This window comes from Thauera aromatica (assembly GCF_023093595.1).
Lineage (GTDB): Bacteria > Pseudomonadota > Gammaproteobacteria > Burkholderiales > Rhodocyclaceae > Thauera > Thauera aromatica_A.
Genome location: NZ_JALLIK010000099.1, coordinates 1 through 55,272, shown reverse-complemented (window position 1 = coordinate 55,272; position 55,272 = coordinate 1). Strand labels below are relative to the sequence as shown.

Annotated in this window: 53 protein-coding genes, 1 pseudogene and 1 riboswitch (1 of these 55 only partly in view); of the genes and pseudogenes, 34 read left to right on the top strand and 20 right to left on the bottom strand. The window is 70.3% G+C overall.

Features of this window, described 5'->3' with window-relative positions; translation table 11 throughout:
• From MXC99_RS08605 to MXC99_RS08595, 3 genes are all read left to right on the top strand, one after another.
• Positions 1-55: the final stretch of a Uma2 family endonuclease gene (locus MXC99_RS08605; RefSeq protein WP_247725048.1), read on the top strand. The gene continues 269 nt to the left of window position 1, outside the view; 55 of the gene's 324 nt are visible here — the last part of the coding sequence; the start codon falls outside the window, past its left edge; its stop codon occupies positions 53-55.
• 77 nt (positions 56-132) lie between these two features.
• The gene (locus tag MXC99_RS08600) at positions 133-435 is read left to right on the top strand and encodes a nucleotidyltransferase domain-containing protein (protein ID WP_247725047.1); all 303 of its coding nucleotides are present in this window, start codon (positions 133-135) and stop codon (positions 433-435) included.
• A gap of 65 nt (positions 436-500) precedes the next feature.
• Positions 501-911 carry a hypothetical protein gene (locus tag MXC99_RS08595; RefSeq protein WP_247725046.1) on the top strand — a complete coding sequence of 137 codons (411 nt, stop codon included), beginning with the start codon at positions 501-503 and terminating at the stop codon, positions 909-911.
• A gap of 39 nt (positions 912-950) precedes the next feature.
• Here the strand turns inward: MXC99_RS08595 and rfaE2 are convergent, their stop codons facing one another.
• On the bottom strand, positions 951-2,003 hold the full coding sequence (rfaE2, locus tag MXC99_RS08590; protein ID WP_247725045.1) for a D-glycero-beta-D-manno-heptose 1-phosphate adenylyltransferase: 1,053 nt from the start codon (positions 2,001-2,003) through the stop codon (positions 951-953).
• A gap of 124 nt (positions 2,004-2,127) precedes the next feature.
• Between rfaE2 and cutA the strand changes: the two genes are divergently transcribed.
• The 13 genes from cutA to MXC99_RS08525 all read left to right on the top strand — a co-directional run bounded on the left by cutA (position 2,128) and on the right by MXC99_RS08525 (position 12,884).
• The gene (gene cutA / locus MXC99_RS08585) at positions 2,128-2,502 is read left to right on the top strand and encodes a divalent-cation tolerance protein CutA (RefSeq protein WP_247725044.1); all 375 of its coding nucleotides are present in this window, start codon (positions 2,128-2,130) and stop codon (positions 2,500-2,502) included.
• Positions 2,503-2,507: 5 nt separating this feature from the next.
• Complete coding sequence (gene dsbD / locus MXC99_RS08580) at positions 2,508-4,406, top strand: protein-disulfide reductase DsbD (RefSeq protein WP_247725043.1); 1,899 nt, start codon at positions 2,508-2,510, stop codon at positions 4,404-4,406.
• A 55-nt stretch (positions 4,407-4,461) separates the two neighbouring features.
• Positions 4,462-5,076 carry a riboflavin synthase gene (locus MXC99_RS08575; RefSeq protein ID WP_247725042.1) on the top strand — a complete coding sequence of 205 codons (615 nt, stop codon included), beginning with the start codon at positions 4,462-4,464 and terminating at the stop codon, positions 5,074-5,076.
• Between the two features lie 45 nt (positions 5,077-5,121).
• The gene (ribBA, locus tag MXC99_RS08570; protein ID WP_247725041.1) at positions 5,122-6,213 is read left to right on the top strand and encodes a bifunctional 3,4-dihydroxy-2-butanone-4-phosphate synthase/GTP cyclohydrolase II; all 1,092 of its coding nucleotides are present in this window, start codon (positions 5,122-5,124) and stop codon (positions 6,211-6,213) included.
• Between the two features lie 21 nt (positions 6,214-6,234).
• A complete protein-coding gene (ribH, locus tag MXC99_RS08565; RefSeq protein ID WP_247725040.1) occupies positions 6,235-6,738 on the top strand; it encodes a 6,7-dimethyl-8-ribityllumazine synthase in 504 nt (167 codons plus the stop codon).
• The gene (nusB, locus tag MXC99_RS08560; protein ID WP_247725039.1) at positions 6,735-7,238 is read left to right on the top strand and encodes a transcription antitermination factor NusB; all 504 of its coding nucleotides are present in this window, start codon (positions 6,735-6,737) and stop codon (positions 7,236-7,238) included. The genes ribH and nusB overlap by 4 nt, the downstream gene beginning before the upstream one ends.
• Before the next feature lie 46 nt (positions 7,239-7,284).
• Complete coding sequence (hypA, locus tag MXC99_RS08555; protein WP_247725038.1) at positions 7,285-7,626, top strand: hydrogenase maturation nickel metallochaperone HypA; 342 nt, start codon at positions 7,285-7,287, stop codon at positions 7,624-7,626.
• Between the two features lie 24 nt (positions 7,627-7,650).
• Positions 7,651-8,604: a hydrogenase nickel incorporation protein HypB gene (gene hypB / locus MXC99_RS08550; protein WP_247725037.1), complete on the top strand. Its 954-nt coding sequence runs from the start codon at positions 7,651-7,653 to the stop codon at positions 8,602-8,604.
• Positions 8,601-9,881: a carbamoyltransferase HypF gene (locus MXC99_RS08545; protein ID WP_247725036.1), complete on the top strand. Its 1,281-nt coding sequence runs from the start codon at positions 8,601-8,603 to the stop codon at positions 9,879-9,881. Before hypB ends, MXC99_RS08545 begins: the two co-directional genes overlap by 4 nt.
• Before the next feature lie 2 nt (positions 9,882-9,883).
• Positions 9,884-10,150: a HypC/HybG/HupF family hydrogenase formation chaperone gene (locus MXC99_RS08540; RefSeq protein WP_247725035.1), complete on the top strand. Its 267-nt coding sequence runs from the start codon at positions 9,884-9,886 to the stop codon at positions 10,148-10,150.
• A complete protein-coding gene (gene hypD / locus MXC99_RS08535; RefSeq protein WP_247725034.1) occupies positions 10,147-11,289 on the top strand; it encodes a hydrogenase formation protein HypD in 1,143 nt (380 codons plus the stop codon). Before MXC99_RS08540 ends, hypD begins: the two co-directional genes overlap by 4 nt.
• Before the next feature lie 85 nt (positions 11,290-11,374).
• Complete coding sequence (gene hypE, locus MXC99_RS08530; protein ID WP_247725033.1) at positions 11,375-12,436, top strand: hydrogenase expression/formation protein HypE; 1,062 nt, start codon at positions 11,375-11,377, stop codon at positions 12,434-12,436.
• Positions 12,437-12,587: 151 nt separating this feature from the next.
• Positions 12,588-12,884 (top strand): hypothetical protein, encoded by a 297-nt coding sequence (locus MXC99_RS08525; RefSeq protein ID WP_247725032.1) that lies wholly within the window; start codon positions 12,588-12,590, stop codon positions 12,882-12,884.
• Between the two features lie 48 nt (positions 12,885-12,932).
• Here the strand turns inward: MXC99_RS08525 and amaB are convergent, their stop codons facing one another.
• Positions 12,933-14,450 carry an L-piperidine-6-carboxylate dehydrogenase gene (gene amaB, locus MXC99_RS08520; RefSeq protein WP_247725031.1) on the bottom strand — a complete coding sequence of 506 codons (1,518 nt, stop codon included), beginning with the start codon at positions 14,448-14,450 and terminating at the stop codon, positions 12,933-12,935.
• A 163-nt stretch (positions 14,451-14,613) separates the two neighbouring features.
• A riboswitch (cobalamin riboswitch) is annotated at positions 14,614-14,802 on the top strand.
• Between the two features lie 82 nt (positions 14,803-14,884).
• Between amaB and cbpA the strand changes: the two genes are divergently transcribed.
• Together cbpA and cbpB are read left to right on the top strand one after the other, a co-directional pair.
• A complete protein-coding gene (gene cbpA / locus MXC99_RS08515) occupies positions 14,885-15,049 on the top strand; it encodes a modified peptide precursor CbpA (protein WP_247725030.1) in 165 nt (54 codons plus the stop codon).
• A complete protein-coding gene (cbpB, locus tag MXC99_RS08510) occupies positions 15,046-16,431 on the top strand; it encodes a peptide-modifying radical SAM enzyme CbpB (protein WP_247725029.1) in 1,386 nt (461 codons plus the stop codon). The genes cbpA and cbpB overlap by 4 nt, the downstream gene beginning before the upstream one ends.
• A gap of 70 nt (positions 16,432-16,501) precedes the next feature.
• Here the strand turns inward: cbpB and MXC99_RS08505 are convergent, their stop codons facing one another.
• Positions 16,502-17,839, bottom strand: coding sequence for a DEAD/DEAH box helicase (locus MXC99_RS08505; RefSeq protein WP_247725028.1), 1,338 nt, complete (start codon positions 17,837-17,839; stop codon positions 16,502-16,504).
• A gap of 498 nt (positions 17,840-18,337) precedes the next feature.
• Positions 18,338-18,640 carry an HU family DNA-binding protein gene (locus MXC99_RS08500; RefSeq protein WP_282100141.1) on the bottom strand — a complete coding sequence of 101 codons (303 nt, stop codon included), beginning with the start codon at positions 18,638-18,640 and terminating at the stop codon, positions 18,338-18,340.
• A 299-nt stretch (positions 18,641-18,939) separates the two neighbouring features.
• On the opposite strand from MXC99_RS08500, the gene MXC99_RS08495 reads away from it, so the two are divergent.
• Entirely contained in the window at positions 18,940-20,142 is a 1,203-nt protein-coding gene (locus tag MXC99_RS08495; protein WP_247725026.1) for a hypothetical protein, read from the top strand.
• Here MXC99_RS08495 and MXC99_RS08490 read toward each other — a convergent pair.
• Complete coding sequence (locus MXC99_RS08490) at positions 20,111-20,608, bottom strand: flavin reductase family protein (protein ID WP_247725025.1); 498 nt, start codon at positions 20,606-20,608, stop codon at positions 20,111-20,113. The genes MXC99_RS08495 and MXC99_RS08490 overlap by 32 nt on opposite strands.
• Positions 20,609-20,792: 184 nt before the next feature.
• Between MXC99_RS08490 and mutY the strand changes: the two genes are divergently transcribed.
• Positions 20,793-21,881 carry an A/G-specific adenine glycosylase gene (gene mutY / locus MXC99_RS08485; RefSeq protein WP_247725024.1) on the top strand — a complete coding sequence of 363 codons (1,089 nt, stop codon included), beginning with the start codon at positions 20,793-20,795 and terminating at the stop codon, positions 21,879-21,881.
• A 20-nt stretch (positions 21,882-21,901) separates the two neighbouring features.
• On the opposite strand, the gene MXC99_RS08480 is transcribed toward mutY, so the two are convergent.
• The 3 genes from MXC99_RS08480 to adh all read right to left on the bottom strand — a co-directional run bounded on the left by MXC99_RS08480 (position 21,902) and on the right by adh (position 25,211).
• On the bottom strand, positions 21,902-22,126 hold the full coding sequence (locus MXC99_RS08480; protein WP_247725023.1) for a hypothetical protein: 225 nt from the start codon (positions 22,124-22,126) through the stop codon (positions 21,902-21,904).
• Between the two features lie 280 nt (positions 22,127-22,406).
• The gene (gene yiaY / locus MXC99_RS08475; RefSeq protein ID WP_247725022.1) at positions 22,407-23,558 is read right to left on the bottom strand and encodes an L-threonine dehydrogenase; all 1,152 of its coding nucleotides are present in this window, start codon (positions 23,556-23,558) and stop codon (positions 22,407-22,409) included.
• 138 nt (positions 23,559-23,696) lie between these two features.
• Positions 23,697-25,211, bottom strand: a complete 1,515-nt coding sequence (gene adh, locus MXC99_RS08470) for an aldehyde dehydrogenase (protein ID WP_247725021.1) — start codon at positions 25,209-25,211, stop codon at positions 23,697-23,699.
• Positions 25,212-25,474: 263 nt separating this feature from the next.
• Between adh and MXC99_RS08465 the strand changes: the two genes are divergently transcribed.
• Positions 25,475-27,361, top strand: coding sequence for a sigma-54-dependent Fis family transcriptional regulator (locus tag MXC99_RS08465; protein WP_247725020.1), 1,887 nt, complete (start codon positions 25,475-25,477; stop codon positions 27,359-27,361).
• Positions 27,362-27,365: 4 nt separating this feature from the next.
• On the opposite strand, the gene MXC99_RS08460 is transcribed toward MXC99_RS08465, so the two are convergent.
• On the bottom strand, positions 27,366-28,340 hold the full coding sequence (locus MXC99_RS08460; RefSeq protein WP_247725019.1) for an NAD(P)H-dependent flavin oxidoreductase: 975 nt from the start codon (positions 28,338-28,340) through the stop codon (positions 27,366-27,368).
• 106 nt (positions 28,341-28,446) lie between these two features.
• Between MXC99_RS08460 and MXC99_RS08455 the strand changes: the two genes are divergently transcribed.
• Complete coding sequence (locus MXC99_RS08455) at positions 28,447-29,079, top strand: trimeric intracellular cation channel family protein (protein WP_247725018.1); 633 nt, start codon at positions 28,447-28,449, stop codon at positions 29,077-29,079.
• 19 nt (positions 29,080-29,098) lie between these two features.
• Here the strand turns inward: MXC99_RS08455 and MXC99_RS08450 are convergent, their stop codons facing one another.
• From MXC99_RS08450 to gdhA, 3 genes are all read right to left on the bottom strand, one after another.
• Complete coding sequence (locus tag MXC99_RS08450) at positions 29,099-31,279, bottom strand: hypothetical protein (protein ID WP_247725017.1); 2,181 nt, start codon at positions 31,277-31,279, stop codon at positions 29,099-29,101.
• Positions 31,280-31,390: 111 nt separating this feature from the next.
• Positions 31,391-32,035 (bottom strand): MBL fold metallo-hydrolase, encoded by a 645-nt coding sequence (locus tag MXC99_RS08445; RefSeq protein ID WP_075147570.1) that lies wholly within the window; start codon positions 32,033-32,035, stop codon positions 31,391-31,393.
• A 148-nt stretch (positions 32,036-32,183) separates the two neighbouring features.
• The gene (gene gdhA, locus MXC99_RS08440) at positions 32,184-33,527 is read right to left on the bottom strand and encodes an NADP-specific glutamate dehydrogenase (RefSeq protein ID WP_247725016.1); all 1,344 of its coding nucleotides are present in this window, start codon (positions 33,525-33,527) and stop codon (positions 32,184-32,186) included.
• Positions 33,528-33,811: 284 nt separating this feature from the next.
• On the opposite strand from gdhA, the gene MXC99_RS08435 reads away from it, so the two are divergent.
• Positions 33,812-34,240 (top strand): acyl-CoA thioesterase, encoded by a 429-nt coding sequence (locus tag MXC99_RS08435; protein WP_247725015.1) that lies wholly within the window; start codon positions 33,812-33,814, stop codon positions 34,238-34,240.
• Positions 34,241-34,337: 97 nt separating this feature from the next.
• On the top strand, positions 34,338-35,624 hold the full coding sequence (locus MXC99_RS08430; RefSeq protein WP_247725014.1) for a TIGR03862 family flavoprotein: 1,287 nt from the start codon (positions 34,338-34,340) through the stop codon (positions 35,622-35,624).
• 101 nt (positions 35,625-35,725) lie between these two features.
• Here MXC99_RS08430 and MXC99_RS08425 read toward each other — a convergent pair whose 3' ends face one another.
• Positions 35,726-36,970 (bottom strand): MFS transporter, encoded by a 1,245-nt coding sequence (locus tag MXC99_RS08425; protein ID WP_432654239.1) that lies wholly within the window; start codon positions 36,968-36,970, stop codon positions 35,726-35,728.
• A 102-nt stretch (positions 36,971-37,072) separates the two neighbouring features.
• On the opposite strand from MXC99_RS08425, the gene MXC99_RS08420 reads away from it, so the two are divergent.
• Complete coding sequence (locus MXC99_RS08420; RefSeq protein WP_247725013.1) at positions 37,073-37,972, top strand: LysR substrate-binding domain-containing protein; 900 nt, start codon at positions 37,073-37,075, stop codon at positions 37,970-37,972.
• Between the two features lie 22 nt (positions 37,973-37,994).
• On the opposite strand, the gene MXC99_RS08415 is transcribed toward MXC99_RS08420, so the two are convergent.
• Complete coding sequence (locus tag MXC99_RS08415) at positions 37,995-39,197, bottom strand: ammonium transporter (RefSeq protein WP_247725012.1); 1,203 nt, start codon at positions 39,195-39,197, stop codon at positions 37,995-37,997.
• A 313-nt stretch (positions 39,198-39,510) separates the two neighbouring features.
• Between MXC99_RS08415 and MXC99_RS08410 the strand changes: the two genes are divergently transcribed.
• The 4 genes from MXC99_RS08410 to MXC99_RS08395 all read left to right on the top strand — a co-directional run bounded on the left by MXC99_RS08410 (position 39,511) and on the right by MXC99_RS08395 (position 43,351).
• The gene (locus tag MXC99_RS08410) at positions 39,511-40,083 is read left to right on the top strand and encodes an NADPH-dependent FMN reductase (RefSeq protein ID WP_247725011.1); all 573 of its coding nucleotides are present in this window, start codon (positions 39,511-39,513) and stop codon (positions 40,081-40,083) included.
• A 186-nt stretch (positions 40,084-40,269) separates the two neighbouring features.
• Positions 40,270-41,676, top strand: coding sequence for a tRNA 5-hydroxyuridine modification protein YegQ (gene yegQ, locus MXC99_RS08405; RefSeq protein ID WP_247725010.1), 1,407 nt, complete (start codon positions 40,270-40,272; stop codon positions 41,674-41,676).
• Between the two features lie 69 nt (positions 41,677-41,745).
• Complete coding sequence (locus tag MXC99_RS08400) at positions 41,746-42,414, top strand: DsbA family oxidoreductase (RefSeq protein WP_247725009.1); 669 nt, start codon at positions 41,746-41,748, stop codon at positions 42,412-42,414.
• A gap of 136 nt (positions 42,415-42,550) precedes the next feature.
• Entirely contained in the window at positions 42,551-43,351 is an 801-nt protein-coding gene (locus MXC99_RS08395; protein WP_247725008.1) for an EcsC family protein, read from the top strand.
• 47 nt (positions 43,352-43,398) lie between these two features.
• On the opposite strand, the gene MXC99_RS08390 is transcribed toward MXC99_RS08395, so the two are convergent.
• The 6 genes from MXC99_RS08390 to MXC99_RS08365 form a co-directional block, all read right to left on the bottom strand.
• Complete coding sequence (locus tag MXC99_RS08390) at positions 43,399-44,664, bottom strand: HD-GYP domain-containing protein (RefSeq protein WP_247725007.1); 1,266 nt, start codon at positions 44,662-44,664, stop codon at positions 43,399-43,401.
• A 72-nt stretch (positions 44,665-44,736) separates the two neighbouring features.
• A complete protein-coding gene (locus MXC99_RS08385; protein ID WP_247725006.1) occupies positions 44,737-45,303 on the bottom strand; it encodes a TlpA family protein disulfide reductase in 567 nt (188 codons plus the stop codon).
• Complete coding sequence (locus MXC99_RS08380; RefSeq protein WP_247725005.1) at positions 45,300-46,532, bottom strand: exo-alpha-sialidase; 1,233 nt, start codon at positions 46,530-46,532, stop codon at positions 45,300-45,302. Before MXC99_RS08380 ends, MXC99_RS08385 begins: the two co-directional genes overlap by 4 nt.
• Before the next feature lie 31 nt (positions 46,533-46,563).
• Complete coding sequence (locus tag MXC99_RS08375) at positions 46,564-48,696, bottom strand: TonB-dependent receptor (RefSeq protein ID WP_247725004.1); 2,133 nt, start codon at positions 48,694-48,696, stop codon at positions 46,564-46,566.
• A 172-nt stretch (positions 48,697-48,868) separates the two neighbouring features.
• Positions 48,869-49,249 (bottom strand): DUF2946 domain-containing protein, encoded by a 381-nt coding sequence (locus MXC99_RS08370; protein ID WP_247725003.1) that lies wholly within the window; start codon positions 49,247-49,249, stop codon positions 48,869-48,871.
• Between the two features lie 64 nt (positions 49,250-49,313).
• Positions 49,314-50,180, bottom strand: a complete 867-nt coding sequence (locus MXC99_RS08365) for a YicC/YloC family endoribonuclease (protein ID WP_247725002.1) — start codon at positions 50,178-50,180, stop codon at positions 49,314-49,316.
• A 62-nt stretch (positions 50,181-50,242) separates the two neighbouring features.
• On the opposite strand from MXC99_RS08365, the gene MXC99_RS08360 reads away from it, so the two are divergent.
• The 5 genes and pseudogenes from MXC99_RS08360 to MXC99_RS08340 all read left to right on the top strand — a co-directional run.
• Positions 50,243-51,214 (top strand): serine/threonine-protein kinase, encoded by a 972-nt coding sequence (locus MXC99_RS08360; protein ID WP_247725001.1) that lies wholly within the window; start codon positions 50,243-50,245, stop codon positions 51,212-51,214.
• 104 nt (positions 51,215-51,318) lie between these two features.
• On the top strand, positions 51,319-52,038 hold the full coding sequence (rph, locus tag MXC99_RS08355) for a ribonuclease PH (protein WP_247725000.1): 720 nt from the start codon (positions 51,319-51,321) through the stop codon (positions 52,036-52,038).
• Positions 52,039-52,135: 97 nt separating this feature from the next.
• Entirely contained in the window at positions 52,136-52,741 is a 606-nt protein-coding gene (gene rdgB, locus MXC99_RS08350) for an RdgB/HAM1 family non-canonical purine NTP pyrophosphatase (RefSeq protein ID WP_247724999.1), read from the top strand.
• Positions 52,742-52,834: 93 nt separating this feature from the next.
• Positions 52,835-54,052, top strand: coding sequence for a radical SAM family heme chaperone HemW (hemW, locus tag MXC99_RS08345; RefSeq protein ID WP_247724998.1), 1,218 nt, complete (start codon positions 52,835-52,837; stop codon positions 54,050-54,052).
• A gap of 259 nt (positions 54,053-54,311) precedes the next feature.
• Positions 54,312-55,160 (top strand): annotated as a pseudogene (locus MXC99_RS08340) (polyphosphate kinase 2); the annotation flags it as partial.
• Between the last annotated feature and the right edge of the window lie 112 nt (positions 55,161-55,272).

The following is a 55,272-nucleotide window of genomic DNA, read 5'->3' as shown; positions in this document are numbered from 1 at the left end:
GATCTGGAAACGGGGTTACGAATCGATGGAGTCGGACCCCGTTGATTGCGCTTGAAGCGCTGGCGGTTAGTAGCACCCGCGGATGTACCCTAGAATTGCAAGGTGTTTGCATAAACAAAGTCAGGAGCAGACATGAGGCTGTCACCCGAACAGATCTCTGCAATCCGCCAGTCGGCGCTCGATGTCTTCGGTGACGGAACATCGGTCTGGCTGTTCGGTTCGCGCACCGACGACAGCAAGCGCGGGGGCGACATCGATCTGCTCATCGCCCCGCCGGCACTCAGCTCCGAGGAGCGTCTATTGCGGAAGATTCGCTTTCTCGCCCGGCTGGAGCGCCGCCTCGGCGAGAGAAAAGTGGATGTCGTCATCGAGTCGCCGAACGACACCCGCCCGATCGTTCGCGTCGCCCATGAGACCGGGCTACGGCTTCAATGACACACGCGGCCGATCTGCTTTCCCTGGGGCATGCTCTGACGGCCTGCTCCCAACACGAAGACGCGTTGAAGGACGCGCTCGAGGATCTTTCACAACGCGCGCTGAAGCCGGCCGATCTCGAGCCGCTCACGAAGAGCGATCGTCGTCTCCTGGATCAATTCGCGTACCGATATACCCGGCTGCAGGACGATATGGGCGCGCGCTTGTTTCCCGCAGCGCTGCGGGCATTGGGCGAAGACATCGCCCCCATGCCGGTGCTGGACCGCCTGGCGAGGCTGGAACAACTGGGCTGGTTGCCCTCGGCTGATCATTGGGCGGAACTGCGCCGCATTCGCAACGAGTTCGCCCATGACTACCCGGACACGGTCGAGGAGCGGTTCAGCCGGCTGCAACTGGCCATTCGGTCGGCAAACGCCGCCTTGGGCGTTTTGGAGCGCATGCGAGAGCATATAGATGCACGGTTTCCGGGCCTCTGATGCGCCCCACCCGGCAGACGGGCAACGCCAGCCTGAAGATCAACCGCGGATCTTCTCGATCAGCCCGCTCGTCGAGTGCCCGGGCACGAAGCCGAGCACTTTCACCTCGCCGCCGGCGCGGCGCACGCAATCGCCGCCGGCGATCTGTTCGGGGGTGTAGTCGCCGCCCTTGACCAGCACGTCGGGCAGCACCGCGCAGATCAGGCGCTCGGGGGTGTCTTCGGCAAAGGGGACGACCCAGTCCACACAGCCGAGCGCGGCGAGCATGCGCAGGCGGTGCGCAAGCGGGTTCACCGGCCGGCGCTCGCCCTTCAGGCGACGCACCGAATCATCGTCGTTGACCGCGACGATGAGGCGATCGCCCAGCGCGCGCGCCTGCTCCAGATATTCGATGTGGCCGGGGTGAAGGATATCGAAGCAGCCGTTGGTCATCACCACGCGCGCGCCGGCCTCACGCGCGGCGCGCACGGCGGCGACCGCCTCGGCTTCGCCCAGCACGCCGCTGCGGCGGTCACCGCCGACCGTGCCGGCGGCGGCCAGATGCGCATCGACGTGGGCACACCAGATGTGGCCGACCATGATGTGGCATTCCTGGATGTGCGCGGTCTCGGCCACCCCGATGGTGACGGCGACGTCGACCAGATCGCGCAGCCTGCCGCCGTCGCGCCCGAGCAGGCCGATCAGCTCGCAGCCGCGCGCGCGCGCCGCGTGCATGGCGGCGATGACGTTGGGGCTGTTGCCGCTGGTGGAGATCCCCACGACCACGTCGCCCGGCCGGGCGAGCGCCTCGACCTGGCGGGCGAAGACGCTGTCGTAGCCATAGTCGTTGCCGACCGCGGTGAGGATCGACGTATCGGTGGTGAGCGCGATCGCCGGCAACCCGCGGCGCTCGGCGACGAAGCGCCCGACCAGTTCGGCGGCGATGTGCTGCGCGTCGGCCGCGCTGCCGCCGTTGCCGCACAGCAACAACGTGTTGCCGCGATTGATCGCCGCACCGATGCGCTGCGCGGCGGCGGCCACCGCGGGTTCGCTGGCGCGCAGCGCGGCCACGGCGGCGAGGTGCTTGTCGATGTACTGGGCGATGAAGGTCATGGCGGGACTCGTGATGCGGGTCGCGGGCAGGCGCGCGGGAAAGACTTGATGCGGGAAAAGGCATCGGCCGGAGGTGCGATGTTAACATGAGCCGCATTCCGGGCACGCCGCCCGCAAATCCGCCATGAACGCGCCGCCCCAGAGCCCCTTCCTGATCGTCCTCACCACCCTCCCCGACCCGGCTTCCGCCCAGGCGCTGGCCGCGGCGCTGATCGAGGACGGGCTGGCGGCGTGCGTCAATGTGCTCGCTCCCTGCACCTCGGTATATCGCTGGCAGGGCAAGGTCGAAACGGCCATCGAGACGCCGCTCCTGATCAAGACCGCCACCGCCGCCTATCCCGCGCTGGAGGCGGCGATCCGGGCCCGTCACCCCTACGAACTTCCCGAGATCGTGGCGGTCCCTGTGGAGCGGGGCCTGCCCGCCTACCTCGCCTGGGTGCACGCCAACGCCACGCGGTCCCAGCCGGACCCCGCTTCATCCGACCCTTCCGCCGAATGACCTCCATGCCGCATCTCTTCCTGCCTCGCGCCCTGCTGCTCGCCGTGCTCGCGACCCTGTTCGCGCTCACCGCGCGCGCCAACCCGATCGAACCCGAAAAGGCCTTCGCGCTGCGCGCACAGGCGCTCGATGCGCAGACGGTGGAAGTCGTGTTCGAGGTGGCGAAGGACTACTACCTGTATGGCGACAAGTTCCGCTTCGAGGCCGAGCCGGACACGATCGGCCTCGGCGCCCCCGAAAAACCGGCCGGCAAGCGCCACCGGGACGATTTCTTCGGCGAAGTCGAAACCCATCGCGGTGCGTTGCGCATCCTGCTGCCGGTGCAGGCGCCCGCCGGCCTCACCCGTTTCGAGCTGATCGCCACCAGCCAGGGGTGTTGGGACGGCGGCATCTGCTACCCGCCCACCACCCAGCGCGCCTCGATCGATCTCTCCGCGCCGCCGCGCCAGGCGGCAAGCGGCTTCCTCGGCCAGTGGTTCGGCGGCAGCAGCAGCGCCCCGCCACGCAGCAGCACCGCAGCCGCCATCGGCCAGTCCGGAGCCGCAGCGGGCGCCGATTCATCGCCGGCGCCCACCATGACTCCGGCCGAAGGGCCACGACCGGACGCGGCGCCGGGCGACGAAAGCGGCGACGTCGCCCGCCTGCTCGCCGGCGCCAGCGTGCCGCTGATCCTCGCCAGTTTCTTCGGTTTCGGCCTGCTGCTGGCGTTCACGCCGTGCACCTTCCCGATGATTCCGATCCTGTCCGGAATCATCGTCGGCCAGGGACACAAGGTGTCGCACGCGCGCGCCTTCATGCTCTCCCTGGGCTACGTGCTCGGCATGGCAAGCACCTACGCCCTGGCCGGCGTCGGCGCCGGCCTCACCGGCACGATGCTGACCGCGGCGCTGCAGAACGTGTGGGTGCTGTCGGCGTTCGCCCTGGTGTTCGTGCTGTTGTCGCTGTCGATGTTCGGTTTCTACGAGCTGCAGCTGCCTTCCGCGCTGCAGAGCCGGCTCGCCGACAGCGCCGGCCACAACAAGGGCGGCAGCCTGGGCGGGGTAACCGCGATGGGCGTGCTCTCGGCGCTGATCGTCGGCCCCTGCGTGGCCGCGCCGCTCGCCGGCGCGCTGCTCTACATCGCCCGGACCGGCGACGCCGTGCTCGGCGGCTGGGCGCTGTTCGCGATGGGGCTGGGGATGGGCGCGCCGCTGCTCGCGGTGGGGGTGGCGTCGCGCTCGCTGCTGCCCAAGGTGGGGCCGTGGATGGAAGGCGTGAAGCAGACCTTCGGCGTACTGCTGCTGGCGGTGGCGCTGTGGATGCTGACTCCGGTGCTGCCGGCGCTGGCGGCGATGCTGGGGTGGGCGGCGCTGCTGCTGTTTTCCGGCATCTTCCTGCATGCGCTCGACCCCCTGCCTGCGCATGCGCGGGGCTGGATGCGCCTGGGCAAGGGCGTCGGCGTGGCGCTCGCGATCGCCGGCGCGGCGGTCCTGGTGGGGGCGCTTGCCGGCTCGCGCGACCCGCTGCAGCCGCTCGCCGTACTGCGCGCCCAGGCCGGGGGGCCGGTGACGCAGCCGCAGTTCGAAAAAGTGCGCTCGATCGCCGAGCTCGACGCGCGGCTGGCCGCCACCGACCGCCCGGTCATGCTCGATTTCTATGCCGACTGGTGCGTGTCGTGCAAGGAAATGGAGCGCTTCACCTTCAGCGATCCCCGCGTCGCCGAGCGCATGGGCCGGATGCTGCTGCTGAAGGCCGACGTCACCGCCAACGACGACGAGCACAAGGCCCTGCTCAAGCGCTTCGGCCTGTTCGGCCCGCCCGGCATCCTCTTCTTCGACGCCCGCGGCCAGGAGCGCCAGGGGCTGCGCGTGGTCGGCTTCATGAAGGCCGAGCCCTTCGCCACCGTGCTGGAGCGCGCCCTGTAGCACGCCGTTTTCCCCTACAATCCCGGCTTTCTCCCTTTCGGCTCAGTCCCTTCCCATGTTTTCCGGCATCATCGCGGCGGTCGGCCGCATCGAACACATCGAGCCGCTCGCCGAAGGCGTGCGTCTGACCGTCGACACCTGCGGCCTCGACCTCGGGGACGTCATCGTCGGCGACAGCATCGCCAACAGCGGCGTGTGCCTCACCGTGATCGCGCGCGACGGCGCCAAAGTGAAGTTCGACGTCTCGCGCGAGACGCTCGACTGCACCGTCGGCCTCGACCTCGCCGGCGCCGAAGTCAACCTGGAAAAGGCGCTGAGCCTGGCCGACCGCCTCGGCGGGCACCTCGTCACCGGCCACGTCGACGGGGTCGGCGAAGTGCTCAAGTTCGAACCGGTGGGCGAGAGCCACGAGCTCGTGATCCGCGCCCCGGCGGCGATCGCCGGCTACATCGCGAAGAAGGGCTCGATCACCGTGAACGGCGTCAGCCTCACCGTCAATCGCGTCGACGGGCGCGACTTTTCGATCAACCTGATCCCGCACACGGTCGCGGTCACCAACCTCAGGCATCTGAGCGCCGGCAGCCGGGTCAATCTCGAAATCGACCTCATCGCGCGCTACGTCGAACGCATGCTCGCCTGGCGCAGCGAGGAAAACGGCTCCGCTGCCTGAATGCCGCCCACCAAGCGCCGCCGCAACGCCCACAAAGGAAACAGCATGAGCGCACTCGCGCCGATCACCGACATCATCGCCGACATCAAGGCCGGGAAAATGGTCATCCTGGTCGACGAGGAAGACCGCGAGAACGAGGGCGACCTCGTCATGGCGGCCGAATTCGTCACCCCGGAAGCGATCAACTTCATGGCCAAATACGGCCGCGGCCTGATCTGCCTGACGCTCACCGACGAGCGCTGCCGCCAGCTCGGACTGCAGCAGATGGTGCGCGACAACCGCACCCCGCACGGCACCGCGTTCACGGTCTCGATCGAGGCCGCCACCGGCGTCACCACCGGCATTTCGGCGCACGATCGCGCGCGCACCGTGCAGGTCGCCGTCGCCCGCCACGCCAAGCCGGACGACATCGTCACTCCCGGCCACATCTTCCCCCTCACCGCGCAGAAGGGCGGCGTGCTGATCCGCGCCGGCCACACCGAGGCCGGCTGCGACCTCGCCCAGCTCGCCGGCCTGGAGCCGGCCGCGGTGATCTGCGAGATCCTCAAGGACGACGGCACCATGGCCCGCCTTCCCGATCTCATCGACTTCGGCAAGGAGCACGGCCTCAAGATCGGCGCCATCCGCGACCTGATCGAATACCGCGCCGCCACCGAGCACCTGGTGGAGAAGGTCAGCGAGAAGGACGTCGACACGCCGCATGGCCGCTTCCGCCTCACTGCCTTCGAGGAAAAGACTTCCGGCGACATCCATTTCGCCCTGTCGCGCGGCGACATCACGCCCGAGCGCGAAACCCTGGTGCGGGTGCACGAGCCGATCTCGGTGCTCGACTTCCTCGACTCCGGCAGCGGCAAGCACAGCTTCCCCGTCAACCAGGCGCTCGCCGCCCTGGCCGCGGCGGAAACCGGCGTGATCGTCCTTCTCTATCGCCCGATGTCGGGCCGCGAGCTGCTCGCCGGCCTCGACGACAACCGCGAACGTCCGATCCAGCGCTGGGACGCACGCCTGTTCGGCGTCGGCGCCCAGATCCTGCGCGCGCTCAACGTCGGCAAGATGCGCCTGCTCGCAAACCCGCTGAAGATTCCGAGCATGACCGGCTTCGGCCTCGAAATCACCGGTTTCGTCGACAAGAACTGAACTCCTCGCGAAGATAAGACCATGCAACGCACCCAACCCGAAACCACCCGCAAACAGTCGCGCTACGACGGCATCGCCGAGATCGACCCCGACTTCAACGGCACCGGCCTGCGCGTCGGCGTGGTCATGGCGCGCTTCAACCTCGACATCTGCGAAGGCCTGCTGTCGGCCTGCACCGCCGAGCTGTTGCGCCTGGGCGTGGCCCACGCCGACATCCGCATCGCCACCGTGCCCGGCGCGCTGGAAATTCCCCTGGTGCTGCAGACAATGGCCAACAGCGGCCGCTTCGACGCCCTGGTCGCGCTCGGCGCGGTGGTCCGCGGCGAGACCTACCACTTCGAACTGGTGTCGAACGAGATGGGCGCCGGCATCACCCGCGTCGGCCTCGACACCGGTCTGCCGATCGCCAACGGCGTGCTCACCACCGAAGACGAGGACCAGGCACTGGCCCGCATGAGCGAGAAAGGTGCCGACTGCGCCCGCGCCGCGGTCGAAATGGCCCGCCTGCTGAAGGTGCTGCGATGACGGATCCGACCCCGCCGAACCCTGCGCCCGAAGGCGCCGCCAGCCCCAATCCGACGAGCAAGATGGCCCGCCGCCGGGCCCGCGAACTGGCCCTGCAGGGCGTCTACCAGTGGCTGTTGTCGGGAAACGCGATGGCCACGGTGCAGCGCCACCTGGAATCGGAAACCGAGCGCCTCGACCGCATCGACCGCGAACTGTTCGTCAGCCTGCTGCGCGGCGCGATCGCCAGCGCGGACGAATTGCGCGCGGTGTTCACGCCGCTGCTGAGCCGCCCGGTGAGCGAGCTGTCGCCGATCGAACACGCGATCCTGCTGCTCGGCACCCACGAACTGCGCCACAACCTCGACACCCCCTACCGGGTGGTGATCAACGAGGCCATCGAACTCGCCAAGGGCTACGGCGGCACCGACGGCCACAAGTTCGTCAACGGCGTCCTCGACAAGCTCGCCGCCCGCCTGCGCCCGCAAGAAGTCGACGCCGCGCGCGCAGCGAAGGGCTGACGCCCGGCAACGGCGGCGGCCACGACGCCACCGGCCGGAGCGGCGCATGCATGAACTGTCCCTCGCCGAAGGGGTCCGGGAAATCATCGACGAGGCCGCGGCGGCACAGCGCTTCCGCCACGTGCGCACGATCATCCTCGAAATCGGCGAGCTGGCCGCGGTCGAGACCGAGTCCCTGCAGTTCTGTCTCGCGCTCGTGCTGCGCGGCACCCTCGCCGAGGGCGCGACGATCCAGGTCGAGACGGTTGCCGGCAGCGGGCGCTGCCCCGGCTGCGGGCAAACGGTGGCGCTCCGCGAACGCTACGCCCCCTGCCCCGAATGCGGCGGCTTCGGCGTCGAACCCCGCGCCGGCACCGGAATGCGGGTGCGGGCGCTTGAAGTCGCGTGAGCAGGACGGACGCGGGAGGACAGGATGTGCACGACATGCGGATGCGGTGGCGGGGAAGCGAGGATCGGGGCCGTATTCGGCGGCCGCAAGGAGGCGCGCGCGGCCGCGGCGCACGAGGTGCATGAACGGCCGCCGGCCGAGCGCCCCCACCGCTGGCGCGCGTTGACCGCCGACACGCCTGCACGGCGCGCGCCCGGGAACGCCCGCGTTCTCCCCGCCGCCGACCTTCATGACCCCCCGTCCGGCCACCGGCCACCGCCCGCGGCCCCCGCCGTACCTGCCCACGCCCCCTCCGCAGCGACGCGGATGCTGGCGATCGAGCGCGACCTCCTCGCCAAGAACGACGTCCTCGCCGCCGCCAACCGTGCCGCCTTCGCCGCGCGCGGCATCTTCGCCCTGAACCTGGTGTCGAGCCCCGGCTCGGGCAAGACTTCGCTCCTCGTGCGCATGCTCCAGGCGCTCGCCGGCCGCATCCCGGCGGCGGTGATCGAAGGCGACCAGCAGACCGAATTCGACGCCGAGCGCATCCGTGCCACCGGCGTCCCGGCGCTGCAGATCAACACCGGCAAGGGCTGCCATCTCGATGCCGGCATGATCGCGCGCGCACTGGCGCGGATGGACCTCGCCGCGGGCAGCCTGCTGCTGATCGAGAACGTCGGCAATCTCGTCTGCCCGGCCGCGTTCGACCTCGGCGAAGCGCACAAGGTGGCGATCCTGTCGGTCACCGAGGGCGAGGACAAGCCGCTCAAGTATCCCGACCTGTTCGCCGCCGCCGACCTGATGCTGCTCAACAAGGTCGACCTGCTGCCCCACCTCGCCTTCGATGCGCAGCGTGCGATCGACTACGCGCTGCGGGTCAATCCGCGCCTGCGCGTGATCCGGACCTCGGCCACCACCGGCGCGGGCGTGGGCGAATGGATCGACTGGATCGAGGCCGGGCTGGCGGCGGCACGCGCCGGGCGCGGCGCGAGCGCATGAATGCCCCCATGGCCGACCTTGCGCCGACGGCCGCTGGGGCCGCGGACGCGCGGCACGGCGAGGCGCTGGCGCTGCCCTCGACCGGCGCACCGGCGCGCGCCGGCGCGCGGCCCATCCTCGCCCTCGGCGCCTGGTTCAAGCACGCCGCCTGTCTGCTCGAGAACGGCCACGCGCGCTTCGGCCCCAACCTGGGCGACCTCGACAACGCCGATGCCTGCCGCGGCGTCGAGCCCGCGGTCGCCGCCCTGCTTGCCGCCTCCGCGCACCCGCCACGCGCGGTCGCCCACGACCTCCACCCCGATTTCCACTCCACCCGCGTCGCCCTCGCCACCGCCGCGCGCCTGGGAGTGCCGGCGATCGGCGTGCAGCACCACCACGCCCACGCCGGCGCGGTGCTCGCCGAGCACCGCCGCTTCGACACCCGCCCGGTGCTCGCCCTCGCCCTCGACGGTGTCGGCCTGGGCAGCGACGGCGGCGCCTGGGGCGGCGAGCTGCTGTGGGTCGCGGGAGCGGAGTTCGTCCGCCTCGGCCACCTGCGCCCGCTGCGCCTGCCCGGCGGCGACCGCGCCGCGCGCGAACCCTGGCGCATCGCCGCCGCGCTGCTCCACGCCGGCGGCCGCGGCGCCGAGATCGCCCGCCGTTTCGCCCGCCAGCCGGCGGCGGCACAGCTCGCCCAGGTGCTTGCCCGCCCGGCGCTGTGCCCGCCGACCACCAGCCTCGGCCGCCACTTCGACGCCGCCGCCGGTCTGCTGGGTATCTGCGAGGTCATGGGAGCGGAAGCGGAAGCCGCGCTCGCCCTCGAAGCGCTCGCCGCGCGCAGCGCCGCGCCGGAGGTGGCACCCGGCGACTGGCACATCCTCACCCACCCGGCAGCACCGGCACCGGCCGCGGACGGCGGCGGTCAGTCCGCGGGCCGCTTCGGCGCGGCCGCTTCATCGCCCCCCGCCACCCCTGTGCTCGAACTCGATCTCCACCCCCTGCTGCTGCGCCTCGCCGACGAGACCGACGCCGCGCGCGGCGCGGCGCGCTTCCAGGCCACCGTGGCGGCCGCGCTGGTGGACTGGGTCGAGCGCGCACGCATAGCGAGCGGCTGCGACACCGTCGTCCTCTGCGGCGGCTGCCTGCACAACCGCCTGCTCTCGGCCGCACTCGAATCCGCCCTCGGCGCGCGCGGCCTGACCGTGCTCGGCGCGCGGCGGCTGTCGCCCGGCGATGCCGGCCTCGCCCTCGGCCAGGCCTGGGTCGCCCATCATCGTCTCGCCGCACAGGAGTCCTGAGCATGTGCCTCGCCCTTCCCGCCCGCATCGTCGAGCTGCTCGACGGCGAGCGCTGCCGCGCCGAACTGGGCGGCGTGCGCAAGGAAATCTCGCTCGCCCTCGTCGACGGCGCTGCGCTCGGCGATTACGTCATCGTGCACGTCGGCTACGCCCTGACCCGGCTCGATCCGGCCGAAGCCGAGCGCACCCTGGCGCTGTTCGCCGAGGCCGGCCTCGACCCCGCCGCCGCCCGCGATCACCCTGATGCGGAGCGGGGGAGCAGTACATGAAGTACATCGACGAATTCCGCGACGGCCGCCTCGCCGCCGGGCTGGCGCGGGCGATCGCACGCGAGGCCGCGCCCGGCCGCGACTACGCCTTCATGGAATTTTGCGGCGGCCACACCCATGCGATCGCGCGCTACGCCGTCACCGACCTGCTGCCGCCCACGGTGCGCATGATCCACGGTCCCGGCTGCCCGGTGTGCGTGCTGCCGATCGGGCGCATCGACATGGCGATCCGGCTCGCCCTGGCGCGCCCCGACGTCATCGTCTGCACTTACGGCGACTGCCTGCGCGTGCCCGCCTCCGGCAGCCTGTCGCTGCTGAAGGCGAGGGCGCGCGGTGCCGACGTGCGCATGGTGTATTCGCCGGCCGACGCGCTCGCCCTTGCGGCGCGCGAACCGGCGCGCGAAGTGGTGTTCTTCGCCATCGGCTTCGAGACCACCACCCCGCCCACCGCGCTCGTGCTGCGTGCGGCCGCGGCGCAGCGGCTGGACAACTTCAGCGTGCTCTGCAACCACGTGCTGACGCCGGCGGCGATCGCCGCGATCCTCGAATCGCCCGAAGTACGCGACCTCGGCACGGTGCCGCTGGACGGCTTCGTCGGCCCCGCCCACGTGTCCACGGTGATCGGCAGCCGGCCCTACGAGCGCTTCGCCGCCGCACACCGCAAGCCGGTCGTGATCGCCGGGTTCGAGCCGCTCGACGTGATCCAGGCGATCCGCATGCTGATCCGCCAGGTCAACGACGGCCGCGCCGAAGTCGAGAACGAATTCACCCGCGCCGTCACCCGCGACGGCAACCGCAAGGCCCAGGCGCTCGTCGCCGACACTTTCGAAGCGCGGCCCAGCTTCGAATGGCGCGGCCTCGGCGCCGTGGCCGACTCGGCGCTGCGCATCCGCCCCGCCTTCGCGCGCTGGGACGCCGAGCGGAAATTCGCCCTCGACGATCGCCCGGTGCCCGACCACAAGGCCTGCGCCTGCGGCGCGATCCTGCGCGGCGTGCGCACCCCCACCGACTGCAAACTGTTCGCCACCGCATGCACGCCGGAAACGCCGATGGGCGCGTGCATGGTGTCCTCGGAAGGCGCCTGCGCCGCGCACTACACCTACGGGCGCTTCCGCGCTGCGGCGCAGCGCACGGATTAGTGCCCGGCCTTCGGGCCTGTCGCACCGAATGGATGAGGAACGGTTTGCGTCCCCTCCCGAATTTGAACCCGGAGCCCGCTTTACGATGAATGCCCTCCACTCCGCTTCCACCCGAGCGCTGGACCTGCGCCACGGCCGCGTCGATCTGAGCTTCGGCGCCGGCGGGCGGGCGATGGCTCAGCTCGTCGCCGAACTGTTCGTGCGCGCCTTCGCCAACGACTACCTCGCCCGTGGCGACGACGGCGCGGTGCTGCCCGCGCCCGCCCCCGGCGAACGCCTGGTGGTGAGCACCGACGCCCACGTCGTCAGCCCGCTGTTCTTTCCCGGGGGCGACATCGGCAGCCTCTCGGTGCACGGCACGGTCAACGACCTCGCGGTGATGGGCGCCCGTCCGCTGTACCTGACGGCGGGCTTCATCCTCGAAGAAGGCTTCCCCCTCACCGAGCTGGCGCGCATCGTCGACTCGATGGCCGCCGCCGCCCGTGCCGCCGGCGTGCGGGTGGTGGCCGGCGACACCAAGGTCGTCGAACAGGGCAAAGGCGACGGCGTGTTCATCACCACCGCCGGCATCGGCGCCCTGCCCGCCGGGCGCGACCCGGGCGGCGCCCGCGCCCGCCCCGGCGATGCGGTGCTGGTGTCGGGCGCGATCGGCGAGCACGGCATGGCGATCCTGGCGCAGCGCGAGGCGCTCGCCTTCGAGTCGACGATCGTCTCCGACAGCGCCCCCCTGAACGGGCTGGTCGAAGCGCTCTATGCCGCTGTGCCGGCAGCGGCGATCCGCGTGCTGCGCGACCCCACCCGCGGCGGACTGGCGACCACCCTCAACGAGATCGCCGCGCAGTCGGGCGTGGGCATCGAGCTGGCGGAAGAGGCGATCCCGGTGCCGGCCCAGGTCCGTGCGGCGTGCGAGCTGCTCGGCCTCGATCCGCTCTACGTCGCCAACGAAGGCAAGCTGGTGGCGATCTGCGCCGCGGAGGCCGCCGACGCCCTGCTCGCGGCGCTGCGCGCCCACCCGCTGGGCGCGCAGGCGGCCTGCATCGGCACCGTCACCGCCGACCCCGAGTGCTTCGTCCAGATCCGCACCGGCTTCGGCGGGCGGCGCATGGTGGACTGGCTCGCCGGCGAACAGCTGCCGCGGATCTGCTGAACGCCGGCGACAGCGGTAATCCGCCATTACAACTGATTACCGGCGGATACCCCTGGCAGCGCCGGATTCTCCTATCGTGTTTCCACCATGGAGACGGCAAGCGCAGTGCGCGACGGCTCCACTCCGGACACCCTCACCAGGAGCTCGACAAATGAACAAGCGCATTTCCATCCTCGCCACCGCCCTTCTCCTCGCCGCCGGCAGCGGCTCGGTTCTCGCCAAACAGGAGGGCGCCGGCAAGGCAGTGAAAGGCGGCAGCGCCGCGACCCACATGAGCGAGAAAGGCCTGGGCAACACCAACGGCCCGAACGCGGCCACCCGCAGCAGCGGCCTAGAGCGCGCCGAAGAGCGCATGAGCGAAAGCGGCCTCGAGCACTCGAAGCCGGGCGAAGCACAGCTCGAGCGCAAGCTGGAAGGCAACCCGGGCAAGGCCAAGGGCCGGCAATAACGACCGGGCACGGAAACCGGTGCCAGCAGCCAAACTTCAGGGCACGAATCAGCGCGCAGCAGCGGTGTCCACATCGAAGCTCACTCCCTGCGCCAGAGGCAGCGCAGCGGAATAGTTGATCGTCGCCGTCGAGCGCCGCATGTAGGCGCGCCAGGCGTCCGAGCCGGCCTCGCGCCCGCCGCCAGTATCCTTCTCGCCGCCGAAGGCACCGCCGATCTCGGCACCGCTGGTGCCGGCGTTGACGTTGGCGATGCCACAATCGCTCCCCGCCGCCGACAGGAAGCGCTCGGCCTCGCACAGCTCATTGGTGAAGATCGCCGACGACAGGCCCTGAGGCACGTCGTTGTGGCGCGCGATCGCCTCATCCAGATCTTCGTAGTCGAAGCAGTGCAGCACGGGCGCGAACACTTCATCACTGCTATTGCGCACTGCCGCGCCATGCTCGACCAGCGCCGGGCGCGCATACCAGGCGTGCGGGAAGCGCTCGGCCAGCACCCGCTCCCCGCCCCGCACCGACGCCCCCTGCGCGCGCGCCGCGGCGAGCGCCGCCTGCATCCGCTCGAAAGCGTCGCGATCAATCAGCGGGCCGACCAGGGCGGCGGATTCGCGCGGATCGCCGACCACGATCCGCGCGTAGGCCGCGCGCAGGCGCGACAGCAGCGCCACACGCACCTGCGCATGGACGAACAGCCGCCGCGTGCTGGTGCAGCGCTGGCCGGCGGTGCCGACGGCACCGAACACGATCGCGCGCAAGGCCAGCTCGAGGTCCGCGCTGGGGGTGACGATCACCGCATTGTTGCCGCCCAGTTCGAGGATGCTGCGCCCGAAGCGCTGCGCGATGCGCGGTGCCAGCACGCGCCCCATCGCGCAGCTGCCGGTCGCGCTGACCAGCGCCAGGCGGCGGTCATCGGCCAGCAGCAGGGCGAGCTCGGGGCCGCCCGGCAGCACCGCGGACAGGCCCGCAGGCACGTCGTCCATGCCGGCGGCGGCCTGCTCCAGCAGGTGCTGGCAGGCGAGCGCGCACAGCGGCGTCCGCTCCGACGGCTTCCACACGATCGCATCACCGCACACCAGCGCCAGCGCCGCGTTCCAGGCCCACACCGCGACCGGAAAGTTGAACGCGGTGACGATGCCGACCACCCCCAGCGGGTGCCAGCTCTCGCGCAGCGCATGACCCGGGCGTTCGGAAGCGATGGTGAGGCCGTGGAGCTGGCGCGACAGGCCGACGGCGAAGTCGCAGATGTCGATCATCTCCTGCACCTCGCCTTCACCCTCGCTGCGGATCTTGCCGCACTCGAGAGTGACGAGCGCGCCGAGGCTCGCCTTGTGCTCGCGCAGCAGCGCGCCGAAGCGGCGCACCAGTTCGCCGCGGCGCGGCGCCGGCACCTGCCGCCAGGCGGCGAAGGCAGAGGCAGCGCGGGCGATGCGGTCCTCGGCCTGGGCCGGGGAAGCGCATGCGATCCGCGCCAGCACGCTGCCGTCGATCGGCGAGACCACCGCCTGCCTGCCCCCCGCCAGCACACCGGAGTCGAGGCCCAGGCGGGCACAAACAGTCCTTGCATCCATGTCATGTCCTCCACTGCATGTACAGGCTGCGCGCACCGCGGCCCTGCAGCGCCGGCACGCCCCTGCAGCGTCGGACCGGCCCGCGCGGCGATGGTGCCGGACAGCGGTGGGTGGGGGTGGATGGGGAATGGATCGAGCTTGACCCCGGGCGCGCCCCTCCCGGACAATCGAGCCTCCTTTCGGTTCGACGAAACGGAACACGGTGCGAATCCGTGGCGGGCCCGCCGCTGTATCCGGGGACGGGCGCTGCAAGGTCGACAGACCGGCCACTGGCGGGGACCACCCCGCCGGGAAGGCGCAGCGCTACGGCTGATCCGGGAGCCAGAAGACGTGTCGAACCGTTGAGGAGTCCAGGCAAGGGCTCCGGCCGAGCGCATGCGCAAGCGTGCCTTCGGCCGGAGCCCTTTTTGTTTTTCCGATTCGAGGACCCGATCATGAAACAGACCCGCACCCTCCCTGCCGCCCAGCCCTGCCCGCCCGCGACCGCCACCGCCGAGGTGACCGCGACCGCCCCTACCCTTGCCGTGCGCAAGAGCTGCAACCCCGACGGCATCGGCCTGTCACATTACGTCCTGATGGACCGGAAGGCGGCGAAATGAGGGCCGCCCCACTCCCGACCACCCCACTCCCGCCGCCGGGCCCGCGGCTGATCCCGATCGACATCGGCCACCCGGTCTACGCCGCCCTCACCGATCCGGCGACCGCATTCTGGGCGCTGGTGGACAAGACCCGGGTCGATGCCGAACTCGCCGGCGGCGCGCTGCTCGACGGCTACCGCGCCCGTTTCGACGAGTTCGCCCGCGAACTGCATGCGCTGCGCTTCGGCCTCAAGCCTTCCGGGGTGTATCTGAACCCGACCGAGCGCTGCAACCTCGACTGCCGCTACTGCTACCTGCCCGGCGAGCAGCGCAGCGGCGGCCGCCACATGCCGGTGCAGACCCTGCTCGACTCGCTGCAGGCGCTGAAGGACTACTTCGCGTCGACGATGGGCGACAGCGGGCGCAAGCCGCGCGCGATCTTCCACGGCGCCGAGCCGCTGATGAACAAGGACGCGGTGTTCGCCGCGATCGACGCCTTCGGCGACGACTTCGCCTTCGGCGTGCAGACCAACGGCACCCTCCTCGACGACGCGGCGATCGCCTTCCTCACCGCGCGCAACGTCAGCATCGGGCTGTCGCTCGACGGCCCGGCCGCCGCGATCACCGATGCCACCCGGCGCACCTGGGGAGGCCACAGCGTGCACGGCAAGGTGCTGACAGCGATGGAAAAGCTGCGCGGCTACGGCTCATGGAGCGTGATCACCACCTGCACCGGGGAGAACCTGCCGTGGCTGAGCGAGATGATCGAGCTCTTCCACGCCCACGAAGTGCCGACCTGCATGCTCAACACCGTGCGCTGCACCCTGCCCGGCGCGCGCAGCGTGAAGCCGGCCGATGTCGACATGGGGCGCGCCTTCTTCGCCGCGCTCGACCGCAGCCACGCGCTCTACCGGGACAGCGGGCGCAAGCTGGTGGTGGCGAACTTCGCCAACATCGTGCTCGCGATCCTGGCGCCGAGCGCGCGCCGCCTGATGTGCGACATCTCGCCCTGCGGCGGCGGGCGCGCTTTCTTCGCCCTTGCCGCCGACGGCGGCCTTTATCCGTGCAGCGAGTTCATCGGCCTGGCGCGCTTCAACGGCGGCAAGCTGCTCGATGGCGGCGTCGACGCGGCCCTCTCCTCGCCGGCGTTCCGCCCGGTGATCGAGCGCGACGTGGACCGCTTCAGCCCCTGCGCCGAGTGCGCGATCCGCCATTTCTGCGGCTCGCCCTGCCCGGCCGAGGCACATGAGATGAACGGCGGCATGGGCCGCACCGGCGCCTTCTGCGAGTTCTACAAGGAGCAGGTCAATTACGCCCTGCGCCTGATCGCCGACGGCAAGGCCGACGACTTCCTGTGGGACGGCTGGGACGAGGGCACGGAAACCACTTTCCAGCTGCAGTAGGGCGGTGGCTGGCACAGGACGAAAAAAATCCCGCTGACGCGGGATTTTTTCTGCGGGTGCAGGGCGGGTGTCAGCCGCGCGAACCGCGCTCGCGCCGGTCGCCGAAGCCGCGATCGCCGCGGCCGGAAGGCTGGCCATCGCGGCCGAAGCCCCCGCCACTGCGCCGGCCGTCGCCGCCGCCAGGACGACCATAACCGCCCCCCGGCTTGGCACCACTGCCGAAGCGGCGGCCGCCGTTGCCGGCCGGGCGCGGCGCGGACGGCTTGCGCGGCGAAGGTTCCATGCCGGGAATGGTATGCACCGCGAGACGGTCGCCGGTGAAGCGCTCGATGGCACGGATCAGGCCGGTCTCGCGCGGGCCGGACAGGGTGATCGCGATGCCGTCGCGGCCGGCGCGGCCGGTGCGGCCGATGCGGTGCACGTAGTCCTCGGCCTGGCGCGGCGGATCGAAGTTGATGACGTGGCTGATGCCGGCAACGTCGATCCCGCGCGCGGCGACGTCGGTCGCCACGAGCACGCCGATGCGGCCCTGGCGCAGGCGGTCGAGGGTACGGTTGCGCTGGGTCTGGTGCATGTCGCCGTGCAGCGCGGCAGCGGCGATGCCCTTTTCCTGGAGCGACAGCGACAGCTCGTCGGCACTGCGCTTGGTGGCGGTGAACACCACCGCCTGGTTCATGCCGTTTTCACCGAGCAGGGCCTCGAGCAGGCGGTTCTTGTGGCCGAGGTCGTCGGCGAACATCAGGCGCTGCTCGATCTGGCCGCGGTCCTGCTGGGCAACCTCGATCTCGATGCGCTCGGCGTCGCGGGTGATGCGCGTCGCCATGCTGCCGACCACGCCGTCGAGGGTGGCGGAGAACAGCAGGGTCTGGCGCTTGCCCGGGGTGGCGGCGACGATGGCGTCGATGTCTTCGGCAAAACCCATGTCGAGCATGCGGTCGGCTTCGTCGAGGATCAGCACTTCGACGTCGGACAGCCTGAGCTTGCGCCGGTTGAGGTGATCGAGAAGGCGCCCGGGGGTGGCGACGACGACGTCGCACTGGCGTTGCAGCTGCTTGACCTGGGCGAACATCGGCGCACCGCCGACGAGGCAGGCGGTGTTGAGCCAGCGCAGGCCCTTGCCATAGGTCTGGACCGCTTTTTCGACCTGCTGGGCGAGTTCGCGGGTGGGGGTCAGCACCAGCACGCGCGGCCCGGCGCCCGGCGCCGGACGGCGGTCGACGAGCTTGTTCAGCGCCGGCAGCGTGAACGCGGCGGTCTTGCCGCTACCGGTATGGCTGGAGACGAGCAGGTCGCGCCCGGCAATGGCGGCGGGAATGGCCTGCTGCTGCACCGGAGTGGGCGTGGTGTAGCCGCTCTGCTCGATGGCCTTGAGGAGTTCTGCGGCAAGGCCGAGGTTCTGGAACGTCATGGTTCTTCCTGTCATTCTGGCCGCCACTGCAGCGGCGACCGGGTTCGGCGCGCATCCGGGATGCGGGCCGCAATGGCATCGCGCCGCGGCGAACCGGCCGGAGGCAGGTGCGCTGCGTGGAATCGCAAAGGCGACAAACGCGCGATGGGCGTGGCCGGTCTGGCCAGCATCGGTCGCAAAGACCGGGCCGGGAAGACCGCGCATCGGCACCAACCGGTTGTCACGAGCCAGACGATCGGAAGAACGAATGGGAATTCGGCGGGAGGTCGGGGGCGATGGGGCTGTGGTTACAGTCCCTCGGGCCGGATATTGCGGAAATGGCGGACACTCCGGTCCGCGGCAAAAACCGCGATGGCCCTTCTGCTGCATTGCACAACGGCGCGCAGTATAACCGTTCCCGGCGAAACTGTCGCCAGGAAAATGCAACAACGGACAGGCCGCAGGAAAACGGGCCGGCGCATCATGCGCCGGCCCGTCTGGAAGCGGCTGCTCCGGGTGTTACTTGTTGACGGCGGACTTGAGGGTGGCGCCGGCGGTGAACTTGGGAACGCTGGAAGCGGCGATTTCGATCGCGGCACCCGTCTGGGGATTACGGCCGGTGCGGGCGGCGCGCTCGGAGACCTCGAAGGAGCCGAAGCCGGTGAAGGCGACCTTTTCGCCCTTGGCGAGTTGCTCGGCGATGATGTCGAGCACAGCCGACAGCGCGCGGTCGGCCTGAGCGCGGGAAACATCCAGGCGGTCGGCCAGGGCTTCGACGAATTCACCTTTATTCATGCTTTTCCTCGATTGGTGTGAATGGATTCGGATTGTCCGGGATGATCCGGTCTGCGCGGATTCTAGCACCGCGGCCGAATCCGGGGCGCTTCCCGATGTTCGGGCTGCGGCAGGGGGCTACCCTAACGCAAGCCGGGTACGAATGCACGATTCGCACCGTGTTTTCACGCTCCACGCCACCAGCACGGCGCGGGCTCGCGGGATCGGAGACGAGCATTCCCCGGATCGCCGCGAAAGCGCCCGCCATGCCGCGCATCGCCGCTTCACGAAGCAGCGATGCGCGCTATCCTTGCGCCACGCACTGGATACTCCGGCCGGATTCGAGCATGCCCGACACCCCAACGACGGATCGCCCGCCGATCCACATCACCGCCCATCGCACCGGCGGACACATCGGCCGCATCGAGATGTCCCTGCCCGCACGCGGCTGGATGGGCGATTCGGTGATCGGCCTCGAACCGGCCACCGCACTGCGCCAGCTCGGCGAACAGGCCAGCCACAGTCCGCGGGCCCATACCCGTGCGCTCGCGCTCGCCTGCCAGGCGGCGGCAGGCGAGCGCGCACCATCCCGTGACACCTGGTTCGTGATCGAGCGCGAGCTGGCGGCCGAGGCCGTCGACACCCACCTGCGCCGCCTGCTGATCGACTGGCCACAGCAATTCGGCTTCGACGCCCGCCACAGCCGCTTCGCCGAATTCCACCGCCGTCTGATCACTCCCCACGGCGCGGAAACCGCGTTCGCGCTCGGTGGCGAAGTCCTCGACCTCGTCGCACGCGAGCTGCTCGCCGGTTTCTTCAACCAGATCCGCATGCCCCACGGCATCGGTGAATTCATCGAACGGGTGAACGCCGGCGGCAGCCTCGGTTCGATCATGGCGGAGCTGATCGCGCTCGGTGCCAGCGGGCCGCCCTGCGGCGCCGCCGTACCCTTGCTCGGCACCCTGAGCGCCGCGGCCTGGGCCACGGCCGTCGGCGGCTGGCCGAGCGCGGAGTTCATCGCCCGCCCCACCTACGCCGGCGAGCCTGCCGAAACCGGGCCGCTGGCGCGCCACGCCGCGTCCCCCCTGGTACGCCTGCTGCTCGACCGCGGCCACCGCGTCTCCGCCCGCCTGCTGGCCAAGGCGATCGAAGTCGCCGACTGCGCCAGCCGGATGCGCTACCCCTTCACCGACGATGTGCCTGCGCTGCTCGACGCGACCGCCGCCGGGGCGGGCGCGGGCCTGGCCCGGGTGGAAACCGCGCGCGGCGTGCTGTTGTGCTGGGTGCGCCTGGCGGAAGGCGTGATCGCCGACTGCGCGATCATTCCCGCGGGGGCCTGGAACCTGCATCCGGACGGCGTGTTCTACCGCGAGGCGATGAGCCCCGGCAGCGGACCGGAAGACCACGCCGCCGCCCTGCAGCGCCTGTCGGTACTGGCGCTCGCGCTCGACCCTTCGCTGCCGCACGTGATCGAGGTGGTCGAGGCGTCATCCGGCGAACCGGGTAGCGGCGCTGCGCTCAGCCCGCCAGACGCCGGTAGGTGCCGCTGAAATACAGCAGCGGCAGGCGCTCTTCGCGGTCGAAGCCGATCACTTCACTGATGAACACGACGTGATCGCCGCCGGCATGGCGCACGGTATTGCGGCACTCGAAGCGCGCGCAGCAGCCCTCGAGCAGCGGCACGCCGCCGACGCCCTGCTCGTACTCGAGGCCGCTGAAGCGATCGCCGGCGCGACTGGCGAAGCGTTGCGAAAGCTCGATCTGGTCTTCGGCGAGGACGTTGATCGCGTAGTATTCGCAGGCTTCGAACAGCGGCCGGCTGGGCAGATCGTTCGACAGGCTCCAGACGATCAGCGGCGGATCGAGCGACACCGAGTTGAAGGAATTCACCGTGAGGCCGATCGGTTCGCCGGCAGGCGTGCGCGCGGTCACCACCGTAATGCCGGTGGCGAACATGCCGAGCGCGTTGCGGAAGCGGCGCGCCGCATCTTCGTCGGAAAAAGTCTGCTGGGTCATATGAGGAACGGTCGCGGTCGGTCCGCGCTTCAGGGTTATGCGATCGAAGCGCCGATTATCACCGGCCCTCCCCCGGACGTCGAGGTCACCCGGCACGCCTCCCAAGGGTCGAATCCTTCGTGCATCACCCGCCGGCCTCGGAGGCGCCTCCCGCCGCGCAGAAAAATACTTGGAAAACCGCAACATGAGCGAATTCGCCACCCGCCTCGTCGCCTGGCAGCGCAAACACGGCCGCCACGACCTGCCCTGGCAGGGCGGGCATGACCCCTACCGCATCTGGCTGTCGGAGATCATGCTGCAGCAGACCCAGGTCGACACCGTGATTCCCTACTACCAGCGCTTCCTCGCGCGCCTCCCCGACATCGCCAGCCTCGCTGCGGCGCCGGTGGAAGACGTCATGGCGCTGTGGAGCGGGCTCGGCTATTACGCCCGCGCACGCAACCTGCACCGCGCCGCACAGGTGGTGATGACGGAGCATGGCGGTGTTTTCCCGCGCACGGCGGCCACGATCGCCACCCTGCCCGGCGTCGGCCGCTCGACCGCGGCGGCGATCGCCGCCTTCGCCTACGGCGAGCGCGCCGCGATTCTCGACGGCAACGTCAAGCGCGTGCTGTGCCGGATCTTCGGCATCGAGGGTTTTCCCGGCGACAAGGCGGTGGAAAGCCGCCTGTGGGCGCTGGCCGAGTCGCTGCTGCCGGAACCCGAACCCGGGCGCTACATCCAGGCCCAGATGGACCTCGGCGCCACCGTATGCACCCGCGCCCGGCCGACCTGCGCGCGCTGCCCGTTCCAGGGCGACTGCATCGCCCGGCGCACCGGCCGCATCGCCGAGCTTCCTGCAGCGCGCCCGAAAAAGGCGGTACCGCGACGCAGTGCGCGCTTCGCGGTACTGGTCCGCGGCCGCGAAGTCCTGCTCGAGCGCCGTCCCCCCAGCGGAATCTGGGGCGGTCTGCTCGCCCTGCCGGAAATCCCCGCGGATGCGGCAGACCCCGCCACCTGGGTGCGTGGACGCACCGGCCTCGCCTGCGTCGAGGGCGCCCCGCTGGCGCCGCTAACCCATGCTTTCACCCACTTCGTACTCGACATCCAGCCGGTGCTGCTGCGCGCCGCGCCCCCCGCCGCAGGGGCAGCGGCCGACGACGGCGCCCTGCACTGGCAGGCGTTCGCCGCCCTGGAACAGGCGGCGCTGCCGGCCGCGGTGCGCAAGATCCTCGATGCCGTCGCCGGCATCGATCTGTTTTGCGCAAGCAGCGCAGGCTCATCGCCGCGCTGACGGCGCAGCGGAATTCCGCTTCAGAACGGCAAGCGGCGGCGGGGTGCGGCGGAGGCGTTGGCCTTGCGCACCGGCTCGGGTGCGACCGCCGACGCCTTCACCGGCTTGCGCGGCTGATTCATCTCTTCGCGGGCAAAACGTACCTTGCCTTCGAGTTCGCAACCACGCATGCCGGGCGAGCAGATCGCGCCGCGCACGCGCTGGCAGATACCGTTGAGGTCGTGAGGACAGCTCCAGGCACTCATGGGGGGACAAGCTCCGAAAAAACGGCGGGGAAGACACTCCCAAGCCCGTACTATCGGCCGCCCGCGCATCAGAAGCAAGCGTGAAGGCCGCGCACACGCCGGCCCGGGCACAAACCGCGCGCCCGGTGCACGCAGGCGCTGCGGCAGCCCGTTCGCACCGATCACCGAAGGCGGCCACCGCAACCGCCGCTGCGCCCGCTCCCGTGCCGGCAAGGAGAACGCCCGGCCCCAGGCCTGCCCTGAGGGGCGGCGGCAGAACACCCCCGCCCGGTTCCCTTCGTTACAGCGCGCCGCGGAAGATCGCTTCGATCTCGACCTGATCCGCGGGGCGCGGGTTGGTCAGCCCGCAGGCGTCCTTGAGCGCGTTGGCGGCAAGGGTCGGGATGTCCCCGGCCTTGACCCCGAGCTGGGCGAGCCCGGCCGGAATGCCGACGTCGGCGGCGAGCTTGCGGATCTCGGCAAGACAGCGCTCGGCACCGGCGGCCTCGTCGAGCCCGCCGAGCTCGGCCCCCATCGCGCGCGCGACCTCGGCCAGGCGGGCGGCAGCGACGGGGGCGTTGAACGCTTCAACATGGGGCAGCAGCACCGCGTTGCACACTCCGTGCGGCAGATCGTAGAAGCCGCCGAGTTGGTGCGCCATTGCATGGACGTAGCCGAGCGAGGCGTTGTTGAACGCCATCCCGGCGAGGAACTGGGCGTAGGCCATCTGTTCGCGCGCTTCGAGGTCCTGGCCGTCGGCCACGGCGCGGCGCAGGTTGGCCGCGATCAGCGCCACCGCCTTCAGCGCGCAGGCGTCGGTGATCGGCGTCGCCGCGGTGGACACGTAGGCCTCGACCGCGTGGGTGAGGGCGTCCATGCCGGTGGCGGCGGTCAGCGCCGCCGGCTTGGCGAGCATCAGCGAGGGGTCGTTGACCGACAGGATCGGGGTGACGTTGCGGTCGACGATCGCCATCTTGATGTGGCGCGCCTCGTCGGTGATGATGCAAAAGCGCGTCATCTCGCTCGCGGTGCCGGCGGTGGTGTTGATCGCGATCAGCGGCAGCTGGGGCCTGGCCGACTTGTCGACGCCCTCGTAGTCGCCGATCCGCCCGCCGTTGGCCGCGACCAGCGCGATGCCCTTGGCGCAGTCGTGCGGCGAGCCGCCGCCGAGCGAGATCACGCAGTCGCAGCCTTTGGCGCGCAGCAACGCGAGCCCGGCGTCGACGTTGGCGACGGTCGGGTTCGGCTGCGCACCGTCGAACACCGTCGCCTGGATGTCGTGCGCGGCGAGCAGGCCCGCGACCTTGGCGGCGACACCGGCGCGGGCGAGGCCGGCATCGGTGACGATCAGGGCGTGGCGAAAGCCGTAGCCGCGGATTGCGCTCACCGCCTCGGCGAGGCAGCCGGCGCCCATCAGGTTGACGGGGGGAATGAAGAAAGTGGTCGTGCTCATGATCGGGTTTCCTTTGGATGGGATCTGGACAGCAGTCTGGTGTCGGAAATGCAGCGGGATCGTGCCCCCGCCCTGCAGCCGGCGCCCGCGACCGGCGGATGCCGGGCGCCACCGCCGGGGAAAGGCGGGGCGCGACGTTCAGAAGAAGCCGAGCTTGTCCTCGCTGTAGCTCACCAGCAGGTTCTTGGTCTGCTGATAGTGTTCGAGCATCATCTTGTGGGTCTCGCGGCCGATGCCCGACTGCTTGTAGCCGCCGAACGCCGCATGTGCCGGGTAGGCGTGGTAGCAGTTCGTCCACACGCGGCCGGCCTCGAGCTGGCGGCCGAGGTGGAAGGCGGTGTTGATGTTGCGCGTCCACACTCCGGCGCCGAGTCCGAACGGGGTGTCGTTGGCGATCGCGAGCGCCTCCTCACGGTCGCGGAAGGTCGTCACCGACACCACCGGACCGAAGATCTCCTCCTGGAAGACGCGCATCTTGTTGTGGCCCTTGAACACCGTCGGCCGGATGTAGAAGCCGCCGGCCAGCTCGCCGCCGAGGCAGGCGCGCTCGCCGCCGGCGAGCACTTCGGCGCCCTCGTCGCGGCCGATCGCCAGGTAGCGCTCGATCTTGTCCCTCTGCTCGGCCGAGGCCTGAGCGCCGATCATCGTCGCCGGATCGAGCGGGTTGCCCTGGCGGATCTCGGCGACGCGCTGCAAGGCGCGCTCGATGAAGCGCTCGTAGATCGACTCCTGGATCAGCGCCCGGCTCGGGCAGGTGCACACCTCGCCCTGGTTCAGGGCGAACATCACGAAGCCTTCGATCGCCTTGTCGAAGAAGGCGTCATCCTGCGCCGCGACGTCGTCGAAGAAGATGTTCGGCGACTTGCCGCCAAGCTCGAGCGTGACCGGGATCAGGTTCTGGCTGGCATAGCCCATGATCAGCCGCCCGGTGCCGGTCTCGCCGGTGAACGCGATCTTGGCGATGCGCTTGCTCGAGGCGAGCGGCTTGCCGGCCTCGACGCCGAAACCGTTGACGATGTTGAGCACGCCCGGCGGCAGCAGGTCGCCGACCAGTTCGGCGAACACCAGGATCGACAGCGGCGTCTGCTCGGCCGGCTTGAGCACCACGCAGTTGCCGGCGGCAAGCGCCGGGGCGAGCTTCCACGCCGCCATCAGCAGCGGGAAGTTCCACGGGATGATCTGGCCGACGACGCCGAGCGGCTCGTGGAAATGGTAGGCGACGGTGGCGTGGTCGATCTCGCCGAGACTGCCTTCCTGCGCCCGCACGCAGGCGGCGAAATAGCGGAAGTGGTCGATCGCGAGCGGGATGTCGGCGGCGCGCGTCTCGCGGATCGGCTTGCCGTTGTCCCAGGTCTCGACCTGGGCCAGCCGCTCTAGATTGGCCTCCATGCGTTCGGCGATGCGGTTGAGCACCGCGGCGCGCTCGGCGGCGCTGGTCCGCCCCCAGGCGGCCTTGGCCTGGTGCGCGGCGTCGAGCGCGCACTCGACGTCCTCCTCGTCCGAGCGCGGGATCTCGCAGATCGGCCGCCCGGTGATCGGGGTGATGTTGTCGAAGTAGCGCCCGGCGGCCGGCGGCCGCCACTGGCCACCGATGTAGTTGCCGTAGCGGGTCTTCAAATTCAGCCCGGCGCGGGCGGGATCGAGCATGTTCATCATCTTCCTCCTGTGGTTATTGCATCCCTGCGGATGTAGGCAAGACAGTGCATGGAGCGTGCCAGCCGTCCGACCTCCTGCAGCGCAACATCGCTGCACGCCTTTGCCGTCGGATTTGTTTGGAGAAAATTATTGCGCCGCAGAAAAACTTCCTTATTTCCGCCGCCGCACTCGGCCGGGCGGCGGCGCATAATCGGGCCCACGACCTTCCCGCAGGTGTCGCGGCCCGCGACACCTGTCGCGCGACACCCGGAGCAGCACCGATGACACCCCCGTCTCTCCCCCTTGCCGAAGCCCGCCGCCGTTTTCTCGACGGTGACGACGTATCGGTGCGCAGCGTGCCCGAGCCGATCCTGCATTCGTGGCGCCGCTGCCAGGGGCTGGGGCTCGATGTCGGGCGCTGGCGGCCGCCGTCGCGCCTGGCCGAGGCCGAGCTCACCACCCGCCGCGAGGAGAGCGCCGACTGGCTGCAGTTGGCACGCCCGGCGATCGACGCCCTGTTCGACGGCGTGCTCGACGACGGCCACGTCGTCATCGTCGCCGACCGCGGCGGGCTGATCCTGGAGCGGATGGGCCATCCGGACTTCCTCGACCGCGCCGAACGGGTCGCGCTGGCGCCGGGCATGGACTGGCGCGAGGACGTGCGCGGCACCAACGCGATCGGCACCGCGCTCGTGCTCGGCGCGGCCACCGTGCGCGGCGCCGAGCACTTCCTTGAGCGCAACCGGCAGCTGTCGTGCACCGCACAGGCGGTCCACGACGCGCAGGGGCGGCTGCTCGGGGTGATCGACGTCTCCGGCCAGCCACGGCGGCTGCACGACGCCCACCGCCTGCAGGTCGAGGCCGCGGTGCGTCGGATCGAGCACGGCCTGTTCGACCGCGACGCCGCCCGCCTCCACGAACTGCGCCTCGCCGCCGACCCGGCGCTACTCGCCACCCCGCGCTGCGGCCGGCTCGGCTTTGACGACGACGGCGTGCTGCGCGCGGCCAGCCGCACGGCCCTCGCTACGCTCGGACTCGACTGGACGGCGCTGGGGCGGCTGCGCTTCGCGCAGCTGTGCGGGCAGAGCCTGGAGCACTGGCTCAGCCGCCACGGCATCCATGTCGCCTCGCTGCGCCACGGCGGCGAGCTGTTCTCGGCGCAGCTGCTGCCCGTCCGCGCCGGTCCCGACCCGCTCCCGCGCGAGGCGGCGCATCCGGCCCCGCCACACACCGCCGCAGCCACGGCGACGCGGCCAGAGCCGCCGCGCAGGCCCGCCGCGGCGCCGGGAGCGCCGGCAGTGGCCGACGTCGGCCTCCCCGCCGGCCTGCTCGACACCGCGCGCCGCCTGCTCGAAGCCGACATTCCGGTGCTGCTGCTGGGCGAGACCGGGGTCGGCAAGGAGCGCTTCGTGCAGGCGCTGCACGCCGCCGGCAGCCGCCACCGCCAGGCGCTGGTGGCGGTGAACTGCGCGGCGATCCCGGAAGGGCTGATCGAGTCGGAACTGTTCGGCTACGAGGAAGGCGCGTTCACCGGTGCACGCCGCCAGGGCAGCAAGGGCCGCCTGCGCGAGGCCGACGGCGGCGTGCTGTTCCTCGACGAGATCGGCGACATGCCGGCGAGCCTGCAGGCCCGCCTGCTGCGGGTGCTGCAGGAGCGCGTGGTGCAGCCGCTGGGCGGCGGCGCGGGCCAGCGGGTGGACGTACGCATCGTCGCCGCGACCCATCGCGACCTCGCCCAGGAAGTCGCCGCCGGGCGCTTCCGTGCCGATCTCTATTACCGCCTCGGCCATTACCCGCTGTGCCTGCCGCCGCTGCGCGAGCGCGGCGACGTGGCGCAGATCGCCGCCGCGCTGCTCGCTGCGCACGGCGCCGCGCGGCGCGGAATCACGCTGTCGCCGGCGCTCGCCGCCTTCATCCGCCGCTACCCGTGGCCGGGCAACCTGCGTCAGCTCGACAACCTGTTGCGCACCCTGCTCGCGCTGGTCGATGACGGCACCCTGCTGACCCCGGAGCACCTGCCCGCCACCCTGCGCGACGCCGCCCCGTCGGCCGCGCGCGACGACGCGGTGCACGCCGCACTCGCGCGCCACGGCGGCAACGCCAGCGCCGCCGCGCGCGCGCTCGGCATCAGCCGCAGCACGCTGTACCGCCGCCTGGGGCGGAGCTGAACGTTCAGCGCCCGCGCAGCGCCGCGCTGGGCGGCAGGGCGCAGGCGCGCTGGTACTCGGCGGCGAGCCGCTCCACCAGCGCGGCGACCGGGGGAACGTCGTCGATGCTGGCCACGCCCTGCCCCGCGCTCCACACGTCGCGCCATGCCCGGGCCTCGCTACCGAGATCGTGGAGCGTGCCCTTGGCCGTCCCGGCAACCAATGCCTCGCGCACGAAGCCGGCCTTCTCCAGGCTCGGCCACAGGTAGTTGGCGTTGGTCCCGGAAATGGCGTCGGTATAGACGATGGCGGACGCCCCGCACTCGACCAGCATCCGCTTGTAGGCCTCCGGGGCGAGCGCCTCGCGGGTGGCGATGAAGCGGGTGCCCATGTAGGCGAAATCCGCCCCCAGCACTTCCGCGGCGCGGATCGCGGTACCGTCCGAGATGCTGCCGGCGGCGACCAGGGCCCCGTCCCAGAAGCCGCGGATCTCGCGGACCAGGCTCACCAGGCTCTGCGTCCCGGCATGGCCGCCAGCGCCGGCCGACACCGCGATGATGCCATCGACACCGGCCGCGATCGCCTTGCGCGCATGCTCGGCATGGATGACGTCGGAAAATACCACGCCGCCGTAGCCATGCACGGCCTTCACCACTTCGCCGGGATGGCCGAGGCTGGTGATCACCAGCGGGACCCGGTGGCGCACGATGGTCGCCAGGTCCTCTTCGAGGCGCACATTCGAGCGGTGCAGGATCAGGTTGATGCCGTAAGGCGCGCTCGGCGCCCCGGGATGGTCGCGGTCGTGGGCGGCGAGGGCGGCGCCGATGTGCGCGAGCCAGCCGTCGAGCTCGGCCGCGGGACGGGCGTTGAGGGCGGGAAACGTGCCCGCCACTCCGGCCCGGCAGGCACCGATCACCAGCTCCGGGCCGGAAACCAGGAACATCGGTGCGGCGATCGCCGGCACGCGGAAGCGGCCGCGGAAGGCGGCGGGGATCGGCATGGAGTGTCCTCAGTCGAACAGCGGGGCGAACGCCCGGGAAAAGCGGACTCTAGCATGACCGGCATCGGCCGCCGGCCGGGCACCGCCAGCGGAGAACGGCGGTATCATGCTGCGCACCATGGAAGGCATCGAATCCCTCGTCTACGGCATCGGCATCGCCGGCGTCGCCGCCCAGGCGGCGGCCGGCGTACTCGACGCCGGGCGCAAGCCCTTCGACCTGTTCGGTATCGTCGTCGTCGCCCTCGCCGCCGCGCTTGGCGGCGGCACGCTGCGCGACGTCCTGCTCGACCGCGCGGTGTTCTGGATCGCCGACCAGCGCTACCTGATCGGCGCGATGGCCGCCGGCCTGGCGACCTTCGCCCTGGTGCGTCTGGTGCGCCTGCCCGCCCGTCTGTTCCTGCTGCCGGACGCGCTCGGGCTGGCGCTGTTTACCGTGTCCGGCACCCAGGCCGCGCTGGCGCTGGGGGCACCCTGGCTGGTGGCGAGCCTGATGGGAGTGATCACCGGGGTGTTCGGCGGCATCGTCCGCGACGTGCTGTGCAACGAACTGCCGCTGGTGTTCACCGGCGAACTCTACGCCACCGCCTCGTGGGCCGGCGCCCTGCTCCTGCTCGGCCTGATGGCCCACGGCATCAGCCCCGGCCAGGCCGCGCTGGCCGGCGGTTCGCTGACCCTGGCGCTGCGGCTGTGCGCGATCCGCTTCGGCTGGCGTCTGCCGATGTTCAAGGCCCGCAGCTGACGGAGCCGCGACCGCCGGGTCAGGACGACAGGCGCTCGAACATCCCCTGCTGCCACAGCACGAAGGCGATCACGGCGACGATCAGCAGGAACATCCAGGTTCCCCACGGACGCTGTTTGTCGGCATAGGGATCGGCGAGCGAACGCGAGGCGCCGGGCGGCAGCGCCGCCACTCCGGTGAGCGCGGCGCCGAACGGGATGTTGATCCGTGCCCGGGTGTTCACCGCCCAGCCGTTGGCGTCGAGCAGCGGGCCGAGGTTGCGCTGGCGCAGCTTGAACCAGGCGAGCAGCATCGATGGCCCCGAGATCAGCACCACCACGCCGATCACCACCAGCGGCATCTGCCAGGCCGGCAGCGACAGGAAGCCGGTCGCCACCGCCGCCAGCGCGGTACCGATCGCCCCCAGCGCCAGCCCGATCGCAGCGAAGATACCGGCGAACTTGGCGATGTCGAAGGCTTGGGGCGGAGCCGCCGGCGCAGGCGCGGCGGCCTTCGTCCCGGCTTCGGCGACGCCGGCCGCGGCGCGCGCGTCGACCGCCTTATCGCGCGAAGCGGCGAACTTCTGGAGTTGCTCGCCGATCATGCGACCGACGCGCTTGTACGGCGACCAGAACGCCTGGCGCACACTGATCGGCGCTTCCACCACCTTGACCACGCTGGCGTTCCAGTCGCGCCCCTGGCGGTCGTAGAACACACCGTTGCGCCCGGGCACCATCATCTCGTCGGCATCGCCGCCGGTCATCGCGGCGACGATGGTGATCGGCGCCTCGTCCTGGCGCGCGCACTGGCAATACACCAGGTAGGCGCCCGACAGCGGCGCCAGCGCCGCATGCCGCCCCATGTCGGCGACGCGCAGGCACAGTTCGCAGCTGCGCTGATCCAGGTACAGCGTGCCGGCCTGGAAGATCGCCTTGTCGCCGGCGTCGTAGAAGTCGCTGAGGGTGACGAAGTTGCGCAGCAGGGTGACGAGGTCGCGGTGGTAGCGCACCAGGCGCTCGAGGGCGTCGATCTGCACCGCGGCGGTTTCGGCGGCACGATCCTGCGCGATCAGCGCGCTCAGCCGGGCATGCACGTCCGCGTCGAGCAGTGCGCGCAGCTCGGCCGCAGCGAGCGCAGCGACCGGCGACGCCGGCTTCGCCGCGAGCCAGGCACGGTAGGCGGCGAAGCGCGCGGCGAGATCCTGCCATTCGGCCTGCGACAGCTCGGCGCGGGCCCCGAGGAGGGGCTCGATCACGCGCGCCTGCAGCGCGGCGACCGGGCCCTCCCAGGCCGGGTTGAGGCCCTCTCCGAGCGGCAGGGCCCGTCCCGGAGCGGCTCGCGCCAGCGGCAGCGCGGCAACCCCCGCGGCATCGGTCCCCAAGGTCTGCACGGAGAGCTCCGCATACGCCGCGTCGGCCGGATTCAGCGCGGTCGCGGCACGTTCGTCGAACGCGGCCAGGCGACAGCGGGTGAAGTAGTCGTCGACCTTGGCACGCACCGCATCGAACACCGCCGCAGCTTCGGCCGTGGCCTCCCCCAGCGGCAGCACGGTCTGCGGCTCGGCCTCGGCCCGGGCATGCCAGTCGGACACCGCCCGCGCCGCGGCGAAGAAGGCATCGGCCCGGTCCTGGTCGACGCCCGGCTGCCCGCTGCGGTCGTCGACGCTCCCCAAGGTGTCGACGATGAGACCGACCGCCTTCACTAGTGCAGGGTCGGACGTCGTTTCGGCAGCAAGCTCGGCCGGGACGATGCCGTCGCCGTTGAAGTGCCCCGGTGCAAACAGGCGGGTGGTGTCGGCAAGATCGGCCACCGCGATCGCGCTGGCCTCGGGTTTACCGAGATAGGCCAGCGCCTTTTGCGCCGTCGCCAGCAGCTTTCCGCCTTCGGGATGGGCGCTGTCGATCGCGGCCAGCGGCAGCGCATCGGCGCCGCGGAACAGCCCGTCCGGATCCTTCAGCACTGCACACACCCAGCGCGCCGCGGCGATCACTTCGGGGGCGCGGATGCGGCCGTCGCCGTCGGTGTCGAGCAGCTGCAGCGTGCGGCTGTCGAACTCCAGCCCGGAAGTCGGGCAGGCGAGCACCGACCACAGCTTCTGGTCGAGCTCGCCGAGGTGGCGCAGATCGTCCACCGTGTCGATGCGGACCTGGTCGAAACCGCCGGAGCGGAAAAAACGCCACGTATGAGCACTGCGCCTGTCGCTGTTCGTGTTCACCTTCATCCCCCCGATCGACACCGGTCACGCCGGCATGCGGGAAATATTGCGCTGGAATCGCCCGGGCGACAACAGGACAGGAACACGCGCGCGATTCAGCGCAGGAGGGCGCACCGCTCAGCGATAACGCCCGCCGACGAAAGGATTGCTCTCGCGTTCCTCGCCGAACGTCGAAGTGGGACCGTGGCCGGGAATGAAGGTGATGTCGTCACCCAGGGGGAAGAGCTTGTCGCGGATCGAGTGGATCAGGGTCTGATGGTCGCCGCGGGGAAAGTCGGTGCGCCCGATCGAGCCGGCGAACAGGACGTCGCCGACGATCGCCAGGCGCGCGCCGGGATGAACGAACACGACATGGCCGGGCGTATGGCCGGGCGCATGAATGACCTGCAAGGTCTCCTCGCCGACGGTGACGGTATCGCCGTCGTGCAGCCAGCGGTCGGGCTCGAAGGCCTCGACGCCGGGAAAACCGAACGTACGGCTCTGCTCCGGCATCCCTTCGATCCAGAAGCGGTCCTCTTCCTGCGGGCCTTCGATCGGCACGCCCAGCTCGCGGGCGAGCTTCGCGGTGCCGCCGGCATGGTCGATGTGGCCATGGGTGACGAGGATCCGCTCCACCGTCACCCCCAGCTCGCGCACCGCGGCGAGGATGCGGTCGAGGTCGCCGCCGGGGTCCACCACCGCCGCCTTCTTGCTGCGGTCGCACCACAGGATGCTGCAGTTCTGCTCGAAGGGGGTGACCGGAACGATGCTGACCTGGATCATGGGAAGACACTCCTGAATTCGTTGGGACGGGCGGCAGTTTACCCGATCGGCCTTGTGCCGCCGCACACGTGAAAAACCCGCCCGGCGACAACGGCCGCCGGGCGGGCGAAGGGCAGGCGGAAGCGCCTCCGGCCGCAGCCGGACGCGCTCAGATCACGCCCTGGGCGAGCATCGCGTCGGCGACCTTGACGAAGCCGGCGACGTTGGCGCCGTCGGAGTAGCTCACCGTACCGTCGTCGCGCTGGCCGTACTTCAGGCACGCGGCGTGGATGCCGAGCATGATTTCCTGCAGGCGGCCATCGACTTCGTCGCGCGTCCACGACATGCGCATCGCGTTCTGGCTCATCTCCAGCCCGGAGGTGGCGACGCCACCGGCGTTGCTCGCCTTGCCCGGGGCGTAGAGCACACCGTTGTGCTCGAACACCTTCACCGCTTCGGCGGTGCTGGGCATGTTGGCACCTTCGGCCACGGCGATCACGCCGTTCTTGACCAGGGTCGCGGCGTCATTGGCGTCGAGCTCGTTCTGGGTCGCGCACGGCAGCGCGACTTCGACCGGCACATGCCACGGACGCACGCCCGGCTCGAAGCGGGCGCCGACACGCTCGGCGTACTCGGCGACGCGGCCGTAGTAGTGGTTCTTGATTTCCATGAGGACGGCCAGCTTTTCGTGGGTGAAGCCTTCCTCATCGATCACCGTGCCGCTCGAATCCGAGCAGGTGATCGGCTTCGCGCCGAGCTGGAGCAGCTTCTCGATGGCGTACTGGGCGACGTTGCCCGACCCCGACACCGACACGCGCATCCCGGCGAAATCGCGCCCGGCATGCTCGAGCATGGCCTGGGCGAAATACACCGTGCCATAACCGGTCGACTCCGGACGGATCAGCGAGCCGCCGAACGCGAGGCCCTTGCCGGTGAACACGCACGAGGCGTCGTTCGACAGCTTCTTCATCATCCCCGTCATGAAGCCGACCTCACGCCCGCCGACACCGATGTCGCCGGCGGGAACGTCGGTGTCGGAGCCGACGTGACGGTACAGTTCACTGACGAAGGCCTGGCAGAAGCGCATCACCTCGCCGGGACTGCGCCCTTTGGGATCGAAGTCGGAACCCCCCTTGCCACCGCCCATCGGCAGCGTGGTGAGCGCGTTCTTGAAGGTCTGCTCGAAGGCGAGGAACTTCAGGATCGACAGGTTCACCGAGGGATGGAAGCGCAGGCCGCCCTTGTAAGGGCCGATCGCCGAGCTGTGCTGGATGCGATAACCGCGATTGACCTGCACATCGCCGCGGTCGTCCACCCAGGACACGCGGAACATGATCACGCGCTCGGGCTCGATCAGCCGGTCGAGGAGGGAATGCTCGGCATAACGTTGATTTGCAGAAATGAAGGGCCACAGGCTCTCCATGACTTCACTGACCGCCTGCAGGTATTCGGGCTGGCCGGGGTTGCGTTGTTCAACGTAAGCCAGGAACTCCTCGAGAGACTGATATTTCATGGTATTGAGCCTGTAGGTAGGGTGAATTGAAAATGGAGCGGACAGACACGCGCACGCGATGATCTCGGTTTTACCCGAGATCATCGCGTGCGAACCCCAATATTGTGCATCAAATTCCCCATGTTGGTGCGCAATATGTCAGAAATTTTTATTCTCCTTCCACGATGCACCATGACGGTGCAGGCAGGGTGGCCGATGCAAGGCCCGCCCTGAGGTCCCGGCCGGATTGCGCCGTCGTCCTCCGAGCTCTTATCCTTCTTCTTTCCGCCCCACTCCCTCCCGCCATGGCCCGCATCCGAATCGAACTTCCCGCCGCCTTCGCCTTCCGGACCAACGTCCCGCTGCTGATCTCGCACATCAACTACGGCAACCATCTCGACAACGCCCAACTGCTCGGCGTGGTCTCCGAGGCGCGGGTGCGTTTCCTGAAATCGATGGGCTACACCGAACTCGACGTCGAAGGCTGCGGCATCATCGTCGCCGACGCCGCCGTCCAGTACCGCGCCGAAGCCTTCCACGGCGAAACGATGACGGTCGACATGACCGCCGCCGACTTCCACGAGCACGGCTGCGACCTTGCATGGCGGATGTCGGACCAGGCCAGCGGGCGCGAAGTGGCGCGCGGCAAGACCGGGATCATGTTCTTCGACTACGGCGCGCGGCAGAAGGCGCCCGTTCCGCAGCGCTTTCGCCGGCGCTTCGCCGCATCCTGAAGCGCCCCCGCCCTTTTTTCAGCCCCTTTCCGCTCCATTTTCCTTGCCCCCGGCGCCGCACTCCGCCAGGCCTCCCGACCCTCGACGCTTCCCCGCCATGCACAGTGCAGCCCCCCCGGCGCAGCCCTCCCCACGCCCCCGCGTTGCCGTGATCGGCGGCGGTCCGGCCGGCCTGATGGCGGCCGAAACCCTGGCCGACGGCGGCGTGGACGTCACCGTGTTCGACGCCATGCCCTCGGTCGGGCGCAAGTTCCTGCTCGCCGGGCGCGGCGGGCTCAACCTCACCCACAGCGAGGCGGCCGACACCTTCCTCACCCGCTATGGCGAGCGCCGCGACGCCCTCGCACCGATGCTCGCCGCCTTCGGCCCGCAGGCGCTGCGCGAATGGGCGCACGGCCTCGGGGTGGAGACCTTCATCGGCAGTTCCGGGCGCGTGTTTCCGCGCGAAATGAAGGCCGCGCCGCTGCTGCGCGCCTGGCTGGCGCGGCTGCGCGCGGCCGGCGTGCACTTCGCCGTACGCCACCGCTGGCTGGGCTGGGCCGGGAGCGGCACGGCGCTGCGCTTTGCCGCCCCGGGCGGAGAACGCACGGTCGCGGCCGACGCCGTGGTGCTCGCACTGGGCGGCGGCAGCTGGGCCAGGCTGGGCTCGGACGGCGCCTGGGTGGCGCCGCTGCGCGCCGCCGGCGTCGACGTCGCCACGCTGCAGCCGGCCAACTGCGGCTTCGACATCGGCTGGAGCGCGCACTTCGCCGAGCGTTTCCGCGGCCAGCCGCTGAAATCGGTCGCCGCCCGCGTCACCGACGCCGGCGGCCGCGTGCACCAGCGTGCCGGCGAAGCCCTGATCTCCGCCACCGGCATCGAAGGCGGACTGATCTACGCCTTGTCGGCGGTGCTGCGCGACACCCTGCGCGCCCAGGGCAGCGTCACCCTGTATCTCGACCTCGCCCCCGGGCGCAGCCTGGAGCGCCTGGTCACCGAGCTTTCCCGGCCGCGCGGTCGCCGCTCGCTGGCCAGCCACCTGCAAGGCCAGGCCGGAATCAAGGGGGTCAAGGCCGGGCTGCTGCACGAATGCCTGGGGAAAGCCGATTTCGACGATCCCGCCCACCTCGCCGCCGGGATCAAGGCGCTGCCACTGCGCCTGGCCGCTCCGCGCCCGCTCGACGAGGCGATCAGCAGCGCCGGCGGCGTGCGCTTCGAGGCGCTGGATTCGAACCTGATGCTGCAGGCGGTCCCCGGCGTGTTCTGCGCCGGCGAAATGCTCGACTGGGAAGCGCCCACCGGCGGCTACCTGCTCACCGCCTGCTTCGCCAGCGGCGCGGCCGCCGGGCGCGGGGTGCGGACGTGGCTGCAGGCCCGCGCACCGCGCCCGGCGGCCGGTGGATGAAGGGGATCACGGCAAGGGATCGCTGAACGGAGCGGGCGAACAGGACCGGACGAAGAAAGCCGGGCGGCCTCACCCGGGCCCGGGCAGCCGGGCCGGCCTCGTCACCGCGGGTCGGAAGAGCATCCGCGCTCCCGGGCCACGACCACCGCCTCGAGGCGGCGCAAATACAGGGCCAGGCCGAACACGGCGAGCACGCACCCACCGACGGCCAGGCTCACTCCGGGCCAGCGCCCCCCGCTCCAGGCCAGGCCGACGAGGGAGCCCGGGATGCTGGCCCCCAGGTAATAGCCGGTGAGGTACAGCGCCGCGGCGAGCGCCCGCCGCTCGCCCGCGCGCGCCCCGACCCAGCCGCTGGCGGTGGCGTGGGCACCGAAAAAACCGAAGGTAAACAAGGCCACCCCACCCATCACGGCAGAGAGCGATTCGGGCACGGTCAGCCCCAGGCCGAGCCCCATCACCGCCACCATGATCCATAACACCTGCCTGCGCCCGATCCGATCGACCAGCCGCCCCGACCACGCCGAAGCCCAGGTGCCCAGCACGTAGAGCAGGAAAATCGCCCCGATCGCACTCTGCCCCAATTCGAAAGGCGCGGCCTCGAGGCGGAAACCGAGGTAATTGTAGAGCCCGACGAATGCGCCCATGAGCAGGAAGGAGGACAGGAACAGGACGGGCAGGCCGGGGTCCCGGAACGTGCGCCCCAGATCGACGGCGAGGGCGGCGGGCGCCATGCTGCGCGGCTCGAAATGGCGCGACGCGGGCACGCATTTCCAGAACAGCAGGGCGGCCGCGAGTCCGATCAGGCCGAGAACCAGGAAGGCGCTCTGCCAGTCGCTCCACTCGGTGACCAGCGCGGCGATGAAGCGCCCGCTCATCCCTCCCAGGGCGTTGCCGGCGATGTAGAGGCCCATCGCCCGGCCTCTGGCGTCGGGGGCGATCTCCTCCCCCAGCCAGGCCATCGCCGCCGCCGGCAGCCCGGCGATGGAAATGCCGAGCAGGGTACGCAGGACCAGCAGCTGCTGGAAATCCGCCACCAGCGGCATCAGCAGGGAAAAGAAGGCCGAGCCGGCAAGCGAGCATTTCATCAACCGCGCCCGGCCGAAGCGGTCCGACAGCAGGCTGGCGGGGACCAGCATCAGCGCGAGCGCCGCCGTAGCGACCGAAACCGACAGGCTGGCACTGGCCGGAGTGACGCCGAAATACGCGGAAAACAGGGGGAGCAAGGGCTGGGGGCCGTACAGCAGGCAGAACGTGGCGAAGCCGCCGACGAACATGGCGAAATTGGCACGCCGGTACGCGGCCGTGCCGGCGGCGAGATGGCTGGATTCGTGGGCGGCGGTAGACATGGGCGCAGGCGTTCGGAGGAGGGCGTTCGAGGGAATCCTAGTTGCCCTTTTAAATGCAGTCCAATATATTTAATGCCAGCAAATAATCTAAAAAATAGATCAATGGAGCTACGCCACCTGCGCTACTTCGTCACCGTGGCCGAAGAGCTGCATTTCACCCGGGCCGCCGAACGCCTGCACATCGGCCAGCCGCCCCTGTCGATGCAGATCCGCGATCTGGAAGCGGAGCTGGGCGTAGCCCTGTTCGAACGCAGCAAGCGCCGGGTGGCGCTGACCGAGGCCGGAGAACGCTTTCTGGTGCGCGCCCGGGCCATCCTCGACGATGCCGCGGCGGCGACCGAAGAGGCCCGGCGCGCGGCCCGTGGCGAGCTGGGCCGACTGCGGATCGGCTTCACCTCGTCCCTGCCCTACTCCACCACCCTGCCCGACCTGCTCTACGCCTACCGCCGGCGCTATCCGGACGTGGAACTGCAGCTCACAGAAATGTTCACCGACGCCCAATTGGCCGCCCTGGCCAGGGGCCGGCTGGATGTGGGCCTGGTGCGCCATGTGGGCGGGCCCGTCCCGGGCGGCATCAAGGTACGGGAAATCGGCCGCGACCCCCTGCGCCTGGTGATCAACGTCACCCACCGCCTCGCCGGGCGGAGCTCGATCCGCTTCGCCGAGCTCGCCGACGAAGCCTTCATCACCTTTCCACCGGGCGCGGGGACGGGGCTGCCGGCCCTGCTCGCGCAGCTCGGCCGGCGTGCCGGCTTCGAACCCCGGATCGTGCAGACCGCACGCGAGGCCACCACCCAGATCGGCCTCGTCGCCGCCGGCCTGGGTCTGGCCCTGCTCCCCGCCCCGCTCGAATGCGTGCACATTCCCCGCGTCCGCTACCTGCCGATCGACGACGAGGGCGCCCATTTCGCCCTTTCCGTCGCCGTCCGCGAAACCGATGCCCGCCCCCTGCTCGCAGGCTTCCTCGAGGTGCTGGAGCAGTTGCGCCCGCACGCCGGCTGAACCTCGCGGCCGCGGCCGGTATTCACCAGTTCGACTCGCGCTCCGGGGTCGCACTGATGCGGTGGATCGACAGGTCGGCGCCGTTGAACTCATCCTCCTGCTCCAGGCGCAGGCCGACCACCGCCTTCAGCGCCCCATAGACGAGCCCGCCGCCGACGAGCGCGACGGCGATGCCGAGCGCAGTCATGATCAACTGCGGCAGGAACGCCACGCCGCCCAGGCCACCGAGCGCTGCGCTGCCGAACACCCCCGTCGCCAGCCCGCCCCACGCCCCGCACAGCCCGTGCAGCGGCCACACCCCGAGCACGTCGTCGATCTTCCAGCGGTTCTGGGTCAGGGTGAACATCAGCACGAACAGCGCGCCGGCAACCGCGCCCACCACCAGCGCCCCGAGCGGGTGCATCACGTCCGAGCCGGCGCACACCGCGACCAGGCCGGCGAGCGGGCCGTTATGGACGAAGCCGGGGTCGTTGCGCCCGGCCGCGAGCGCCGCCACCGTGCCGCCGACCATCGCCATCAGCGAGTTGATCGCGACCAGGCCGGAAATGCTGTCGAGCTTCTGCGCCGACATCACGTTGAAGCCGAACCAGCCCACGATCAGGATCCACGCGCCGAGTGCGAGAAAGGGGATCGACGACGGCGGGTGGGCGGCGATCGCGCCACTGCGCGAATAACGTCCGCGCCGCGCGCCCAGCAGCAGTACCGCCGGCAGCGCGATCCAGCCGCCCATCGCATGCACCACCACGGAGCCGGCGAAATCGTGGAACTCGGCGCCGAAGCTCGCCTTCAGCCAGGCCTGGATGCCGAAGGCCTGGTTCCAGGCGATGCCTTCGAACAACGGATAGACGAAGCCCACCAGCAGGAAGGTCGCCGCCAGCTGGGGCTGGAAGCGCGCGCGCTCGGCGATGCCGCCGGAGATGATCGCCGGGATCGCCGCGGCGAAAGTCAGCAGGAAGAAGAAGCGGGTCAGTTCGTAGCCGCTTCTTTCGACCAGGACCTGCGCGCCGCTGAAAAAATGCACGCCGTAGGCGATGCCGTAGCCGACGAAGAAATAGGCCAGCGTCGACACCGCGAAATCGGACAGGATCTTGACCAGGGCATTGACCTGGTTCTTCTTGCGCACCGTGCCGAGTTCGAGGAAAGCGAACCCGGCATGCATCGCGAGCACCATGATGGCGCCCAGCAGGATGAACAACACGTCGTTGCTGGAATGGCTTGCTTCCATAAGGCCTCCGAATCGGACACCCACTCCAAGCAAGCACCGTTCCAGTGCCGAAAAACACGCCGAATCGAGCTGTTGAAACCATTTCCGGGCAATCCTGCGCACCACCAGCGTGCGCTCTGCGCGCATCCCCCTCCAACCTGGTGCGTCCCGCGCCGGCACGGGCCGGAGCGAGTTGCCGGCACGAGGCGGCTCACCTATGGTGAAGCGTGGCCGGCATATGAAAACGATTCCCACCAACGGCGTTCCCGGCCACACCCAGCCCACACACCGGGAGCCGGCCGCCCCCGGCGCACCGCCCCGCAAGGAGATCCCCATGAGCAAGTACAAGGTTGGCTACTTCGTCGGCAGCCTGTCGAGCACGTCGATCAACCGCCTGCTGGCGAAAGCGCTGGTGCGCCTGGCGCCGCCCGAACTGGAACTGAGCGAAATCCCGATCAAGGACCTGCCGCTCTACAGCCAGGACTACGATGCCGACTTCCCGCCGGTCGCGCGCGCCCTCAAGCAGAGCATTGCCGAGGTCGATGCCATCCTCTTCGTCACCCCCGAATTCAACCGCTCGATTCCCGGCGGGCTGAAGAACGCGATCGACTGGGCGAGCCGGCCCTGGGGCAAGAACTCCTTCACCCGCAAGCCCGCGGCCGTGATCGGTGCCTCCCCCGGCTCGATCGGCACCGCGCTGGCGCAACAGAGCCTGCGCGGCGTGCTGTGCTTCTGCAACGCTCCCCTGATGAACACGGTCGAGGCCTATCTCCAGTTCAAGCCCGGCCTGATCACCGAAGACGGCCAGGTCACCGACCCGTCGACCGCCGACTTCCTGCGCAACTACATGACCGAGTTCCACGCCTTCATCGTGCGCGTGCTGACCGTGCTGCCGCGCACCCCCTGATCGATCGCACCCGAACCCACCACGACCGACTGGACGCCCCATTCCGCCCCGGCCGTGGTGCGGCACGCGGCGCGGCCGGCCCCGACCGCCCCATCCGGAGAGAGCTCGCAGCGCCTTCGGGCAGCCGCTTTTGGGCTGTTTTCTCGCCGCAGCGTAAAATGCGCTTTTGACCGCCCCTCGCCGCCGATGCCCGCGCTCCCTGCCGCCGCCCGCCGCCCCGAACTGCTCGCCCCCGCCGGCACCCTGGAGATGATGCATACCGCCTTCGCCTACGGCGCGGACGCGGTCTATGCCGGCCAGCCGCGCTATTCGCTGCGCGTACGCAACAACAGCTTCGGCCAGCTCGATACGCTCGCCGCCGGCATCGACGCCGCCCACGCCGCCGGCAAGCTGTTCTACCTGGTCGCCAACATCACCCCGCACAACGCCAAGGTGCGCAGCTTCGAGGCCGACATGGCGCCGGTGATCGCGCTCCGCCCCGATGCGCTGATCATGGCCGACCCCGGGCTGATGATGCTGGTGCGCGAGCGCTGGCCGGAGACGGACCTCCACCTCTCGGTGCAGGCCAACACCACCAACTACGCGTCGGTGCGCTTCTGGCAGTCGGTCGGGGTCAAGCGCATCATCCTGTCGCGCGAACTGTCGCTCGACGAGATCGCCGAGATCCGCGACGCCTGCCCGGACATCGAGCTCGAAGTCTTCGTCCACGGTGCGCTGTGCATCGCCTACTCCGGGCGCTGCCTGCTGTCGGGCTACTTCAACCACCGCGACCCCAACCAGGGCAGCTGCACCAACGCCTGCCGCTGGGATTACAGCCTGCACGCAGCGGGCGAGGACGCCAGCGGCAACGTCCACACCGACGGCCGCCCGCCGATCGGCACCCCGAAGGACGCCGGTGCGGTCGGCACCGCCACCCGCAGCCGGCGCGAGCGGGCGCTCGGCGGCGGCCCGCGCCACCTCGGCGGCAGCAAGCCGTGGCTGCTCGAAGAAGGCACCCGCCCCGGCGAGCTGATGCCGATCGAAGAGGACGAGCACGGCACCTACATCCTCAACTCGAAGGATCTGCGCGCGATCGAGCACGTGCACCGCCTGGTCGAGATCGGCGTCGATTCGCTGAAGATCGAAGGCCGCACCAAGAGCCCGTACTACGTCGCCCGCGCCGCCCAGGGCTATCGCCGCGCGATCGACGACGCCCTCGCCGGCCGCCCCTTCGACCCCCGCCTGCTCGGCGAACTCGAAGGGCTGGCGAGCCGCGGCTACACCGACGGCTTCTACCAGCGCCACCACACCCCCGAACAGCAGAACTACCTGCGCGGCCATTCCGAGTCCGGGCGCAGCCTGCTGGTCGGCGAAGTGGTGGGCTACGATGCCGCCCGCGGACTGGCCGAAGTCGAAGTCAAGAACGGCTTCGCGCCCGGTGACCGGCTCGAATTCGTGCAACCCGGCGGCAACCGCGACGGCGTGCCGACGCAGGTCCTCGCCGCCGACGGCAGTGCGCTCGCGCACGTCCCCGGCAGCGGCCGGCGGGTGTGGCTGGCGCTGCCCGCAGGCAGCGACCCGGCGCAGCCCTGCTTCATCGCCCGCTACCTCTGACCCCCCGCCGCCCGCGGGTGCACCACCTTCCCGCACGGTAGCCGCCCCTCCTGCCTCCCGACCTTCACCATGATCCTCGACATCGACCTCGTTTCCGACTTCGTCTGCCCCTGGTGCTTCCTCGGCAAGACCCGCCTCGACCACGCCCTCGCCGAACTCCGCGCCAGCCGCCCCGACCTCGAAGTCCGGGTGAACTGGCTGCCCTTTTTCCTCGCCCCGGACACGCCGGCGGCGGGCGAGCCCTACCGCGCCTTCCTCGAAGCCAAGTTCGGCGGCCCGATCCAGGCCGAGGCGGCGCTCGACCGCGTGCGCGAGGCAGCCGCAGCGGACGGGCTGGACTACGCTTTCGAACGCATCCAGACCCGCCCCAACACGCTCGACGCTCACCGCCTGATGTACCGGGCACAGGCCGCAGGGCGCAAGCCGGCCCACATCCAGGCGCTGGCCCAGGCCTTGTTCGCCGCCCATTTCCAGGAAGGGCGGGACATCGGCGATGCGGACACGCTGGCCGACCTTGCCGCCGCCTGCGGCGACCGTCGCGACGCAGTGGCGGCCTACCTCGCCGGCAAGGCGGACGTCGACAAGGTCCGGCGCATGGCCGAGGGCGTGCGCCGGCAGGGCATCGACGGCGTGCCCTTCTTCATCCTCAACCGCAAGCTCGCAGTGTCCGGCGCGCAATCGACCGCGATCCTGGGGGCGACGATCCTGCAGTCGCTGGAAACGGCCAAACCCTCCTGAGCCTTTTGCGGCACGCGGGAACGTCCGCCTCCACGCCCGCGTCTGAACGAAGGCAAAGCGCCGTGGCCGGGACTTGCCCCGTGCCGTCCACCGGTTTTCGTCGCGCTGCGTCGATCGCGGATGAACGCCCTCTCCCATGCTCTCCACCGATGACCTCGAAGCCCTCGTCCGGGCCCATCGCCTGCTCGACAGCCCCAGCCTTGCCGCACGGCTGAGCGGCTTCATCGGCAGCCCGCTCGAACGCGGCTTGGCCCGCCTGCCGCAGGCCTGGCGCGCGCGCGTCGGCGCGCTCGCCCACGACGCCCTGCTGCGCGCGCTCGCAGCGGCGGCGAAAACGCTGAAGGCGGAAGCCGACAGCGCCTCGCCCCGCCTGCACAAGCTGCTCGGCTCGGTCAGCGGCGGCGCCGGCGGCGCTTTCGGCCTCGCCGGGCTGACGGTGGAAATTCCGCTGTCGACGGTCCTGATCATGCGCGCCATCCTCGACATCGCACGCGCCGAAGGCGAGGACATCAGCACCGCCGGCGCGCGCCTGGCGGCGCTCGAAGTGTTCGCTCTCGGCAGCCACGCGCACAGCGACGATGCCGCCGATGCCGGCTATTACGCGGTGCGCGCGGCGCTCGCCACCGGCGTCAGCGAGGCCGCCCGCCACCTCGCCGAAAAGGGCCTGAGCGCCGAAGGCGCGCCCGCGCTGGTGCGCCTGATCACCCTCGTCGCCGCGCGCTACAAGGTCCAGCTCACGCAGAAGGCCGCCGGCATGCTGGTGCCGGGCATCGGCGCCGCCGCGGGCGCCGCGATCAACCTGATGTTCATGGACCACTTCCAGGACGTCAGCCGCGGCCACTTCACCGTGCGCCGGCTCGAACGCCGCTACGGCGCGGACGCGGTGCACGCCGCGTGGCAGACGCTGGACGCGCACAGGGGCACACCCCGGCCCTGAGCCGCACGTGGCCCGGACGGGCCCGGCCGGTGCTCAGGCCAGGCCACTCAGGCCAACCCAAAATGCGAGCGGACCCGCTCATCGAGCAAAGCCCTGCACTCCTCGTCGGAGCAGCACGCCAGACGGTCGTGGATTTCCCGCGAGACCTGCCGGAATGCATCCATCACACGGGGATCGAAGTGGCGGCCTGCGTCCCTTTCCAGAATCGCCATGGCCGCTTCAAACCCCATCGCCTCTTTGTAAGGGCGCCTGGAGCACAGCGCATCGAACACGTCCGCCACGGCGAAAATACGCGCCGAAAGAGGAATCGCCAGCCCCTCCAGACGGCGGGGGTAGCCCGTTCCATCCCACTTTTCATGGTGGCCGGAGACGACGTTGCGCGCCTTTTCGAGCCAGCCGATCCCGCCGATGATCTCTTCCCCTTGCTCGACATGGGTGCGCATGATGGAGAACTCGCTTTCGTCGAGTTTTCCGGGCTTGAGCAGGATGGCATCGGGAATGGCGATCTTGCCGATATCGTGGAGGAAGCTGCCGACGATCAGCGCCTGCATGTCGCTGCCCGCCACGCCCAGCTGCTCGGCAAGCCTGATGGCAATCCAGGCCACCCGGCAATTGTGCCCTCCCGTATCCGAATCGCGTTTGGCGATCGCACGCCCCAGCGCCTCCATCGTCGAGAGATGGGCGCCGAGCACGTCGCGCGCCCGGCGTTCGTTTTCCGCAGACAGATTCACCACGACGGGGTAGATGGCCGCACCGCACAGCACGGCGGCCAGGCCGACCAGCGCGGCAATTCCCAGCGCGTCCGAGCGCATCTGCGCCTGCTGCCATTCGGGGACGACCCGGACGCCTTCGAAGTAGCCGGTCACGGCAGAGCGGGGGGCTTCCAGCGATTCGCGCAGTGGCACGAACACGCGCAGCACCCAGCGCCCGTCGGCAAGGTTGATGCTTTCGTAGGACGCCCGGGTATAGGCGGGCGGGCCGTGCGATGACAGCAGGGGCTCGACCTCTTCGCCTTCCGTCGTCATCGTCTCGGCCAGCTTCAGACCGTTGCGGTCGTATATCTCGGCAATATCGAAGAGCCCCCCGGTGATGGCCTTCGCCGCCTGGACGGCATGTTCGGTGGCCGCCGCATCCGGCCGGTAAATCGCTCCGGAATGGCTGATCAGCCGTTGCGACTCCTCGATTGCAAGGGCCACCGTGCTCTCTTCCGCCTTCTCCCGGGCCACAAACCACGCCGCCACGCTCGCGAGTGCAGCCAGAACGATGCTGACGGCGGCGATGCGGAATGCGGCCTTCCTGCTGAAAGAATTCATCTCCGTCCCTTTCCTCTCCTTGCCGTTGCCGATGCCGTCAACGAACACGCCCGACCGGCGGCCTCGCCCCCCTTAGCGGGCGGCGCCCCCCGCCGCGCCCAGGCCGAGCAGTTCGCGCACCCGCGCCTCGCCGAGCACGCCCGATACCGCCGTCACCCCGCCGCGACCATCGAACAATAGCGTGCGCGGCAGTTCGCCGCGCCAGTCCGGATCGATGGCGAAGGCCAGGCGCTCGGGGGCCTCGTCGCCATAGGCAAAACGATCGCCGGGCACGCCGAAACGGTCGAGGATCGCGCCCAGCTGCGGCTCGGCCGGTTCCACGGCGAGCGTGATCAGACGCAGGCCGGGCTCGGCCTGCGCCATCGCCGCGAACAGGGCGAGGTTCTTCTTGCAATGCACGCACTCGGCCGACCACAGCGCCAGGATGGTCGGCGCGCGGTGGGCGGCAGGCGCGGCGAGGCGGCGCGCACCGGCCGCATCGAGGCTGACGAAAGCCGGTGCGGCGGGAGGCGTCGCAGCAGCGCCCGCCGCGGCGGACACGCTCGCCGCCATCGTCTCCGCCGCACCCGGCATCGCCCAGCCCAGCAGCACGGCAGCCAGCGCGGCTACCGCATTTTTCCTCAGGTGGTTCGTCTTCATCGCAGTGCATACCCCTTCATGCCTTCATCGGCGGTGCGCCAGAACGCGAACAGGGTCTCGCCCCGGCGCAACAGGCGCGGCTGGTCGGACGCACCCACGGTGGCGGCCAGTTCCTGGCTGCGGAAGCTGTGCCCACCATCGTCGGAGAGTTCGGCGAAAAGCCGGGTGCGCTCGCCGTCGAATTCCTTCCACACGATGGCAAGGCGCGCACCGGCAAGGGCGATGTCGGCATGCGCGGCACGCGGCCCGCCGACCGCGCGCTGGCCTTCGACCGCGCCGGCGCCGAGGCGGCCGTAGAACACCCGCCCCGCGCCCGCGCGCTGGTTGAACCACACGGCATGGCGGCTGCCGTCGGCGGCGACCGCCAGCGCCGGGCCATGGTGCGGGCAGGCATCGATCTGCCAGCGGTCGAAGGTTGCGCGCGCAAGCGGCGCCGCAGCGCCGTCGGCGTCGAGACGGGCGAGCGCGTGGTCGCGCTCGTTGGGTGCGAAGACGTGGCGCCACAGCAGCAGCGGCGCACCGTCGACGTCCTCGGTCAGCGCCAGCCGGCAGCACTGGCAGCTGTGGTCGACGAGCTTCACTTCGGGCCGGAAGCTGCGTCCGCCGTCGTCGGACAGCGCGGCATAGATCGCCGAGCCGCGGTAGTCGCCGCCCTCGCGCCTGGCTGCGGCACCGTCACGGCCGTCGATCCAGGCCAGCACCACCCGGTCGTCGCCCATCACCCGCATCGCATTGAAGCTGTGGCCGACGATGCTGCGGTCGCGATGCACGGTCGCCGGCTCGTCGAAGTGCAGGCCGTCGGCGGCGCGCGCGAAGCGGACGTCGCCGGTGAAACGCTCCTCGAAGCGGCGCGCCCACGACACCAGCACCGCGCCGTCGGCGGCGAAGGCGAGCTGCGGTCGGTTCTCGCCGTCGGCCGCGATCGCCTCCGGAACGCGGTTGACCACCGCCGCTTCGACCCAGTGCTGGCCGGCGTCGGTGCTACGGTGGAGCACGACATGGCCGTCGCGGCTGGCGACCGCGTACCAGCTGCCGTCGGGCGCGATCGCGGCGCTGGTTCCGAGTTCGGGCCGCGCCGCCTTCGCCGGCTTGTCCGCCACTGCTTTTTCCATTACCGGCTTGTCCATCGCCGCATGCCCGCCATGCGCGGCGGCAGCGCCCACGATGCCGAGCGCGAGCACTGCGCCGCACACCCGGCGCCCCCATGACCACAACATCATTGTCATCATCCTTGCTCCTGATAAATCGCCATTTCCGTCCTCACCATTTCGCCTGCAGCCCGGCGTAGACGGTGCGCGGCAGGCCGGCGGTGAAGCTGGCTGCGCCGCTCGACAGGCTCGAAGTCTCGGCGTGGCGGCGGTCGAACAGGTTGGTGACGCTGGCGTAGGCCTCGAAGCCCTTGGCGAAGGGGTAGCTCGCGCGCAGGTTGAAGAGGTCGTGGCCGCCGTACTTGCTGGTGTTGGCGGCGTCGCGCCAGTAGCTGCCGAGGCGGAACCATTCGAGCTGCACGCGGCCGCCGTTCATCGCCGCCGGCGCGTAGCCCAGGCGGGTGTTGGCGAGCAGGCGCGGCGCGGTTTCCATCTCCTTGCCGCTGAAATCGGCCGTACCCGACACGACCCAGGTTTCGTAGGTGTGCTTGGCGTAGGACAGGCTGGCGTCGAGCCGCCAGTCGCGCGCCAGCGCCAGGCCGAGGCCGGCCTCGACGCCGCGGTGCAGGGTCTCGCCGGCATTGACCGCGGTGCGCTGGTTGGTAACCGGGTCCTGGAAGCTGACGATGTCGTCCTTCTTGGTCATGTGATAAAGGGACAGTTCGTAACTCAGGCCGCCCGCATGGCCGCGCAGGCCGGCCTCGAAGCTGTCGACGACGACGGGTTTGAGCTTCAGCAGCGATTCGGCCTGGGCCTGGGCGCGCGCCGCGCTGGACTCGCGGCTGCCGCGGAAGACCTGGCCTTCGGAGGGCGCGCGGAAGGCATTGCTGTAGGCGACGAAGCCGCTCAGCTGCGCGGTGAACGCCCAGGTGGCGCCCAGCTTCGGGCTGAGGTGGTGGTAGCCGACCTTGGTGCTGGCGGCGTGGCCGTACCAGCCGTTCCCCGGGAAAGGTCCCGCCACCCCCTGGGTGGCGCCGGCCGCACCGCCGTTGAACTCGTTCGTGTAGTCGTACTGCATGTCGTCGTAACGCACTCCGGCAGTGACGCGCAGACGCTCGAGCGGCGAGATTTCGCCGTGGAGATAAGGCGAGAGGGCGCGGAAAGTGACGTCGTAACGATAGATCTGCACCGCCGCCACGGCACGGTCGAGGCGGTAGGAGGTGCCGCCGAAAGCGTTGGTCGTGCGCGTCAGCGCGATCGAATCCTCGTCGCGCGAGCCGGGACTGTAGTCGACATCGAAGCCGGCGATGAGGCGCGCGCGCAGCGGGGCGAAATCCATCCGGTACTTGCTCAGGAAGCCGAAGGACTGGTTCTCGGTCAGGTAACGGTTGGGGTCGTAGCTGACCGTCCAGCTCGGGATGATCTTCATGCGGTTGTCGCGGAAGTAGGGCGTCACCGACAGCAGGGTGGTGGCGCCCTCGCGCTCGAAGGCGGTCGACAGGCGGAAGGCCTCGACTTCGCGGAAGGAGAACGGGATGTTGTTGCTGCGCGGCGCGTGGTGGAACTCAGCCCGGTTCAGGCTGCCGACGTGCTGCTGGTCGACGCTGGAGAAGGACAGCACGGTCTTCAGCAGCGCGTCGTCGGCCAGCGCGCGGTCCCAGCGCAGGGTGCCGGCACGGCGGTCGTAGCCGGCGTCGCGCTGCCAGCCATCGCTGTGGGTCAGGTTCAGGCTGGCACGCCAGGCGTCGTCCGCATCGGCGTCGCCGCCGCTCGCCAGCACCCGGCCCCAGCCGTGCGCGCCGGCCTCGCCGCCGAGCTCGAACTCGGGCCCGGAAGGCGGCGTGCGCGTGAGCACGTTGATCGTGCCGCCGATCGCGTCCGAACCGTAGAGCGCGCTGCCCGGGCCTTTCGAGACTTCCAGCCCGCCCGACTGCGGCACGTTGATCTCGTACAGCGCATTGTGGTTGAAGAAGCCGGTCGAGCGCGTCGGAATGCCGTCTTCCAGATAGAGGTAGACCGCGGCGGTGGTCAGCGGCTGGCGGATCGCGGTGGAGTGGCCTTCACCCGACAGGTTGCTGATCCACACTCCGGGAACCTGGTTGAGCACTTCCTTCGGGTGCGCCGGGCGGGCTGCGGCGAGGGTCTCTTCCTTCACGGCGGACACCGTGGCCGGGGTCTCGCCGAGCGGGCGCGCCTCGCGCGTCGCGGTGACGCTGACTTCGCCCAGCACGGGCAGGGTTTCGGCGGCGGCAGCGAACGCGGCGCCGAGGGCCGCGCTCAGGGCGGCAAGCTGCTTGTATTTCACGCTGTGCTCCTTTCCTGGATGCGCGGGCACGCACCGGGGCCACGCCGCCGGCAGCGTCTGCGCATCGACATCGGGGGGCGGGCGCGCGCGCCCGCCGGGTCGATCGACTCGGGTTAACCGATGAACGGAGGAGCCCCCCGCGGCAGCCGTGTGCACGGCTGTAGCCGGAGACTCAGGCGTACGCGGGCGGTGCGCGTGGACGGGAGGCGGCCCACGGCAGACGGGGCCGTGGCGCGTGGAGGGTGAACGCGGCGACGACGTCCCCGCCCTGCGCCGCCGGCACGCCCGCCGCGCCCCAGGGCACGGGCAGCGCGCTGGCGAACAGGCTGCAGAAGACGCAGGGCTTGACCGGGCGCTCCGCATCGTCGGCCGGATTCTGCGCACCGCCTGCGCCGGCGACGTGCTCGATGCCGTAGGCAGTGCAGATCTCCAGCCACATCGCGTCGCCCGAGGCGCGATAGGCCGCTTGCGACAACGCCGGCGCGAGCGTAGCGACCAGCATCGCGAAGGTCGCGATCCAGGCGGTGAGCGTGCGGGCGGAGGCGGTCATCATTGGACGGCCACGCAATGCTTCGTGTCGCAACGGGAAGGGAAATGAAAAGCGCGGCGGAGAAACATCACTCGATGTTCTGCACCTGCTCGCGCATCTGCTCGATCAGCACCTTCATTTCCATCGCGATCGCGGTGATGTCGGTGGCGGGGGACTTCGAGGCCAGGGTGTTGGCCTCGCGGTTGAGTTCCTGCATCAGGAAGTCGAGGCGTTTGCCGGCGGCACCGCCGGCCTTGAGGATGCGTTCGACCTCGTCGAGATGGGTGACGAGGCGGGAGAGCTCTTCAGCGACGTCGATGCGCTGGGCGTAGAGCGCGACTTCCTGACGGATGCGGTCCTCGTCCAGGCTGGCGACCGCGTCGCGCAGCTTGGCGGTGAGGCGCTCCTGGTATTCGAGCACCACCGCCGGCATGCGCGGGGTGGCGACGGCGACCAGCTCGCGCATCCGCACGACGCGCTCGCGGATCATGGCGGCGAGCTTGTCGCCTTCGCGGCGGCGGCTGGCGACCAGTTCGTCGAGCGCGGCTTCGGTGAGGGCGACGATCGCCGGCAGCATCTCGTCGAAGCCGAGGCTGTCGTCGGCGAGCATGCCCGGCCAGCGCAGCAGCTCATGCACCGACAGCGGTGCGGCATCGGCAAAACGGGCACGCAGGTCGGCCTGGGCCTCGGCGAGCTGATCGAGGAGGGCGGCGTTGAGCGCCAGCCCGCGCGCGGCGCCGGGCCCGGCCTGCAGGTTCAGCCGGCACTCCACCTTGCCCCGGCCGAGGCGCGCGGCCAGGCGCTCGCGGATCGCCGGCTCGGCCTGGCGCAGGTCGTCGACGATGCGAAAGCCGAGATCGAGGTAGCGGGAATTGACGCTGCGCAGCTCGAGGTGGAGGCTGACGCTGCCCAGGTCGCGGTTCTGCACCGCGAAGCCGGTCATGCTGTGGATCATCGGGGGGTCTCCGGGAACCCGGCGTGATCGTTTACACTGGGGTCCGATTCAGGAAGGAAGCTGTGAAGACCGCGATTCTAGCGCCCCCGAAGACCCCGTCTCAAGCCAGCCCGCTGCCGGCGGGCTTCGCGCTCGAGCGCTACCGCATCGAACGCCCGCTGTCGCGGGGCGGCTTTTCGACCGTCTATCTGGCCCACGACGAGACCGGCACCCCGGTCGCGGTCAAGGAATACCTGCCGGGCGCGCTGGTGCAGCGCGACGCCGGCGAGATCGAGCCACGGGTGACGGACGCCCAGCGCGCCGTCTTCTTCCGCGGCATGCAGTGCTTTTTCGAGGAAGGGCGCGCACTGGCCCGGCTGGATCACCCCAACGTGACCCGGGTGCTCAACTTCTTCCGCGCCAACGGCACCGTTTATATGGTGATGCGCTTCGAGCACGGCCGCACCCTGCACGATACCAGTCGCCACCACCGCGGCGCCCTGCCCGAAGCCTTCGTCCGCACGCTGTTCGCGCGCCTGCTCAACGGCCTGCGCGAAGTCCATGCGCACCGGCTGCTGCATCTCGACCTCAAGCCGACGAACATCCACCTGCGCACCGACGGCACCCCGGTGCTGCTCGATTTCGGCGCCGCGCGCCGGATCCTGCACGCCGACCAGGCCGTGCTCGAACCGATCTTCACCCCCGGCTTCGCCGCCCCCGAACAGCACGACCGCGGCGCGCCCCTGGGCCCCTGGACCGACATCTACGGCGTCGGCGCGAGCCTCTACGCCACGCTCGCCGGCGCCGCTCCGCCGCGCGCCGACGAGCGCCGCCGGACGGATTCCCTCGTGCCGCTGGCGCGGACCCGGGCCGGTGGCTACAGTGCCGACCTGCTCGAGCTCGTGGACCACTGCCTGCGGCTCGACCCCCTGGCCCGCCCGCAAAGCGTCCCTGCGCTGCAAAAGGCGCTGCGCCGCCCTCCCACGCCGGCCCCCCGCCCGCCCCGGTCCGGTCTGCTGCGTGGATGCGTCAAGGCCTTGGCCGCCGGCCGCTGACCGAGCGGCATGCTCTTTCTTCCCGGACACGCCAGAGCGGCCGGTGCCGGCCCTCACCGCCTCCTTCCCTACCCGTGACACGCCCTCTCGACACAGGAAACCCCATGCGACCCAGCCAGCGCCAGCCCGACGAACTCCGCCCCGTCCGCCTCACCCGCAGCTTCACCTGCCACGCCGAAGGTTCGGTGCTGGTCGAATTCGGCGCCACCCGCGTGCTGTGCACCGCCAGCGTCGAAGACAGCGTGCCCGCCTTCCTCCGCGGCAAGAGCCAGGGCTGGCTCACTGCCGAGTACGGCATGCTGCCGCGCGCCACCCATACCCGCAGCGCGCGCGAGGCCGCCAAGGGCAAGCAGAGCGGCCGCACCCAGGAAATCCAGCGCCTGATCGGGCGCAGCCTGCGCGCGGTGGTCGACCTCGCCGCGCTCGGCGAACGCCAGATCGTCATCGACTGCGACGTCCTCCAGGCCGACGGCGGCACCCGCACCGCCGCCATCACCGGCGCCTGCGTCGCGGTGCATGACGCCCTCGTCGGCCTCATCGCCGCCGGCAAGCTCGCCCGCAACCCGATGCGCGAGTTCGTCGCCGCGGTGTCGGTCGGCATCCACGATGGCGTGCCGGTGCTCGACCTCGACTACGCCGAAGACTCGGCCTGCGACACCGACATGAACGTGGTGATGACCGAGGGCGGCGGCCTCATCGAAGTGCAGGGCACCGCCGAAGGCGCGGCGTTTTCGCGTGCCGAGCTCGACGCCCTGCTCGATCTCGCCGAACTCGGCGGCCGCCACCTGTTCGAACTGCAGCGCGCCGCCGTGCACGGCGGCTGAACCTGCCACCGCCGCGCCCGGTCCCACCCGACCACATCGCCATTCACGCCCAACCCGCGCCCGGCCTCCGCACCGGGTGCCGTACCGGAGCCCCGCCATGCCCGCCCGCCTCGTCCTCGCCAGCAACAACACCAAGAAAGCCGCCGAAATGCGGGCGCTGCTCGCCCCCCTCGGCATCGAAGTGATTCCGCAATCGGTGTTCGGCGTCGGCGAAGCGGAAGAGCCGCACCCCACCTTCGTCGAAAACGCGCTCGCCAAGGCCCGCCACGCCGCCGCCGCCACCGGCCTGGCGGCAGTCGCCGACGACTCCGGGCTGTGCGTCGAAGCGCTCGGCGGCACCCCCGGCGTGCACTCGGCACGCTTTGCCGGCGACCCCAAGTCCGACGCGCGCAACAACGCCCTGCTGCTCGAACGCCTCGCCGCCTTCCCCGCGCCGGAGCAGCGCCGCGCCTACTTCTATTCCGCGGTGGTGCTGGTGCGCCACGCCGACGACCCGCGCCCGCTGATCGCCGACGGCGAATGGCACGGCCAGATCCTCCCTGCCGCGCGCGGCGACGGCGGCTTCGGCTACGATCCGCTGTTCTGGCTGCCCGAACTGGAACAAACCGCCGCCGAACTCGACGCTGCGCTGAAGAACACCCTCAGCCACCGCGGCGCGGCAATGCGCCACCTCCTCGATCGCCTGCGCAGCCACCCGCTGTAAGCGCCGTCCGCCGCGCCGGCCCCACCCGGCCCCAGCTCCGCCCCCGGCAAAACCGGCTCCGCCCCCCACGCTTTTCGTCCCGCCTCCGCCACCGTGACCACCCGCCGCATCATTCCCCTCGCCCCCGCCGCCACGCCCGCCACGTCCCTCCCTGCGCGCGCGCAGCTCACGGCTCCGCCGCCGCTGGCGCTGTACGTGCATTTCCCCTGGTGCGTGAAGAAGTGCCCGTATTGCGACTTCAACTCGCACACCCCGCGCAGCGGCGGCATTCCCGAGCGCGCCTGGCTCGACGCGGTACTCGCCGACCTGCAGGCGGCGCTGCCGCAGGTGTGGGGGCGGCGGGTGCTGAGCGTGTTCATCGGCGGCGGTACCCCCAGCCTGATGTCGGCGGCCACGCTCGACGCCCTGCTCGGCGGCATCCGCATGCTGCTGCCGCTCGACCCCCTCGCCGAGATCACCCTCGAAGCCAACCCCGGCACCGTCGAAGCCGCCCGCTTCCGCGACTACCGCGCCGCCGGCGTCAATCGCCTGTCGCTCGGCATCCAGAGCTTCGACGACGCCCTCCTCGCGCGCATCGGCCGCATCCACGACGGCAGCGAGGCGCGGCGCGCGGTCGATGCCGCGCAGGCGCACTTCGAGCGCGTCAATCTCGACCTGATGTACGCCCTCCCCGGACAGCCCCCGGACATGGCGCTCGCCGACCTCGAGACCGCGATCGCTTGCGGCGTGCACCACCTGTCCTGCTACCACCTCACCCTCGAACCCAACACCCCCTTCGCCCGCCACCCACCGCCGCTGCCCGACGACGACAGCGCCGCCGACATGCAGGAAGCGATCGAAGCGCGCCTCGCCGCCGCCGGGTTCGAGCACTACGAGACCTCCGCCTTCGCCCGCCCCCACGAGCACAGCCGGCACAACCTCAACTACTGGACCTTCGGCGACTACCTCGGCCTCGGCCCCGGCGCCCACGGCAAGCTCTCCAGCCATGAAGGCATCCGCCGCGAGATGCGCCACAAGCACCCCGCCCGCTACCTCGAAGGCGCGGCACACGGCGACTTCATCCAGGAGGCGCGCGAAGTGACGACGGCCGAGCTGCCCTTCGAATTCATGATGAACGCGCTGCGCCTCAGCGAAGGCGTGCCGGCGCAGCTGTTCGCGGCACGCACCGGGCTGGCGCTGGAGGTGATCACCGACGAACTGGTGCGCGCGCGCAAACACGGGCTGCTCGACACTACCGATGGCCAGCTCCGCCCGACCCAGCAAGGGCGGCGCTTCCTGAACGAGTTGTTGCAGCTGTTCCTGCGGGACTGAACCAAAGGTGGGCAGTGCTGGGGGAGATCGCCGCTTGACGCGTCATGCCGATCCGGCGCAGCGCGTCCCGACCAGCCCGCTCCGGCGGTGGAGAGCCGCCAGCCCATCCTCCTTCGCCCCGCAACCATGACCCTATCCGCCATGGCGCGACGGTATTCCGTTGCAGCCACACGCGGCATACTGTGCGCTACCCCGGTGTCCTGCTTTTGTCATTGTTGCGCGACACTGCATGACAATAACCACCTCGGAGGACGACCCGATGCAGACCGAACACAAAAACGACGCCCCCCCTTCCGCCCCGCGCAAGCGGGCGGTGCGCAGCAACCCCAAGGATCAGAAGGAGACCCCCCGGCCTGCACGCGCCGGTGACATCGCCCCCGCACATAGCGCAGCAGGCATTGCCGGGTTCGAGATCGAGCAGGCCGTCGGCGCGGCGCGCGACGCCAAGACGGTGGCCGTGTCCGACATCGTCCGCCGTGTCGCCAGCGAAGGCATCGACTCCCTGACCCAGACGCTGGCGGCGATCCTCGCGGGCGCCTCGCCGGACGACGCCGCGGTGCTGCGCGAAGCCCTCCTGCGCGGCGAGGAGCCGCCGCCGAAAATGCCGGTGGCGCCGGACGACCAGCTCACCCCCGACTGGCGGGTGGGCGGCTATCCGTACAAGAACCTGATGTCGCGCAAGAACTACGAGAAGCACAAATACCACCTCCAGGTCGAGCTGCTGAAGCTGCAGGCCTGGGTCAAGGAAACCGGGCAGAAGGTGGTGATCGTCTTCGAAGGCCGCGACGCGGCGGGCAAGGGCGGCACCATCAAGCGCTTCATGGAGCATCTCAACCCGCGCGGCGCGCAGGTCGTGGCGCTGGAGAAACCGACCGAAACCGAACGCGGCCAGTGGTACTTCCAGCGCTACATCCAGCACCTGCCCAGCGCCGGTGAAATCATCCTGTTCGACCGCTCCTGGTACAACCGCGCCGGCGTCGAACGGGTGATGGGCTTCTGCAGCAACGACGAGTACAACGAGTTCATGCGCCAGGCGCCGGAATTCGAGCGCACCCTGGTGCGCAGCGGCATCCACCTGATCAAGTTCTGGTTTTCGGTGAGCCGCGAGGCCCGAGTTTGACAGCTCCAAGGCACATTTCCGCCCCACCCCCAGCAACGGCGCGGGTTTCAGGGCGATGGGGCGCCAAAAACCTAGATACACGGGTTGTTGATTTTTCGCC

What these genes read in the sequence shown, in the direction of transcription:
- MXC99_RS08505 (WP_247725028.1), bottom strand. Translation starts at nt 17,839, where the DNA reads ATGACGTTCCAGAACCTCGGCCTTGCCGCAGAACTCCTCAAGGCCATC.
- hypE (WP_247725033.1), top strand. Translation starts at nt 11,375, where the DNA reads ATGAATGCCCTCCACTCCGCTTCCACCCGAGCGCTGGACCTGCGCCAC.
- yiaY (WP_247725022.1), bottom strand. Translation starts at nt 23,558, where the DNA reads ATGAGCACGACCACTTTCTTCATTCCCCCCGTCAACCTGATGGGCGCC.
- MXC99_RS08365 (WP_247725002.1), bottom strand. Translation starts at nt 50,180, where the DNA reads ATGATCCACAGCATGACCGGCTTCGCGGTGCAGAACCGCGACCTGGGC.
- MXC99_RS08415 (WP_247725012.1), bottom strand. Translation starts at nt 39,197, where the DNA reads ATGGAAGCAAGCCATTCCAGCAACGACGTGTTGTTCATCCTGCTGGGC.
- MXC99_RS08525 (WP_247725032.1), top strand. Translation starts at nt 12,588, where the DNA reads ATGAACAAGCGCATTTCCATCCTCGCCACCGCCCTTCTCCTCGCCGCC.
- MXC99_RS08495 (WP_247725026.1), top strand. Translation starts at nt 18,940, where the DNA reads ATGCCCGACACCCCAACGACGGATCGCCCGCCGATCCACATCACCGCC.
- ribH (WP_247725040.1), top strand. Translation starts at nt 6,235, where the DNA reads ATGCAACGCACCCAACCCGAAACCACCCGCAAACAGTCGCGCTACGAC.
- cbpB (WP_247725029.1), top strand. Translation starts at nt 15,046, where the DNA reads ATGAGGGCCGCCCCACTCCCGACCACCCCACTCCCGCCGCCGGGCCCG.
- MXC99_RS08480 (WP_247725023.1), bottom strand. Translation starts at nt 22,126, where the DNA reads ATGAGTGCCTGGAGCTGTCCTCACGACCTCAACGGTATCTGCCAGCGC.
- MXC99_RS08380 (WP_247725005.1), bottom strand. Translation starts at nt 46,532, where the DNA reads ATGATGACAATGATGTTGTGGTCATGGGGGCGCCGGGTGTGCGGCGCA.
- mutY (WP_247725024.1), top strand. Translation starts at nt 20,793, where the DNA reads ATGAGCGAATTCGCCACCCGCCTCGTCGCCTGGCAGCGCAAACACGGC.
- adh (WP_247725021.1), bottom strand. Translation starts at nt 25,211, where the DNA reads ATGAACATGCTCGATCCCGCCCGCGCCGGGCTGAATTTGAAGACCCGC.
- MXC99_RS08460 (WP_247725019.1), bottom strand. Translation starts at nt 28,340, where the DNA reads ATGCCGATCCCCGCCGCCTTCCGCGGCCGCTTCCGCGTGCCGGCGATC.
- MXC99_RS08385 (WP_247725006.1), bottom strand. Translation starts at nt 45,303, where the DNA reads ATGAAGACGAACCACCTGAGGAAAAATGCGGTAGCCGCGCTGGCTGCC.
- MXC99_RS08425 (WP_432654239.1), bottom strand. Translation starts at nt 36,970, where the DNA reads ATGTCTACCGCCGCCCACGAATCCAGCCATCTCGCCGCCGGCACGGCC.
- MXC99_RS08465 (WP_247725020.1), top strand. Translation starts at nt 25,475, where the DNA reads ATGACACCCCCGTCTCTCCCCCTTGCCGAAGCCCGCCGCCGTTTTCTC.
- MXC99_RS08400 (WP_247725009.1), top strand. Translation starts at nt 41,746, where the DNA reads ATGATCCTCGACATCGACCTCGTTTCCGACTTCGTCTGCCCCTGGTGC.
- cutA (WP_247725044.1), top strand. Translation starts at nt 2,128, where the DNA reads ATGAACGCGCCGCCCCAGAGCCCCTTCCTGATCGTCCTCACCACCCTC.
- yegQ (WP_247725010.1), top strand. Translation starts at nt 40,270, where the DNA reads ATGCCCGCGCTCCCTGCCGCCGCCCGCCGCCCCGAACTGCTCGCCCCC.
- MXC99_RS08450 (WP_247725017.1), bottom strand. Translation starts at nt 31,279, where the DNA reads ATGAAGGTGAACACGAACAGCGACAGGCGCAGTGCTCATACGTGGCGT.
- rph (WP_247725000.1), top strand. Translation starts at nt 51,319, where the DNA reads ATGCGACCCAGCCAGCGCCAGCCCGACGAACTCCGCCCCGTCCGCCTC.
- hypA (WP_247725038.1), top strand. Translation starts at nt 7,285, where the DNA reads ATGCATGAACTGTCCCTCGCCGAAGGGGTCCGGGAAATCATCGACGAG.
- MXC99_RS08420 (WP_247725013.1), top strand. Translation starts at nt 37,073, where the DNA reads ATGGAGCTACGCCACCTGCGCTACTTCGTCACCGTGGCCGAAGAGCTG.
- MXC99_RS08455 (WP_247725018.1), top strand. Translation starts at nt 28,447, where the DNA reads ATGCTGCGCACCATGGAAGGCATCGAATCCCTCGTCTACGGCATCGGC.
- MXC99_RS08545 (WP_247725036.1), top strand. Translation starts at nt 8,601, where the DNA reads ATGAATGCCCCCATGGCCGACCTTGCGCCGACGGCCGCTGGGGCCGCG.
- MXC99_RS08370 (WP_247725003.1), bottom strand. Translation starts at nt 49,249, where the DNA reads ATGATGACCGCCTCCGCCCGCACGCTCACCGCCTGGATCGCGACCTTC.
- amaB (WP_247725031.1), bottom strand. Translation starts at nt 14,450, where the DNA reads ATGGATGCAAGGACTGTTTGTGCCCGCCTGGGCCTCGACTCCGGTGTG.
- rdgB (WP_247724999.1), top strand. Translation starts at nt 52,136, where the DNA reads ATGCCCGCCCGCCTCGTCCTCGCCAGCAACAACACCAAGAAAGCCGCC.
- cbpA (WP_247725030.1), top strand. Translation starts at nt 14,885, where the DNA reads ATGAAACAGACCCGCACCCTCCCTGCCGCCCAGCCCTGCCCGCCCGCG.
- MXC99_RS08445 (WP_075147570.1), bottom strand. Translation starts at nt 32,035, where the DNA reads ATGATCCAGGTCAGCATCGTTCCGGTCACCCCCTTCGAGCAGAACTGC.
- rfaE2 (WP_247725045.1), bottom strand. Translation starts at nt 2,003, where the DNA reads ATGACCTTCATCGCCCAGTACATCGACAAGCACCTCGCCGCCGTGGCC.
- hypB (WP_247725037.1), top strand. Translation starts at nt 7,651, where the DNA reads ATGTGCACGACATGCGGATGCGGTGGCGGGGAAGCGAGGATCGGGGCC.
- MXC99_RS08490 (WP_247725025.1), bottom strand. Translation starts at nt 20,608, where the DNA reads ATGACCCAGCAGACTTTTTCCGACGAAGATGCGGCGCGCCGCTTCCGC.
- MXC99_RS08575 (WP_247725042.1), top strand. Translation starts at nt 4,462, where the DNA reads ATGTTTTCCGGCATCATCGCGGCGGTCGGCCGCATCGAACACATCGAG.
- MXC99_RS08435 (WP_247725015.1), top strand. Translation starts at nt 33,812, where the DNA reads ATGGCCCGCATCCGAATCGAACTTCCCGCCGCCTTCGCCTTCCGGACC.
- dsbD (WP_247725043.1), top strand. Translation starts at nt 2,508, where the DNA reads ATGCCGCATCTCTTCCTGCCTCGCGCCCTGCTGCTCGCCGTGCTCGCG.
- MXC99_RS08540 (WP_247725035.1), top strand. Translation starts at nt 9,884, where the DNA reads ATGTGCCTCGCCCTTCCCGCCCGCATCGTCGAGCTGCTCGACGGCGAG.
- nusB (WP_247725039.1), top strand. Translation starts at nt 6,735, where the DNA reads ATGACGGATCCGACCCCGCCGAACCCTGCGCCCGAAGGCGCCGCCAGC.
- MXC99_RS08600 (WP_247725047.1), top strand. Translation starts at nt 133, where the DNA reads ATGAGGCTGTCACCCGAACAGATCTCTGCAATCCGCCAGTCGGCGCTC.
- hypD (WP_247725034.1), top strand. Translation starts at nt 10,147, where the DNA reads ATGAAGTACATCGACGAATTCCGCGACGGCCGCCTCGCCGCCGGGCTG.
- MXC99_RS08430 (WP_247725014.1), top strand. Translation starts at nt 34,338, where the DNA reads ATGCACAGTGCAGCCCCCCCGGCGCAGCCCTCCCCACGCCCCCGCGTT.
- MXC99_RS08410 (WP_247725011.1), top strand. Translation starts at nt 39,511, where the DNA reads ATGAGCAAGTACAAGGTTGGCTACTTCGTCGGCAGCCTGTCGAGCACG.
- MXC99_RS08390 (WP_247725007.1), bottom strand. Translation starts at nt 44,664, where the DNA reads ATGAATTCTTTCAGCAGGAAGGCCGCATTCCGCATCGCCGCCGTCAGC.
- ribBA (WP_247725041.1), top strand. Translation starts at nt 5,122, where the DNA reads ATGAGCGCACTCGCGCCGATCACCGACATCATCGCCGACATCAAGGCC.
- MXC99_RS08395 (WP_247725008.1), top strand. Translation starts at nt 42,551, where the DNA reads ATGCTCTCCACCGATGACCTCGAAGCCCTCGTCCGGGCCCATCGCCTG.
- gdhA (WP_247725016.1), bottom strand. Translation starts at nt 33,527, where the DNA reads ATGAAATATCAGTCTCTCGAGGAGTTCCTGGCTTACGTTGAACAACGC.